We start from the raw sequence: 51062 nt of genomic DNA on the forward strand, positions 1-51062 counted from the left end.
CCCCCCCCCCCCCCCCCCCCCCCCCCCCCCCCCCCCCCCCCCCCCCCCCCCCCCCCCCCCCCCCCCCCCCCCCCCCCCCCCCCCCCCCCCCCCCCCCCCCCCCCCCCCCCCCCCCCCCCCCCCCACGGCGGTGGAGCCGGCGCTCAGCGCCGGAGGTCAGCGCGCGTCGCGCAGCGTGGCCTGTGCGGCGTCCAGCCAGGCGCGGCGGGCGCGCAGGGCCTCCTCGGCCCGGGCGAGCTTGCGGGCGTCACCGGTGGCGCGGGCCTTCTCCACGTCGGCCTCGAGGTCGCGGATGGCGTTCTCCAGCTGGCTGGCCAGCCCACCCGCCCGCGACTGCGTCTCGGGGTTGGTGCGCGACCAGCGGGCCTGCTCGGCGTCCCGGACGGCGGTCTCGACGGCCCGCAGCCGGCCCTCGACCCGGCCGAGGTCGGCGCGCGGCACCTTGCCCGCGGCTTCCCAGCGGTCCTGGATGGAGTTCAGCGCCTTCTTCGTGGCGTTCAGGTCCTTGATCGGCAGCAGCGCCTCGGCCTCGAGCAGGAGCTGCTCCTTGATCTTGAGGTTGTCGCGGAACTCCTCGTCCACGGCGTCGTTGGCCGACGTGCGCGCGGCGAAGAACACGTCCTGGGCGGCGCGGAAGCGCTCCCACAGGAGGTCGTCGTCCTTGCGCCCGAGGCGACCGGCGGCCTTCCAGCGATCCATGAGGGCGCGGTAGGCGTTGGTGGTGCCGCGCCAGTCGGTCGAGGTCGACAGCGCCTCGGCCTCGGCGACGAGCTTCTCCTTCTCGGAGCGGATGGTGTTGCGCTGCTCACCGAGGGCGGCGAAGTGGTGCCGGCGCATCTTGTCGAAGGCGCTGCGCGCGTGGCTGAACCGCTTCCACAGCTCGTCCTCGCTGCGCTTGTCGAGCCGGCCCTCGCGCTGGGCGGCCTTCCACTCCTCGAAGAGTGTGCGCAGCCGTTCGCCGGAGGAGCGCCACTGGACCTTCTCGGGGTCCTGGGCGGCGATCGTCTCGGCCTCCTCGACGATCGCGACGCGGGCGGTGCGCAGCTCCTCGCGGTGCGCGGCGCGGGCCCGGTCGGCGGCGGCGCGGGCCTCGTCGGCGACGGTGGCCAGGGCCTCGACGCGGTGGGCCAGGGCGTCGAGGTCACCGACGGCGCGCGTCTCGCTCAGCGCGGTGCGCAGGGCGCTGACGCCCGCGACGATGTCCTTGCCGGCGAGCTCGGTGCTGCGCAGCCGCTGCTCGAACAGGTCGACCTGGGCGACGACCTCCTCGTACTTGCGCACGAAGTAGGCGATGGCCTCCTCGGGCGTGGCGTCGGGGTAGGCGCCGACCTCGTGCTCACCGTCGGCGCGGCGGACCCAGACGGTGCCGTTCTCGTCGACGCGGCCGAACGCGGCCGCCGCCTCGCGGTCCACGCTCGTGAGGTGACCGACCTCGGGAACGCTCGCGCCGGCCGGTTCGGGCGCCGCGCTCGGGCGCGGGGTGGGGGTCACCGCAGGACCGGGCGTGGGCCGGGGAGCCGGCCGGGGAGCCGGCGACGTCTCGGCAGCTGTCTCGGCAGGTGTCTCGGCGGGTGCCTCGGCCGCCGGCGCGGCCTCGCCCGAGGCGGACGCTTCGTCCGCGGCGGCGGCCTGGGCCGGCTGCTGCGCGGCGTCCTGCACGGTCTCCTGCGCCGCGTCCTGGACGTTCTCGGTCGGGGTGTCGGGGGTGTCCGTAACGTCCGTGGTGGACGCCGGCTCCTGAGGCTGCTCGGTCACCTGCCTCATCCTAGGTCCCCAGGCTCCCGGACGGAGCAGTCAGTCACGGCGAGCCGGTCGGGCGTTGCTGCGCGTGACGGCTCGACCGGTCGTCGGCGCGACGGCCGCTGACGACCGGTGACGACCACGGACGATCACTACAGTGCCGAGCGTGCTCATCGACACGGTCGAAGCGGCCGTCTTCGGGACCAACTGCTACGTCGTGGCCCCGCAGGCGGGGGCCGAGTGCGTGGTCGTCGACCCCGGCGTCGACGTCGCGGACGGACTGGCCGGGCTGCTGGCGCGGCACCGGCTCAAACCCGTTGCGGTGCTGCTGACGCACGGCCACCTGGACCACACGTACTCCGTCACGCCCGTGTGCGGGGCGCACGGCGTCGCCGCCACCATCCACGCCGACGACGCCTACCGGTTGCGCGATCCGCTGGCCGACCTCGGGGCGCCGCTGCGCGCGGCCCTGGAGACGACCACCGGACCGGTCACGTGGCGCGATCCTGACGACGTCGTGACGGTCACCGACGGTGCCCGGATCGACCTCGGCGCCCTGACCTTCGAGGTCTCGCACGCCCCGGGCCACACCGAGGGATCGGTCCTGTTCTCGCTGGCCCAGCCCACCGGACCGGACGTGCTGCTGTCCGGCGACGTCCTGTTCGCCGGGTCGATCGGCCGCACCGACCTGCCCGGCGGCGACCACGACGCGATGGTGCGCAGCCTGCGCACCCGCGTGCTGCCGCTGGCCGACGACACGCAGGTGCTGCCCGGTCACGGGCCGGCCACGACGATCGGGCGGGAACGGGCGACCAACCCCTTCCTGCTGCAGCTGCAGCGTTAGCGGACCCGCACGCCGAGGTGCGCGGCGAACAGCGGCGCCAGCCGTGTCAGCTGCACCTGGCTGACGACGGCCCCGCGCAGGTCGCCGACGCCCGAGACGCCCTCGAGCTCGCTGCCGGACAGGTCCACCGCGGACAGGGTCGCCGTGTGCACGTCGAGGTGCCCGAGCCGGCAGCCGGTGAACTGCACCCGCGTCAGCCGGGCGCCGGCGGCGTCGACGTCACGCAGGTCCACGTCCTCGAAGGTGACGTCGGTGAGCTCGGCGCCGCGCAGGTCGACGAAGTCGAACCGGCCGCCGCGCACCGCGACGCGCGTCCAGGACGCCGAGGACAGGTCCAGGGCCCCCACCCGGCACTCGCGCAGCTCGGTGTCGCGCCAGGTGCTGCTGCGCCAGCGCGTCTGCGTCGCGGCCAGGGTGGCCAGCCGGGAGTCGACGATCCGTGCGCCGGTCAGGTCCAGGCCGTCGGCACGGCCCGGGCGCAGCACGCAGCCCAGGAACCGGGCGTCGCGGGCGTCCACGCCGCTCAGGTCCAGGTCGTCCCCGAACAGCTCACCGTCGTGGGCGCCGCCCGCCGCGGGTGGTGCCGGGCTGCGCTGCAGGTCGTCCTCGTCGGTGGGCAGGTCGGGTGCGACCGGGGCGGGCCGGCCGGCGGGCTTCTTCGGCACCTGCCGCACCCTGGCACACGTCGCCGGTCCTGGGACCGGGTCAGTTCGCGCCGACGTCCTCGGCGGCGAACCCGAGGACGCGCACGCCCCCGCCGGGTCCGGCCAGCACGCGCCCGCGGGCCACGACGACCCCCTGACAGGGTGCGGCGGTGCGGAACCGCGCCTCGTAGGGCCGGCCGGTCGCGGCCGAGGACCGCAGGGCGCCGGCGACCAGCCACCGGTCCCCGTCGTGCACGCTGCGCTGCAACCACTCGGGCAGCGGCGCGACACCGGGCCGCTGACCCAGACCGCACAGGGCGCCGGTGCGGGCGTCCCAGGCGACGACGTCGTCGGCCGCCTCGTACTCCCAGGCCCCGGTCGCCTCGCTGGGCAGGGCGGCCTCACCGGCGACCCGCGGGTCGACCGGCCGTCCGGCGGTGGGCACCGCCGGACGGAGCCGGGCCCGCAGGGCGGGCGGCAGCAGCCGCAACGTCGCGGGGTCGCGGACGTCGGCCAGCACGCGCGCCAGGGTCTCGTAGGTCAGGTCGTCGCCCTGCACCACCAGCCGGTCGTCGGCGCCGTGCTGGTCGTCCACGGCCACGGCGTCCACGAGCACGGTCAGCACGGGGTCGGACGTGCCCGGCAGCTCATCGCCCCACAGGCCCTCCAGAGCCGTGCGGATGCGGTACGCCCGCTGCCAGAGCTGGTGTTCGCGGTCGAGCGCGTCCGGCACGCCGTCGTCCTTCCTGCCCGCACGCCGCGGATCCACGGTGGTTCCGCGTCCCCCAGCACTGGGGAGAGTCAACCGCCCGCCACGACGGGGGACAAGTCCGGGAGGTGGGCCCGGTCCCGACCGCCGGATCGACGGCCGGATCGACCGCCGGACCGACGGTCAGGTCCTCGGCGAGGTCGTCGCCGCGCGGGCGCTGCGGCACGGCCCCGTCCCTCCGCGGTGTTTCTTCTAGAAGCCCTGCGCGGCAGGAGCTTTCACCCGGTCGGCGCACGAACGTTCACCCGTTGAGCACGCCCGGATCCTTACAGTCCCGGCGATCTCGCGCCGAACTACAAGGGGACAGCGACGGAACGCGGAACGGCCGCGGTCCGCGGTCCCAGTAGCTCCCACGAACGGAAGGACAAGACGTGACCAACGTCGACGCCACCCTCAAGGCCTGCCTCGAGATCGACGGCGCCAGCGCCGCGGCCCTCGTCGACTACGAGTCGGGCATGTCCCTCGGCCAGGCCGGTGGCGGAGCCATCGACCTCGACGTCGCCGCCGCCGGCAACACCGACGTCGTCCGCGCCAAGCTGCGCACGATGCAGCGTCTGGGCCTGAACGAGAACATCGAGGACATCCTCATCACCCTCGGCACCCAGATCCACCTGATCCGCCTGATCCAGTCGCAGTCCGGCCAGGGCCTGTTCCTGTACCTGGTGCTGAAGAAGGACTCCTCCAACCTCGCCATGGCCCGTCGCCAGCTGACGATCCTCGAGCGCGACCTGCAGATCTGACGATCGCACCCCGGTGCCGGCAGGCACCCGCACCACCCCACGTCGGCGGTCGGCCGGGCGCGCAGCCGCGCCCGCCCGGCCGCCGACGTGCGATCAGACCCCACGACCCGTCCCGCCGAGGAGCCCCGTGACCAGCGCCGCCCGCAAGATCGTCGTGACCGGCCCCTTCGGCGCGGGCAAGACGACGTTCGCCACCACCGTCACCGAGGGCCTGGGCGGGGGAACGCTGGTCACCACCGAGACCGGCGTCAGCGACGAGACCGCCGCGCTGAAGACGTCCACGACGGTCGCCCTGGACCACACCAGCTTCACCGTGCCCGCCGTCGCCTCCTCGGCCTGGACCGACACCCGGGTCAACCTGTTCGGCACCCCCGGCCAGGAACGCTTCGCCTTCATGTGGGAACTGCTGGCGCAGAACATGCACGGCTACCTCGTGCTCGTCGACGCCAGCCGCTCGGTCAGCATCGCCCAGGCCGCCGTCGTCGTCGGCGCCTTCGCCCGCATCGCGCCCGCCTCCCCGCGCCTGGTCGCGGTCAGCCGGTGGGCCGACCCGGCCGGCACCCGCGGACACCTCGCCCAGCTGCTGGGCACCTCGCCCTCGGCCCTCGTCGCCTGCGACCCGCGCGACCTCGGCCAGTGCACCGCCGTCCTGCGTCTGCTGCTCGACGGAGTCCACACCCTCGAGAGCCGCCGCCAGCCCCACGCCGGGGCCCAGACCGACGGAGTGCACGCATGATCGTCAAGTACCACGCCACCCGCGTCACCGGCGCCCTGCGCCGCGACATCCCGGGCGTGCGCCGCGTCCTCATCGCCCGCACCGACGGCCTGGCCTTCGCCGACGACGGCCCCGAGCGCGACCACGAGTCCGCGGCCGCCATCGTCTCCACCGTGCTGGGCATCGCCCAGCGCGCGGCCGCGGCGGGCGCCCTGGGCCAGTTCCAGCTCACCACCGTCAAGGGCACCGACGGCTGCCTGGTCGTCTACGCCATCGACAGCACCCACGTGCTGGCCGTCGTCACCGACCCCTCGGTCAACCTGGTCCTGCTGGACCGCCTGGCGCTGCGCCTGGTCGCCGAGCTCGCCGGCGCCGAGGCCGGCGCCGCACCCGTGCGGCTGCGGGCCTGAGCACCGACGCGGCGGGCGGCTCGGTGCCCGCCGGGCTCGTGGGGGTCCCGACATAGGATCGTCGCTGCGCACCACAGCGCACTGACGATCGAAGGGACTCCCCGTGCTCCGCACCCACGAGGCCGGCAGCCTGCGCGCCGGTCACGCCGGACAGACCGTGACGCTCACCGGGTGGGTGGCTCGTCGTCGCGATCACGGGGGCGTGGCGTTCCTGGACCTGCGCGACGCCTCGGGCGTCGTGCAGGTCGTCGCCCGCGACGAGATCCTCGACGCCGGCGGCGCCCACGACCTGCGCAACGAGTACTGCATCCGGATCACCGGCGACGTCCGGCTGCGCCCGGAGGGCAACGAGAACCCCAACATCGCCACCGGCGCCGTCGAGGTCGACACCACCGCCCTGGAGGTCCTGTCCGAGGCCGCCCCGCTGCCGTTCCAGATCGACGACAACCTCAACGTCGGCGAGGAGGCGCGGCTGAAGCACCGCTACCTGGACCTGCGCCGGACCGGCCCGGCCAACGCGCTGAAACTGCGCTCGGCCGCCAACAAGGCCGCCCGCGAGGTGCTCGAGGCGCACGCCTTCACCGAGATCGAGACCCCGACGCTGACCCGGTCCACGCCCGAAGGGGCCCGGGACTTCCTCGTCCCCGCCCGCCTGGCCCCGGGTTCCTGGTACGCCCTGCCGCAGAGCCCGCAGCTGTTCAAGCAGCTGCTCATGGTCGCCGGCATGGAGCGCTACTACCAGATCGCCCGCTGCTACCGCGACGAGGACTTCCGCGCCGACCGGCAGCCGGAGTTCACCCAGCTCGACATCGAGATGAGCTTCGTCGAGCAGGACGACGTCATCGCCCTGGCCGAGCAGATCGTCGCCTCGCTGTGGAAGCTCATCGGCCACGACGTGCAGCTCCCGTTGCCGCGCATGACCTTCGAGGAGGCCATGCGCCGCTACGGCAGCGACAAGCCCGACCTGCGGTTCGGCATCGAACTCGTCGAGTGCGCCGAGTTCTTCGCCGACACCACGTTCCGGGTGTTCCAGGCGCCCTACGTCGGTGCCGTCGTCATGCCCGGCGGGGCCTCCCAGCCGCGCAAGACCCTCGACGCCTGGCAGGAGTGGGCCAAGCAGCGCGGCGCTCGCGGGCTGGCCTACATCCTCGTCGGCGAGGACGGGGAACTGTCCGGTCCGGTCGCCAAGAACCTCTCGGACACGGAGAAGGCCGGCATCGCCGCGCACGTCGGGGCGAACCCGGGCGACTGCATCTTCTTCGCCGCCGGCGCGGTGAACCCCTCCCGCGCGCTGCTGGGCGCGGCCCGCGGTGAGATCGCCAGGCGGACCGGGGCGATCGACGAGGACGCGTGGTCGTTCCTGTGGGTGGTCGACGCGCCGATGTTCAAGTCCGCGGCCGAGGACGACGACGTGTCGATCGGCGGCGGCGCCTGGAACGCGGTGCACCACGCGTTCACCGCGCCCAAGCCCGAGCACCTCGACACGTTCGACACCGACCCCGGTGCGGCGCTGACCAACGCCTACGACATCGTCTGCAACGGCAACGAGATCGGTGGCGGCTCCATCCGCATCCACCGTCGCGACGTCCAGGAGCGCGTGTTCGCGGTCATGGGCATCTCCGAGGCCGACGCGCGGGAGAAGTTCGGGTTCCTGCTCGACGCGTTCTCCTTCGGCGCCCCGCCGCACGGCGGGATCGCCTTCGGCTGGGACCGCATCGTGGCGCTGCTGGCGGGTGCGGACTCCATCCGCGAGGTCATCGCCTTCCCCAAGTCCGGCGGTGGGTACGACCCGCTGACGGCGGCGCCCGCGCCCATCACGGCGCAGCAGCGCAAGGAGGCGGGCGTCGACGCCAAGCCGGAGGACAAGCCCGAGAAGAAGGCCGCCGAGCAGGGGTGATCCGGCTCGCCCTGGTCTGCGCGCTCGGGTTCGTCGCCCTCACCGTCGCCGTGACGGCGGGGGCGACGGCCGGGCTGGACGCGCTGTCGGCGCCCGCGGTGGCCGCAGCCCAGGCCAGTCCCGGGGTGACCCGTTTGGCGCAGGTCGTCGAGGCCGTCACCCAGCCGGTGTGGGTCTACCTGGTGGGCCTGGCCGGCGTCGTCGTCACCTACCGCGGCGGCCGCCGGCGTCCCGCGGTGGCGGCGCTGGCCGCCGGAGCCGTCGCCGCGGTGGCCTCGCCGGCGGTCAAGGCGCTGACCGACCGCGGCCGCCCGGCGCTGGAGGCGGGGCTGACGACGGCGCACGGCGGGTCGTTCCCCTCCGGGCACGTGCTGGCCTCCACGACCGTGGTGCTGACGTTCGTGCTGCTGCTCGCCCCGCCCTCCCGGCGCGGGGCGGTGGCTGCGCTCGGGGCGGTCGAACTCGCCGTCGTGGCGGTCGACCGGGTCTGGCTGGGCGCGCACTGGCCCACCGACGTGCTCGGCGGGTGGCTGCTCGCCGCAGCCCTGGTGGGCACGGCCGTGTGGTGGTCAGAGCGTGATCGTCACCTGCGAGGTGCGCCGGGTGCTGCCCGCCTCGAGGGAGGCGGGTAGCGCGGTGGGGGAGACGGTGGCGACCTGCACGGTGTCGCGCGATCCCGACTCGACCGTGGTGGCCTGCGCCGTCCCGGCGAGGGTGACCGTCGACAGGCCCGCGATGAGGCCGGCGGCGAGGAGGCGGTGGTGGATTCGGCTCATGGCTCCATCGTGGGACCCGCGGCTGTTCGCCGGGTGAGCAGTTCCTGTGCGGCGGCTTCCTGTGAGTCGCTGTGACCGACCCCAGGGTTCGCCCAGGTCGCTGAGGACGCGGGGCGCACCTCCCGATCGGTGGGGAGTCAGTCCGATCCTGAACCGGGAGGGTTCCCCATGACCTCGATCTCCGCGACCACCGGCGCCTCCGCGCCGTGGCAGGCCCAGCAGTCCCGCCCGACCCCGCCGCCGCGTGAGGCGCAGGGTGGCCCGCTGGCGTCGGTGAGCTCGCTGCTCGGCTCCAGCGTCGAGGACCTGCGGGCCGAGCTGGCCTCGGGCGTGAGCCTGGACGACATCGCCGAGGAGAGGGGCGTCTCGCACGACGACCTCATCGCCGCGCTCGAGGCCGGCATGCCGGCCGACGCACCGGCTGGTGTGGACCCCACGCAGGTCCTGGAGCGGATGGCCGCCCAGGCCGGCGGACCGCAGGCGCCCGCCGCGCCCACGGGCCAGGGGCTGGGCGGCTCGGTGGGTTCGCGGACGGGGATCACCACCGGCTCGGTCACCGACCGCCAGCAGAGCGTCGTGGACCAGCTGTCGGACCTGCTGGACACCGACCCGGACGGGTTGATCGCCGAGCTGCAGGGCGGCTCGGACCTGCTGCAGATGCTGCAGGACAGGGGGATCACCCGCGCCGCGGCGGCCGAGACCGTCGGTGAGGGTTTCCTCCTCGACGCCCGCGCCTGAGAACGGGGGAGGGCCGGAACCCCTCGCGGTTCCGGCCCTCCCCGTTCCCGGGCTCAGCTCAGGTCGTAGACCGTGACGCCGTCGACCTCGGTGGCGGTGTAGTTCGCCGCCACCCACGCGGCGATCTCGTTCGCCGCGTCACTGCCGCCCGTGCTCGTCGAGGCCATCGAGGAGCTCTCGACGTAGTAGTGGACCTCGCCGTCCGCCACGTACTGCTGGAACTGCGCCAGCGTCGGGGCGGGGTCGGTGCCGTTGAAACCGCCGATGGCCATGACGGGTTCCTGCGTCGCCAGCTGGTAGCCGGCGGCGTTGTTCGACCCGGTCGTGGCCGCGACCCAGGTGTAGTCGTCGGCGCCGGCCAGCAGCAGCGCGGTGAGTTGGGAACCGGGGGTGGACGCGTTCAGCAGACCGCCGGCACCGCCGCCCGCCCCGCCGCCCGCCCCGCCGCCCGCCCCGCCACCGCCGAAGCCGCGGAAGGTGCCCGGGGGTGCCTGGCCGGTCGGGGGTGCCTGCCCGCCGGGCACCTGGCCCGTGAACTGCCCGCCGAACTGCCCGCCGAACTGCCCGCCGGGCTGTCCGCCCCCTCCGGTCCCGGGTCGGCCGCCGCCCGTGGCGGAACCGGACGAGACGCTCGGGCCGGCCGAGACGATGGCCCCGGTGTGCGCGGTCGAGGCCGTCTGCAGCGAGTACGACACCGGACCGGCCAGCACCGCGAGCGCGGCGGCCAGCGCCCCGGCCCGCTGCAGCGGGCGCCGCAGCCGACCGCGCACGAACCCGGCCGCCGCCAGGCCCGCGGTGCCCCCGATCCCGGCGGCCAGCACGACCCAGCGCAGCCACGGCAGGAAGTCCTCGCTGCGGCCCAGCAGGACGAACGCCCAGCCCGTGCTCACGGCGACGACGACGGCCAGCACCGGCAGGGCGTACCGGCTGGCGCGCCGCCGCCACAGGTCGACCGTTCCCGTCGCCACGAGGGCGGCGACCGCGGGCGCCAGGGCCACGGCGTAGTACGGGTGGATGATCCCGGACATGAAGCTGAAGGCGACGAACGTCACCAGGCCCCAGCCGGTCCAGGCCAGGTAGGCGGCGCGGCGGACGTCGGTGCGCGCCGCCCGGCGGGTCAGCGCGAACCCGGCGACGGCCAGCAACCCGGCCGCCGGCAGCAGCCAGGAGATGTTCCCGCCGAACTCGGAGTTGAACATCCGGCCGACGCCGGTCTCGCCCCAGCCGCCCGAGGAGCCGACGCTGCCGGTCTCCTCGCCGGTCAGCCGGCCGAGGCCGTTGTAGCCGAACGTCAGCTCCAGGAAGGAGTTGTCCTGCGAGCCGCCGACGTAGGGCCGCCAGGACTCCGGGACCAGTTCGACGACCGCGACCCACCAGCCGCCGGCCACGACCACCGTCGCCCCGGCCAGCAGCAGGTGCCGGATCCGCCGGCCCAGCCCGTGCGGCGCCGCCCACAGGTAGGCCAGCGCCAGCCCGGGCAGGACGAGGAGCACCTGCAGCTGCTTGGTGAGGAAGCCCAGGCCGATGAACACCCCGGCCCAGTACAGGAACCGGGCACGGCCGACCTCGACGGCCTTCAGGACACCCCAGGTCGCCGCGACCATCAGCAGCACCAGCAGGGCGTCGGGGTTGTTGAACCGGAACATCAGCGTCGCCACGGGCGTCGTGGCGAGCAGGAACCCGGCGACCAGCCCGGCCGCGGGGGTGCTGTGGCGGCGGACGGTCGCGTACAGCAGCGCGACGGCGACGACCCCGATCAGGGCCTGCGGCACGAGGATCGACCACGACGACAACCCGAAGAGCCGGACCGACAGCCCGGTGATCCACAGCGCCGCCGGGGGTTTGTCGACCGTGATGGCGTTGGAGGCGTCGGAGGACCCGAAGAACCACGCCTCCCACGACTGCGAGCCCGCCTGCGCGGCGGCGGAGTAGAACGGGTTCGCCCACCCCGACCCCGACAGGCCGACCAGGTACAGCAGCGCGGTGGCGACCAGCAGCGCGCCCAGCGCAGGGCGCACCCAGCGGGGGTCGGTGGCGTTGCCGCGCCACGCGGCGCGGGTCAGGCGGCGGATCCGGCCGGGCCCGGGGACGTCGGCCGTCCGGGACCAGCTGCCGGACGGTGCGTCGGAGGTGGTGCTCACGCCTGCTCCACGGCGGCCGGTTCCGCGCCGGGCTGGTGGTGGCGTCGGCTGGCGAACACCCACGTCCGCAGCAGCAGGAACCGCACGACCGTGGCGGCCAGGTTCGCCACCGTCAGCACGGCCAGTTCGACGCCCTGGTGCGCGGCGGGGTTCGCGGTGTGCAGCGCCCACAGGCTGCCGGAGGTGATGCCCCAGCCGAGCAGGAAGACGAAGAACCCCTGCGCCTGGTGCCGCGCGGCCCCTTCCGGGCCCCGCACGCCGAACGTCAGCCGGCGGTTCAGCGCGGTGTTCCCGACGGCGGTGACCAGCAGCGCCAGGAAGTTCGCGAGCTGCGCGCTCGTCAGCTCCTGGAACAGCAGGTACAGCACGGCGTAGGCGAGCGTGCTGGTGATGCCGACCCCGACGAACCGGGTGAGCTGGCCGGCCAGCGACGTGGGCACGCCGGCGACCTGGCTGGGCTGCGGCCCGCGGCCCAGGCTCGCGCGGATCTGCTTCAGCGGCAGCTTCCCGGTGGCGATCGCCCCGGCCAGCCGGCGGATGCCGCGCAGGTCGGCCAGCGCGGTGGCGACGATGTCGACGCGGCTGTCCGGGTCGTCCACCCAGTCGACGGGGATCTCCTGGATGCGCAGGCCGGAGCGTTCGGCCAGCACGAGCACCTCGGTGTCGAAGAACCAGCCGGTGTCCTCGACCAGCGGCAGGATCTGCGCCGCGACGTCGGCGCGGATGGCCTTGAAACCGCACTGGGCGTCGGTGAACCCCACCCGCAGGGTGCCGTGCAGGATGAGGTTGTAGCAGCGGGAGATGAACTCGCGCTTGGCCCCGCGCACGACGTGCGACCCCTTGGCCAGCCGCGAGCCGATGGCCACGTCGGAGTGGCCGGACAGCAGCCCCGCGACCAGCGGCAGCAGGGCGGCGAGGTCGGTCGACAGGTCCACGTCCATGTAGGCCAGGACCTGCGCGTCCGAGGCGCCCCAGACGTGCTTGAGCGCCCGGCCGCGCCCCTTGGCCTCCAGGCGTTCGTGGCGCACGTCGGGCAGTTCGGCGGCCAGCGCCGCCGCCACCTGCGGGGTCGTGTCGGTGCTGGCGTTGTCGGCGATGGTGATGCGCGTGCGGAACGGGAAGGTCGCCACGTGCGCGTGCAGGCGCCGCACGCAGGGTTCGAGGTCGAGCTCCTCGTTGTAGACCGGGACCACGACGTCCAGGACCGGGGCGGACGAGCGGGAACTCCACGTGTCGGCGGCCGGACGCGGCCTGGGCGTCGCGCTCCGGGTGGTGCCCGTGGAACCAGAGGTGGTCGCTGTCATGCCCCCACGTTCGGCCGGTCACCTCCGGTTGCTGTGAGCCACCGCTGTGGTCGTCCTGTGAGATGGCCGGCGCCGGACGACGTGCCCGAACCTCAGGCCGTGGGCAGGGTGACGCGGAACGCGGTGCGGCCCGGGCGGCTGTCCACGCTCACCGTGCCCCCGTGCGAGGCCACCACGGCCTGCACGATCGCCAGCCCCAGACCCGTGCTGCCCGCCGCGCGCGAGCGCGAGGAGTCGGCGCGGGCGAACCGCTCGAAGACGCGGGGAAGCACGTCGGGCGCGATCCCCGGCCCGTCGTCGACGACGTCGACGTGGGTGCGCTCGCCGTCCGGCACGATCCCGACGGTGACGGTCGTCCCCGGCGGGGTGTGGGTGCGGGCGTTGGCCAGCAGGTTGGTCAGCACCTGGTGCAGCCGGCCGGGGTCGCCGACGACCTCGACGGCGTCCTCGGGCAGGTCCAGCCGCCACACGTGGTCGCGGCCGGCGACCTGCGCGTCGCTCACGGCGTCCAGGACGGTCATCGTCAGGTCGACGGGTTCCCGGTCCAGGGGCCGGCCGGAGTCCAGCCGGGCCAGCAGCAGCAGGTCCTCGACGAGCCCGGTCATCCGCACGGCCTCGGACTCCACCCGGCCCATGGCGTGCGCGACGTCCGGCGGAACCTGGTCGCCGCTGCGGCGGGTCAGTTCGGAGTAGCCGCGGATCGCGGCCAGCGGGGTGCGCAGTTCGTGGCTGGCGTCGGCGACGAAGTGGCGGACGCGCTGCTCGGAGGTGTGCCGCGCCTCCAGCGCCGACCCGACGTTGTCCAGCATGCGGTTCAGCGCCAGCCCGACCTTGCCGACCTCGGTGCCCTCGTCGGTGTCGGCGTCGGGAACGCGCAGCGACAGGTCGACCGCGCCGCGGTCCAGCTCGAGTTCGGACACCTTGGCCGCGGTGTTCGCGACCCGTTGCAGCGGAGCCAGGTCGCGGCGGACCAGGACCGAGCCGGCGACCCCGGCGGCGGCGACGCCGACCAGGACGACCGCGGCCTCCACCCCCACGACCGTCAGCAGGGTGTGGTTCACGTCGGCCAGCGGAACTCCGGTGACCTGCAGCGAACCGTCGGACAGGGCGGTGCCCTCGACGAGGTACTGACCCAGGCCGGGCAGGTCGACGCGCAGTTCCTGCCCGTCGGTGACGTCGCCCAGTTCCCCGGACTGCGCGGTCGTCAGCGGCCGCACGCACGCCAGCCGGGCCGTGGAGTTCTCGTCGTCGAAGACCCCGGACTGCCCGGACACCAGTTCCCCGTCCGAGAACTGCGCGTACAGCGCTCCGTCGACCTGGCCCGGGCCGCCGAAGGCGGGAACGGTCCCGTCGACGCACGTGGAGTCGGCCCCGTCCGGCGGGGTGGGGAGGTCGCCGGAGCCCGGCCCGGGGCGGTCGGCGTCCTCGGCGTTGCGCTGGGAGCGTTCCACCGTCTGCGCGAGCTGGTCGCGGGCCTGCCCCATGAGCGAGAGGTACAACGCCACGGTCGTGACGATCGCGATGACCAGGCCGACGGCCACCAGCAGCGCGCTGGTCGTCAGGACCAGCCGGCTGCGCAGCGTGCGGCTGCGCAGCCACGACGTCGGCGAGGCCACTGGTGGATCAGCTCCGGGAGTTCGGGCGCGGGGGCGGGTCAGCTGGCGGCGGCGGTGGCGACGGGAGCGATGCCGTCGGCCGGTTTGAGCACGTACCCGGCGCCGCGCACGGTGTGGATCATCGGGTTGCGGCCCGCGTCGATCTTGCGGCGCAGGTAGGAGATGTACAGCTCGACGATGTTCGCCTGGCCACCGAAGTCGTAGTTCCACACGCGGTCGAGGATCTGCGCCTTCGACAGCACGCGACGGGGGTTGCGCATGAGGTAGCGCAGCAGCTCGAACTCGGTCGCGGTCAGGCGGATCTCCTCACCGGCGCGGGTCACCTCGTGGCTGTCCTCGTCCAGGACGAGGTCGCCGACGGACAGGACCGGTTCCTGCTTGGCGGCCGCGAGGCCGGAACGGCGCAGCAGGCTGCGCAGCCGGGCCACGACCTCCTCGAGGCTGAACGGTTTGGTGACGTAGTCGTCACCGCCGGCGGTCAGGCCCGCGACGCGGTCCTCGACGGCGTCCTTGGCGGTCAGGAACAGGACGGGCACGTCGGTCGCGTCGGCCCGCAGCCGGCGCAGCACCTCCAGGCCGTCGATGTCCGGCAGCATGATGTCGAGGATCACCGCGTCGGGACGGAAGCTGCGGGCGGCGCGGACCGCGTCGAGGCCGTTGCCGGCCGTCTGCACCTCCCAGCCCTCGTAGCGCAGGGTCATGCTCAGCAGTTCGGACAGGGTCGACTCGTCGTCCACGACGAGCACGCGCAGCGGAGTCCCGTCGGGCCGGGTGAGGTCCGAGCGCCGGTTGGTGATCGCGGTCATGAACCCATCGTCGGCCCTGTCCCTGCCAGATGTCGTGGGAAACCCTGAGATCCACCTGTGCGTCCTCACTGGATCGGACCAACGGGGTCCTGGTGGTGCCGGTGCACCCGCAGACCTCCATAACCGCGGCGAATGAGCCGGGTCCGGGCCGCTCAGGAGGCCGCGAGCTGGCCGTCGACGACCGGCCTGGCCAGCGCGAGCACCTGGCTCACGGCCGGCCTCGCGGTCGAGGTCGTGCAGGTGGCACCGCGCTGGGCGCACAGCGTCCGCAGCCGTTCGACGAACCTCAGGCCGCTGGTGTCGACGGCGGTCACCTCCTGCACGTCCAGGTGCACCCGCGCCCGGTGGTGCTGGGCGCAGTGGCGGTCGGCCTGGGTCAGGACGAGGTCCAGCTCGTCGGCCAGGACCAGGTCGACGTCGCCGGCCAGCAGCACCTCGAACCGGTCACCCCGGTCACCGTCGGCGCGGGTGGTGACGGAGGAGACGGTGGGACGGACGTCGTCCCCGATCCGATCCAGGGCGCGCGGCGGGCGGGGCTGGACGACGGCTCCGGGCAGTTCGGCGCCGCGCGGTTCGGCGCCCGGGCCGACCGGCACGTGCGTCACGAGGTGGATGCGGACCGGGGTGTGGCTCTGGGTCATGCCTCCACGGTCGGTGGCCTCGGTGGGAACCGCGCCGGAACCAGCTGTGCCGCACCTGCGAGCGCCGGGCCCACAGCCGGCCACCGCGGGAGTGCCGGTTCAGCGGGCCCCTGCCCGCACGACGTTCTCCAGGGGCTCGCCCGCCGCCAGCCGGGCGATGTTCGCGGCGACCGCCCGCGCCCGGTTCCGGAACGTCTCGGACGTCACCCCCGAGGTGTGCGGGGTCATCACGACGTTGGGCAGCGAGGCGAAGGCCTCGGCCGACGGCAGGGCGCGGCCGTCGCCGGCCGGGTAGCGGTACCAGACGTCGAGGGCAGCCCCGGCGATCGTGCCGTCGCGCAACGCCTCGAACAGGGGACGTTCGGCGACGACGGGACCGCGGGCGACGTTCACCAGGTACCCCCGCGGTCCCAGCGCCCGCAGTTCCTCCGCGCCCACCGACCCCGTCGTCGACGCCGACAACGGGATGCTGACGACGAGGACGTCGGACTCGGCCAGCGCCGCGCGCAGCCCGGCCACGGCGGCCGCGCGGCGCAGGCCGTGCGCGGCGGCGTCCACGGACCCGCTGCGGGTGACGGCGATCCCCGCGCACCCGAAGGCCCGCAGCAGGTTCCACGTCGCCTGCCCGATCTCGCCGAACCCCAGGAACGTCACCACGGCGCCGCGCAGGGTGGGCCTCTGCGGCAGGTCCAGGTGGGCGGGGGAGTGCCAGCGGCCGGTGCGCAGTTCGCGGTCCTGCACGAGCAGTTCACGGCGGACGGCGACCAGCGTGGCCACCACGTGCTCGGCGATGGACCCGCCGTGGCCGAAGACGTTCGCCACCGTGGTGCCCGCCGGAACGTCGTTCCAGGAGTAGGCGTCGGTCCCGGCGCCGGCGGCCTGCAGCAGCCGCAGGCCGGGCGCGGCCGCGGCCATCGCGGGGGTGAAGCGCGAGCACACCAGGACCTCGGCGTCGGGCAGGTCGGCCACCAGGTCGGCCTCGACGACCCGCCCGTGCCACGACGTCGTGGTGCCCGGGGGCAGTCCGGCCTCCAGGACGGCGCGGTGGGCGGACAGGCCGGCGTCGGCGAGAACGACCTTCACGAGACTCCTTCGGATCGGGGAGACGTCCGGTGATCACTGTACGAACCGGTGCTCCGGGCGCAGCGACGTGTCGCCGGGAGGACGTACGGTGCCGGACGTGGCCGATCTCTTCTCGACCGAGCCCCTGGAGGCGGGGGCGCCCGGGGACGCGCAGCGCCCGTCCGTGCTGGCGGGTGCCCCGCTGGCCGTGCGCATGCGACCGCGCTCGATCGACGAGGTCGTCGGCCAGCAGCACCTGCTCGGCCCCGGCTCACCGCTGCGGCGACTGGCCTCCGACGGCGACCTGGGCCGCGCCGGCCCCGCCTCGGTGATCCTGTGGGGACCGCCCGGCACCGGCAAGACCACGCTGGCCACCGTCCTGGCCGCCTCGGGGGGCCGCAAGTTCACCGAGCTGTCCGCCGTCACGGCCGGGGTCAAGGACGTCCGCAAGGTCATGGAGGAGGCGCGCGACCAGCGCGACCTGTACCGGCGGCAGACGGTCCTGTTCCTCGACGAGATCCACCGCTTCACCAAGGCCCAGCAGGACGCCCTGCTGCCGGGGGTGGAGAACCGCTGGGTCGTGCTGGTCGCCGCGACCACGGAGAACCCGAACTTCTCCGTCGTCACCCCGCTGCTGTCCCGCTCGCTGCTGCTGACCCTGCAACCGCTGACGGCCGAGGACGTGCGCGGGCTGGTGCTGCGGGCCGTGGCCGACCCCCGCGGGCTGGCCGGGGAGGTCCGCGTCGCCGACGACGCCCTCGAGCACCTGGTCCGCGTCGCCGACGGGGACGCCCGCCGGGCGCTGACCGCGCTGGAGGCGGCCGCGGGCACGGCCCTGGACGCCTCGCCGGACGACCCGGTCATCACGCTGGCCGAGGCCGAGCGGGCCCTGGACCGCGCGGCCGTGCGCTACGACCGGCAGGGCGACCAGCACTACGACGTCGCCAGCGCCTTCATCAAGTCGATGCGCGGCTCCGACGTCGACGCCGCCCTGCACTACCTGGCCCGGATGATCGAGGCGGGCGAGGACCCCCGCTTCATCGCCCGCCGCATCGTCATCGCCGCCAGCGAGGACGTCGGGATGGCCGACCCCTCGGCGCTGCAGACGGCCGTCGCCGCGATGCACGCCGTCGCCCAGATCGGCATGCCCGAGGCGCGGATCATCCTGGCCCAGGCCGTCGTGCACAACGCCACGGCGCCGAAGTCGAACGCGGCCTACAACGGCATCAACGCCGCCATCGCCGACGTCCGCGCCGGTCTGGGCGGCGCGGTGCCCGCGCACCTGCGCGACGCGCACTACTCCGGCGCGAAACGGCTGGGCCACGGCAAGGGGTACGTCTACACGCACGACGTCCCGGCCGGGGTGGCCGAGCAGCAGTACGCCCCGGACGCGTTGGTGGGCAAGGACTACTACGTCCCCACCGACCGGGGTTTCGAGGCCGCCGTGCGCGAACGGCTGGCCCGGTTGCGCAAGATCGTCAGGGGGCGTTGATGGGGCTGTTCAGCCGGGTGCTGTCCACGGTCGTGCGTGAACTGGAACGGCAGACGGCCGCGCCGCGCCGCGTCCCACCGACCCCCGAGGCCGCACGGCCCCGGCCGCGACCACGCCGGGGAGGCGGAGCCGGCGACTTCACCGGCCGCCGCGTCGTGCTCGAGTACGCCCCGCGCCAGGACGGCCGGCCCGACCCCGGCGAGGTCGTCTGGGCGTGGGTTCCCTACGAGGAGGACGACGGCCGCGGCAAGGACCGTCCCGTCCTGGTCGCGGGCCGCGCCGGCTCCCAGCTGATCGGCTTCATGATGACCAGCAAGGACCACGACACGCGCAGGGACGGCAGGGCGCGGGACGACGGCCGGGTCTGGGTCGACGTGGGCACGGGCGCATGGGACCGCCAGGGCCGGCCCAGCGAGGTGCGGGTGGACCGGATCCTGACCGTCTCCCCGAAGGACGTGCGCCGTGAGGGCGCCGTGCTGGGGCGCGAACGGTTCGAGGAGGTCGCCCGCGAGGCCCGCCGGGTCCTCGGCTGGTGACTGCCCGCCGCTGACTACTCCCGCCGGCGGGGCCCCCGCCCGCGGGGCTGCTCCGGCTGCGGCCGGTTGCGCGTCTCCTCCTCCAGCGGCGGGATCGCGAGCACGACCGGGTTGTCCCGGTCGACGGTGAACTCCTGCCCGTGGTGGTGGGTCTGGACCGGGCCGCCCTCCACGACGGCGTAGTGCGCCTCGTCCTGCGTGACCGAGACCTCCAGGCACGACCCGCGGTGCCGGGTGCGGAACCGCAGACCCCGCAACCCCTCCGGCAACCGGGGGGTGAAGCAGAGCTGCCCGTCGGCGTCGCGCATCCCGCCGTAGCCGGCCACCAGCGCCAGCCACGCCCCCGCCAGGGAGGCGATGTGCAGCCCGTCGGCCGTCTTGCCGCGCAGGTCGTGCAGGTCCACGAACGCCGCCTCGTGGGCGTAGTCGGCGGCCAGCGACAGGTGACCCACCTCGGCCGCCAGGACGGCCTGCACGGCCGCGGACAAGGAGGAGTCCCGGACCGTGAGGGGCTCGTAGTACTCGAACGCGTTCCGCTTCTCCTCCAGCGTGAACGCCTCGGGCCGCAGGTACATCGCCAGCACCAGGTCGGCCTGCTTGACCACCTGCCGCCGGTACAGGCTGAAGTACGGGAAGTGGTCGGCCAGCGGGTACTGGTCGTCCGCCGTGCCCTCGAAGTCCCACGTCTTGCGCTGCGTGGAGCCCTCGTCCTGGGCGTGCACCCCGGTCTCGGGATCGCGCGGGACGTGGACGGCGTCGGCCAGCCGTGCGAAGTCGGCCAGCTCGTCGTCGGTGACGCCCAGAGCCTGCGCCTGCTCGGGGAACCGCCCGGCCAGGTCGATCGCCGCGCGCAGGTTCGCCTGCGCCATGAGGTTCGTGTACGCGTTGTCGTCCACCAGCGCGCTGTACTCGTCCGGGCCGGTGACCCCGTCGACGTGGAACCGGCCCTGGGAGTCCTCCCGGCCCAGCACCACCCACGACCGCGCGGTCTCCACGACCAGGTCGACGATCGCCTCGCGGGCCAGGTCGTCGTCGCCGGTGCACTGCAGGTACCGCACCGCGGCGTCGGCGATGTCGGCGTTGAGGTGCACCGCGGCCGTGCCCGCCGGCCAGTACCCCGAACTCTCCCGGCCCGTGATGGTCCGCCACGGGAACGTCGCCCCGGCCAGCCCCAGCTCGCGCGCCCGGTCCCGGGCCGCCGGCAGCATCCGGTGCCGCCAGCGCAGCGCGTCGGCCGCGGCCTCGGGCCAGACGTGGTTGAGCATCGGCATGACGAAGACCTCGGTGTCCCAGAACGTGTGACCGTCGTAGCCGGTCCCCGTCAGCCCCTTGGCCGGGATCCCGCGGTCGGTGCCCTGGGCGGCGGCCTGGAAGACGTGGAACAGCGCGAACCGGACCGCCTGCTGCAGGTCCTCGTCGCCGTCGACGTGCACGTCGGCGTGCGTCCAGAACTCGTCCAGGACCGCCCGCTGCTGCTCGCGCAGCCGGTCCCAGCCCTCGCGCACCCCGTCGGTGAGCAACCCGTCCAGCGCGCCGTCGAGGTCGTCACGTTCCACCTGCGGCGCCCAGCCCAGGGCGACGACCTTCGTGACCCGCAGCACATCGCCCGGGCCCAGCCGCACCGACGAGGTCGTCACGACCCGGTCGGCGCTCGCGGACGTGCGGACCTCGGTCTCGGCCGGGCCGACGACGTCGTGCGCGGCGTGCACCGAGACCGCCAGCGCGCTGCCGTCGGTGCGCTGGCGCAGCACCCCGCCGCGGTGGCGGGCCGTGGTGCGCGTCTCGTGCAGCTGCTCGCTGGCCACCAGGGCCGAGCGCACCTCGACGTCGACGGCCCCCTTGTCGTCCGAACCGTCGTTGCGCACGGTGTAGTCGACGGCGAACAGGCCCGGCCGGTCCAGCGGCACCAGCCGCTCGGAGTCGACGACCACGGAGTGACCGGCGGGGGAGGTCCAGCGCACGTGCCGCTGCAGCGTGCCGCTGCGCAGGTCCAAGACGCGCTGGTGGTCGGTCAGCTCGCCGGTGCGCACGTCGAAGCGCTCGCCGGCCACGAACAACTCGATCCGGGTCGCGTCGGGCACCTCGACGAGCCGCTCCTGCACCTTCGGGTAGCCGTAGCTGTACTCGGGGTAGGACAGCGGCCAGATCTCGTACGCCCCCGACAGGTAGCTGCCCGGCGCCCCGGCGGGCACGCCCTCGTCGAGGCAACCGCGCACGCCCGTGCGGCCGTTGGACAGCGCGAACAGCGACTCGGCCTGCTCCAGGCGCGACAGGTCCAGCGAGCCCTCGCGCACCGCCCAGGCGTGCGGCTCGGCGAGGTCGCTGGTCGCGTCGCTGGACGGGTCGTGCGGCATCGGGTGGTCCTCCACGGGTGTCGGGGCGGCTGGTGAGGTCATCCGAGCAGGCGCCGCGGCCTCCCGCACGTCCAGCGTGTGTGGAGCGGTTGGACACGATCGGGCGTGTGGACCGTGACGAACCGCTCCACGCTCAGCGTTCAACGCGCCAGGTCCGGGGGAGGTGCCTGTCCTCGAGACCGCGCGTGCGTGCCTGCTGGAGGCGGAACACCGTGCGGCGCACGAAGCGGGGCCGCAGGTCGAGGCCCGTGAAGCGGCACACGGTCAACCGGTGTCGTTCCAGACCCTCCTGCCGGACGTTGTCGACGGTCGTCGTCTCCTGCTCCAGGTGGTCGCGCCCATCGAACTCGGCGACGACGGCGGCCTCTCCGTCCAGGAGGTCCGGCGTTCCGAGGTGGTGACCGTCGAGGTCGACGACCCGCTCGTCGACGAGCGGATCGGGAAGGCCCGCCTCTTCGACCCACAGCCAGCGCAACCGGGTCTCCTGGCGGGAGCGGACACCCGGCCGCGCTCTGGACGCCGCCTCGCGCACCTCACGCGCTCCGCGGAGCCGAGGTCGGGTGTCGAGGTGGGCGCACACCTGGGCTGGAGTCGCCACGCCCTCGGCCCAGAGGGCGTCGAGGGCGACCACCCTCTCGTGCGGCTGAGGGTGGAGCCGGGCCAGGTCCGCGCCGGTCCGGGCGCGGGAGGCCGCGCCGTGCAGGTGTGCCGCCGCCCACCGTCCGACCGCACCGCCGACCGGCAGCAGCAGCGAGGCTTCCAGGACCCGCTGGCGCGGGGTGCGGGGCAGTGCCGCGGCCACGTGGATCCCGCGGTGCGGGGACCGGTACGCGCTGCTGCGCAACTGCCCGCCCGAGACGCCGATCCCGAGGATCTGCGGCCGGGTCAGGGCGGTGTTCACGAGGGCGTCGGGTACCGGTCCGGGGCGTGCCACGAGGCGCACCCTGCCCCGGAAGAGCCTTGCCCGTTCGAGGGCTGTGGACGACGAGCTCGTGTGGAGCGGTTCGTCACGACCTGTGGCTCGGATCGTGTCGAAGTGCTCCACACCACCGCGTCGCGGCGGGCGGGTAGGGTCGAGGGCTGTACATCCCTGGCAACACCACAGCAGGAGGCATTCCCGATGCAGACGGCAGAGATCCGTCGCCGGTGGCTCGACTTCTTCGAGCGCAAGGGACACACGGTCGTCCCCAGCGCCTCGCTGATCTCGACCGACCCCAGCCTCATGTTCACCGTCGCCGGGATGGTCCCCTTCATCCCCTACCTGACCGCCCAGGTGCCCTCGCCGTACAAGCGGGCCACCAGCGTGCAGAAGTGCCTGCGGACCCTCGACATCGAGGAGGTCGGCAAGACCACCCGGCACGGCACGTTCTTCCAGATGAACGGCAACTTCTCCTTCGGCGACTACTTCAAGCGCGAGGCCATCGCCTTCGCCTGGGAGCTGCTGACGACGCCGGAGGACGCCGGCGGCCTCGGCTTCGACCCGAACCGGCTGTGGACCACCGTCTACCTCGACGACGACGAGGCGTACCAGCTGTGGCAGGAGATCGGCATGCCCGCCGAGCGCATCCAGCGCCGCGGCAAGGCCGACAACTACTGGAACACCGGCCAGCCCGGCCCCGGCGGCCCGTGCTCGGAGATCTACTTCGACCGCGGCCCCGAGTACGGCGCCGAGGGTGGCCCGGAGGCCGACGAGGACCGCTACATCGAGATCTGGAACCTCGTCTTCATGCAGTACCAGCTCTCCGCGGTGCGCTCGAAGACCGACTTCGACGTCGAGGGCGAGCTGCCCGCGAAGAACATCGACACCGGCATGGGCCTGGAGCGCGTGGCGTTCCTCAAGCAGGGCGTCGACAACATGTACGAGATCGACGAGGTCCGGCCCGTCCTGGACTACGCGGCGCTCGCGGCCGAGAAGGAGTACGGCGCGAACCACGACGACGACGTGCGCCTGCGCGTCGTGGCCGACCACGTCCGCAGCGCCCTGATGCTCATCGGCGACGGCGTCACCCCGGGCAACGAGGGGGCGGGCTACGTCCTGCGCCGCCTCATCCGCCGTGCGGTCCGCGCGATGCGGCTGCTGGGGTACGAGGACGAGGCGCTGCCGATCCTGCTGCCGGCCTCCATGGAGGTCATGAGCGCCTCCTACCCGAACCTGCGCACCGACTTCGAGCGCATCTCGCGCGTGGCCTACGCCGAGGAGGACGCCTTCCGGCGCACCCTCGTCTCCGGCACCACGATCTTCGAGACCGCTGTGGCGCAGGCGAAGTCCGCCGGCGCGACGACCCTGTCGGGGGAGCGGGCGTTCGCGCTGCACGACACCTACGGCTTCCCGATCGACCTGACCCTGGAGATGGCGGCCGAGGCCGGCGTCACCGTCGACGAGGCCGGGTTCCGCACGCTGATGGCCGAGCAGGTGGGCCGGGCCAAGGCCGACGCGAAGGCGAAGAAGACCGGCGGGGTGGACCTGGCGATCTACCGCTCGACGCTGGAGTCGCTGTCCGCTCCCGTCGTCTTCACCGGCTACGAGGTCGCCTCGGGCGAGGCGCGCGTCTCGGTCGTGCTGCAGGGCGGGGTCTCCACGCCGTCGGCGCCCGCCGGCACCGACGTCGAGGTCGTCCTGGACCGCACGCCGTTCTACGCCGAGGGCGGTGGCCAGCTCGCCGACCACGGCACCCTCACCACCAGCTCCGGCGCGGTCGTCACCGTCACCGACGTGCAGCAGCCCGTGCGCGGTCTGTACGTGCACAAGGGCACCGTCACCAGCGGTGAGCTCGTCGCGGGCGACGCCGTGCACGCCGTCGTCGACGCGGGCCGTCGCCGCTCGGTCAGCCGCGCGCACACCGCGACCCACCTGGTCCACCAGGTCGTGCGCGAGCACCTCGGTGACACCGCCACCCAGGCCGGGTCGGAGAACGCGCCGGGCCGGTTGCGCTTCGACTACTCCTCCACGACCCAGGTCGGCGCCTCCGTCGTGCGCGACATCGAGGCCGTCGTCAACGAGCGCATCGCCGACGACCTGCAGGTCTCCGCCGCGATCATGGACCGCGAGTCGGCGCTGAACTCCGGCGCGATGGCGCTGTTCGGCGAGAAGTACGGCGACCGCGTGCGGGTCGTCTCGATCGGGGAGAACTGGTCCAAGGAGCTGTGCGGTGGCACGCACACCCTGACCTCCCAGCAGGTCGGGCTCGTCTCGATCCTGTCCGAGAGCTCCATCGGCTCCGGGGCACGCCGCATCGAGGCCCTCGTCGGCGCCGACGCGTTCGACTTCCTGACCCGCGAGCACCTGCTGGTCAACCAGCTCACCGACGTCGTCAAGGCGCGTCCGGAGGAGCTGCCCGACCGCATCGGCTCGCTCATGACGCGGCTGCGCGACGCGGAGAAGGAGATCGCCAAGCTGCGCGCCGGGCAGGTCCTGGCGCTGGCCCCGACGATCGCGGCCAACCCCGTCGACAAGTTCGGCGTCCTGGTCGTCACCCACGACGCCGGCGCCGCCAGCGCCGACGACGTGCGCACCCTCGTCCTGGACGTGCGCTCCCGCCTGGGGGAGGAGCGGCCCACCGTGGTCGCGATCTCCGGTGTCGCCAAGGACCGGCCTGTCGTCGTGGTGGCCACCAACGCCGAGGCGCGCCGCTGGGGCGTCAAGGCCGGCGAGCTCGTGCGCACCGCCGCGCAGACCCTCGGCGGTGGCGGCGGCGGCAAGGACGACCTGGCCCAGGGCGGCGGTCAGGACGCGACGAAGGTCGGTGCGGCGCTGCAGGGCATCGAGGACTTCGTCGGTGGCCGCGTCACCGGTTCGGTGTGATCTTCCGGTGAGACCTGGGGTCCGACTCGCCGTCGACGTCGGCAGCGTCCGGGTGGGGCTGGCCGCGTGCGACCCTGACGGCGTGATCGCCTCACCCGTGCGGACGCTCGTCCGCGATCTCGACCACGACGCCGACGTCGCCGAGATCGCCGACGAGGCCCGCGGGCGCTCCGCCGTCGAGATCGTCGTGGGTCTGCCCCTGTCGCTGGACGGATCCGAGGGCCCGGCGGCCTTGCGTGCGCTCGACTACGCGGCCAAGATCGTGCAATCCGTGCCGGGCGTGCCCGTCCGGCTCGTCGACGAACGCCTGAGCACCGTCGACGCGCACCGGGCACTGCACGCCGCGGGCAAGAAGGAGAAGCAGTTCCGCTCGGTCGTCGACCAGGCCGCCGCCGTGGTGCTGCTGCAGTCGGCGCTGGACGCCGAGCGTGCAGGTCACGCACCCGGACGGGTGATGGAGCAACCGAAGGGGCGTCGCAAAGCCCGTCACCGCGGGCAGGGTGAGCGCCAGGCGGCAGCGGGTGGACAGGCACGTCCCGACGCCACGGAGGGCAGGGGCTGATGATGGACCTGATGGATCTTCCCGACACACGCTCGAAGGACTCCCGGCGCCGCCGCCGGATCAAGCAGCGCCGCGCCCTGGTGGCGATCGTCGTGGCGCTGGCCGTCCTCGGCGGCGGGACCTGGGCCGCCTGGGGAACCCTCGGGCCCGTCGTGGCCCGGATCACCGAGAGCGACGACTGGGAGGGACAGGGGACCGGCACGGTCGACGTGAAGGTCTCCGCCGGCGACAGCGGCCGGGCCATCGCCCGCACCCTCGTCGACGCCGGCGTCGTCAAGACCCAGAGCGCCTTCGTCTCCGCCGCCAACGCCCAGCCCGACATGGCCGGCATCCAGCCGGGCACCTACCGGCTCAAGGAGCACATGTCGGGGGCCGCGGCCGTCGCCCTCATGCTCGACCCCGCCGCCAAGGTCACCACGAAGCTGACGGTGCCCGAAGGGCTGACGGCCGCGCAGGTGGTGGCCCTGGTCGAGAAGCAGACCGGCATCTCCGCCGACGACCTCAACGCCGCGCTGGCGAACCCGGCCGCGCTGGGCCTGCCCGCCGCCGCGAACGGCAACCCCGAGGGCTTCCTGTTCCCCGCCACCTACGACGTCGACCCCGACGAGACCGCCGTCGAGCTGCTCACCGCCATGGTGACGCAGACGAACACCGTCCTCGGGCAGCTGGGCGTGACGCCGGAGCAGGTGCGCGACGTCGTCATCAAGGCGAGCATCGCGCAGAAGGAGGCCCGCTCGGCCGAGGACATGACCAAGGTGGTCCGCGTCCTGGACAACCGGCTGGCCGACGGGATGAACCTGCAGCTGGACTCGACCGTCAGCTACGGCGTCGGCTCGACCAACAGCGTCACCACCACGCCCGAGCAGCGGGCCGCCGACAACGGGTACAACACCTACCTGCACCCGGGCCTGCCGGCCGGGCCGATCAGCAACCCCGGTGAGGACGCGCTGCGGGCCGCGCTGCAGCCCGCTGAGGGGACGTGGCTGTTCTTCGTCACCGTGGACCTGGCGACGGGGGAGACCCGCTTCGCCACCACCGGCGCCGAGCACGACGCCAACGTCAAGCTGTTCCAGCAGTACCTGAGGGACCACCCGGAGCAGCAGTGAGAGCAGCCGTCTGCGGGTACCCCATCCAGCACTCCCTGTCGCCGGCGCTGCACCGCGCCGCGTACGAGGCGCTCGGGCTGGACGGCTGGAGCTACGACCTGCTCGAGGTCGACGAGGAGCGGTTGCCCGCCGTCGTCTCCGCGCTGGACTCGCAGTGGGCAGGGCTCAGCCTGACGATGCCGCTGAAGCAGGCGATCGTGCCGCTGGTGGACGAGGTCAGCGACTTCGCCCGCGCCGTCGGATCGGTGAACACCGTCGTCGTCACGCCGCGGCTGGACCGCAGGAACACCCCCGGCCGGCGCGGGGTGCGCCTGCGCGCCGAGAACACCGACGTCATCGGCCTCGTGACGGCGCTGGCCGAGGCCGGCGCCTCCCGCATCTCCCGCGGCGTCGTGCTGGGCGGGGGAGCGACCGCCCGCTCGGCCGTCGTGGCGCTGCTGCAGGCCGGCTGCGCCCGGCCCGTCGCCGTGGTGCGCTCGCCGGACCGGGCCACGGAGCTGGCGGGGGTGGCGGCCCGGCTCGGCGGTGAGGTGGAGATCCGCGACTGGTCCGAACTACCCGTCGCCCTGACCGCCGACGTCGTCATCTCCACCGTGCCGATCGGCGGGTCCGAGGCCATGACCGACGCCGTGCTGGGAGCGTTCCGGCCCACCTGGTGGCCGCTGCTGCTCGACGTCGTCTACGCGCCCTGGCCCACACCGCTGGCCCAGCGCTGGGGCGGGCCGATCGTCAACGGGTTCGAGATGCTGCTGCACCAGGCCGTGGCGCAGGTGGAGCTGATGACCGGGCGCACCGGGCCGGTGGAGGCCATGCGGGCCGCGGGGCTGGCGGCACTGGCGGAGCGGGCGCGGGCCTGACTGCGCCCCGGGACACCCATCGGTGTCACCACGTGGAGTGAGCCGTGGGTGTGCCGAGGTGGTCGCCCGGAGGACCGTTCCGGGACACCCGTCGGCGCACCGACGGATCGCCCGGTCCGGTCAGCTCGCCCTCGTCGCCGACCCGAGGTCGACGACGAAGGTGACGTCGGGTTCGGTGTCCACGTTGCCCAGGTCGCTGCTGTCCTCGCCGTCCTGCGCCTCCAGGGCCGTCAGCCGCGTGGCCCCCGCACCCCACGCCCCACCGCGCGGGAACGCCTGCCAGTCCTGCACCGAGGCACCCGGGGCGACCTGCTGGGCGTCGGGGTCGTCGCGGGTGCAGTGCGAGCTGCTGCCCGCCGCGCCCGCACCCGAGACCTCCACCGAGGCGCTCTGCCAGCGCTCCAGCTCCACCGGCCCGGGACAGGCCCACTCCAGCGTCTGCTCGGAGGTGTTGGTCCAGGTCAGGTTCACCCGGACCTCCTGCTCGCCGACCTCGGCCGTGGTCGCGGTGATCTCCCACTGCTCGTCCGGGCGCTGCGTCAGCTCGTCGCCGGTGAGCTGGTAGGTGCCGACGTCGGGCAGGTTGCGCGCCGCCTCCTCCACCGCGCGGCTGTCACGGGCCGAGCCGACGAGCAGGGTGGCGATGTAGACCAGGACACCGACCGCGCCGATGCCGACCACGGCGGCGACCCAGCCGAGCCAGCGGCCCTGGGTGTTCTGCGGGGTGTTCGGGGCGGTGGCGGGGTCGGTCACCCGGACACTGTGCCCCCCGTGCCCGGGCGAGGTCCGGCCGGGGGGTGACCACCCGAACGGTCCAAGGTCTTGATCGTCCGTCTCAAGGGGCCCGTGGGCGCGGCCGATGTGCACAGGAGAGCGTCGGCAGTGGGCCGGTCGCTGCGACGTGCCGTGGGTCGTGCTGGGTGGGGAGCGAGATGGACAACGCTGGTCAGGGCGGACAGCCCGTGGAGGCCTACGTCCCGATGAACATGCGCTCCGGCGCGGACGGTCTGCCCTCCGCGCGGCCGAACATCAGCGCGCTGCTGAAGCAGCTCGAGAGCGACCAGGCGGAGATCGCGGCGTCGACGCCCGCGCCTGCCGTCGCGCAGGCGGTGCAGCTGGCCCCGGAGGCGCCGCGGCACTCCAGCGTTCCTGTCGCGCCGGCCCCTGTGGCCGTGCCCGTGCCCGTCGCCGCGCCGGTCGTGGCCCAGCTCGCTCCCGACCATGAGGAGCGCACCTTCGACGCCCTCGTCACCTCCGGCGGCGATCCCGACAGCGCTCCCACGGTGCGCGTCAACGACGTCCTCATCCGCGGGCTGGAACTCGGCGCGTCCGACGTCCACCTCACCTCCGGCGCCCACCCCACCGGCCGCATCTCCGGCGAGATGACGGCGATGGACGAGTTCCCGAAGATGACCTCGAACGCGCTGCAGGAGGCGATCTACGCGATCCTCACGCAGAAGCAGCGCGAGGTCTTCGAGGCGAACCTCGAACTCGACTTCGCCTACCAGGTGCCGGGCCATTCGCGCTTCCGCGTGAACGTCTACCGCCAGCGGGAGTCGATCGGTGCCGCCTTCCGGCGCATCCCCTTCGAGATCAAGCCCCTGGAGGACCTCGGCGTCCCGCCGGTCGTGGGTTCCTTCGCGAGCCTGCAGCGGGGTTTCGTGCTGGTGACCGGGCCGACCGGTTCGGGCAAGTCGACGACGCTCGCCTCGATCGTCGACCTCGCCAACCGCACCCGCAAGGACCACATCATGACGGTCGAGGACCCCATCGAGTTCCTCCACCGCCACAAGAGCTGCATCGTCAACCAGCGCGAGGTCGGCGAGGACACCAAGAGCTTCGCCAACGCCCTCAAGCACGTCCTTCGCCAGGACCCCGACATCATCCTCGTCGGCGAGATGCGCGACCTGGAGACCATCTCCGTCGCCCTGACCGCCGCGGAGACCGGTCACCTCGTGTTCGGCACCCTGCACACCCAGAGCGCCGCCTCGACGATCGACCGCGTCATCGACGTGTTCCCGCCCCACCAGCAGACCCAGATCCGCGTCCAGCTCGCCGGCGCCATCCAGGGCGTCGTCTGCCAGACGCTGTGCAAACGCGCCGACGGCCGCGGCCGCGTCGTGGCGACCGAGGTCATGGTCGCCACACCGGCGATCCGCAACCTCATCCGTGAGGGCAAGACGCACCAGATCGGCTCGGCCATGCAGGCCGGCGCCCAGTTCGGCATGCACACCCTCGACCAGCACCTGGCCGAGCTCGTGCGCACCCGTCAGATCACGTTCGAACACGGCCTGGAGAAGTGCTCCGCCGCCGACGAGTTCCGTCGCCTGACCGGGCGCTGAGGAAGGACCTTCCATGGCCACGATGACCAAGGTGCCGGCGAAACCGGTTGCGCGCCAACAGCAGTCGACGTTCGAGTACTCGGCGCGGGACCGCTCCGGCAACCTCGTCAAGGGCACCCTCGAGGCGAACGACACCCAGGCCGTCGCCCAGCGCCTGATCTCCCAGGGCCTGGCCCCGGTCTCCATCACGGAGTCCAAGGCCGGCAAGGGCATGCAGATGGAGATCAACCTCCCCGGGTCGAACCGGGTGAAGTTGAAGGACCTCGCGTTGATGTCCCGCCAGTTCGCGACGATGGTGTCGTCCGGTCTGTCGCTGCTGAAGGCCCTGTCGATCCTGGCCGAGCAGACCGAGAGCAAGAAGCTCGCGGCCACGCTGCAGGAGGTGCGTGCCGAGGTCGAAAGCGGCACCTCGCTGTCGACGGCGCTCACCCGGCACACCGACGTCTTCCCGCCGCTGATGATCAACATGATCCGCGCGGGTGAGGTCGGCGGTTTCCTCGACCAGGTGCTCGTGCAGCTCGCGGAGAACTTCGAGTCCGAGGTCAAGCTGCGCGCCAAGGTGAAGTCGGCGATGACCTATCCGGTCGTCGTCTTCGTCATCGCCATCCTCGCCGTTGCCGGCATGCTGCTGTTCATCGTGCCGATCTTCGCCACGATGTTCTCGGACATGGGTGGCGAGCTGCCCCTGCCCACCAAGATCCTCGTGGCCCTGTCCCACGGCTTGCGCTTCGCCGGGCCTGGCATCCTCGTGCTCGCCATCGTGCTGCCGATCGTCTGGCGCAAGGTGAAGAACAAGGATGGGGTGCGCAACGTCGTCGACCCGCTGAAGCTCAAGCTGCCGATCTTCGGTCTGCTCGCGCAGAAGATCGCACTGTCCCGCTTCACGCGCAACCTCGGCACCATGCTGCGCTCGGGTGTGCCGATCCTGCAGAGCCTGGAGATCGTCGGCAACGCCTCGGGCAACGTCGTGATCGAGCGCGCCTCGAAGGACGTCATGGAGAGCGTGCGCGGCGGCAAGTCGCTGGCTGCGCCGCTGGCCGAGCACTCGGTCTTCCCCGCGATGGTGGTGCAGATGATGAGCGTCGGGGAGGACACCGGTGCGCTCGACTCGATGCTGCACAAGATCTCCGACTTCTACGACCAGGAGGTCGAGGCGACCACCGAGGCGCTGACCAGCCTCATCGAGCCCCTGATGATCGCCTTCCTCGGCGGCATCATCGGCGCGATGATCGTTGCGATGTACATGCCGATCTTCGGCGTGTTCGACCTCATCCAATGACGGCGCTGCGGCGCCGGCCGGGGGACGAGGGCTTCACCCTCGTGGAGCTGCTCGTCGTGATGATCATCATCGGAATCCTGGCGGCCATCGCGATCCCCATCGCCTTCCGGCAGCGGGAGAAGGCCGTCGAAGCTGGGCTGAAGACCGACCTCCGCGCGGTCGCCGAGGCGCAGGAAACCTACTACACCGACCACGAGGAGTACCTCGCTGTCTCCCCGACGCCCGATCCCGTCGTCATCGACTCAATCCACCTGTCGACGGGCAACAGCGTTGCGGTGACGCTGAACGCCGACGAGACCGCCTTCTGCGTCCTGGTCAGCAACCCGCGCAGTCCGCGGCCTTGGATCTACGTCAGCAGCAAGGGTGGACAGCAGTCGACGTCCGTCACCGCCTGCCCGGCGTCCTTCTGAGGGCAGTGAACGGCCCGTGAGCACCGGTGCTCACGGGCCGTTCGCGTTGGCGGGACCGAACGTTGATCCACCCGGGTGACCCCGTGACGAAGGTGCTCAAGCCGTCCGCTTTCCGGCCCGATGAACCAAGTGTCAAGAGCCGCCACACCGGAACAGCCGGTGCGCGCCCCGCGAGCGGCTCCGGATCTCACCGAAGGGGAGCACTCGAATGCTCGCTCGCATCCGCAAGTCCATGCAGGAGAAGGACCAGGGCTTCACCCTGATCGAGCTCCTCGTCGTCATGATCATCATCGGCATCCTCGCCGCCATCGCGATCCCGGTCTTCCTCAACCAGCGCAAGAAGGCCGTCGACTCGTCCATCAAGTCGGACCTGAAGACGATCGCCACCGCGCAGGAGACCTACTACACCGACAAGGGCGAGTACCTGGACGTGGCCGCCAACAGCTCCGGCACGTTGACCATCGGCGACACCGTCAAGGTCACCTCCGGGAACACCTACACCGTCACCAAGGTGACCGGTGGCTACTGCATCGTCGGCAACTCGGTTGACACCGGCAAGGCCAGCCACGCCTGGGTCTACAACAGCACCAAGGGCGGCCAGCAGGACGCCAGCACCACCACCTGCGCCTGACAGCGCTCCGCAGAGGTGGGTGCTCCCCGTGGACCACTCCACGGGGAGCACCCACCTCTGCCCGTTCTAGCCGCCGGCGTCCACGACGCTCACCGCACCGGGAGTTCAGTTGAAACACCAGCAGGGACTTCGTCGCGATGAGGGCTTCTCCCTCATCGAGGTCGTCGTGTCGATGCTGATCTTCGCCGTTCTCTCGTCGGCGGTGGTCGGCCTCGTGGTCAAGACGCTCCAGACCTCAACCAAGGCCGACAACAAGAACGCCGCTGCCAACTTGGCGGACGCCAAGAAGGAGTACTTCGTCGGGGCGGCCTGGGACGACGTCGTCTCCGACACCGACACCGTCGACGCGGACGGAACGCCGTGGACGTCGGCCGCCCAGGGCGTGGCCTACACCGTGAAGTCGACTGTCGCGCTGGTTCCGAACACCGAGAGCGCCTGCACGACCAACGGTGCCGAGCTGACCCGCAAGCTCGTCACCGTCGACGTGACGTGGCCCGGGATGACGAGCGACGACCGGGTCACCAACCAGACGTTCCGGCGCATCTACCAGGCCGACGCGGCCAAGATCCCCGGCGCCGCCGCCTGGCAGTTGAACGTCCCGAGCTTCAGCAGCAGCGGTGCGGTGACCTGGGGCGGCCTGGGCGGGATCGCCGTCAGTGCCTACGACAGCAACGGTTCGCTGGCGGCTAGTGCCGTGACCGACCGCACCGGCTGCGCGGTCGTGTCCGACCTGCCGGCCGGCGGCTACTCGCTCGTCGTGAACACGCCCCAGCACCTCGGGCAGAACAACCAGCAGAGGCAGACGGCCGCCGTCACCGTCCAGGCCGGCAAGATCTCCGTCCCCGAGGCGCTGCGCTACGCCCCGTCCTCCTCGGCCAAGCTCAAGCTGGTGACCGTCTCGGGCTACAACGCCCCGACTAATCCCTGGACCGACCAGTCGGCCACGTTCTTCGCCGACACCGTCGGTGGGTACCAGACCCGCACCACCTGCGCCGGAACCGTCGACCCCCTGTACACGGCGTGCCTCGGCACCGACGGAACCGTCGGGCGTCTGTTCCCCACGGCCTACAGCGGCTACCTCGGGAGCTGCGCGGACACCAAGGCCACGACCAGCGACTTCGTCCCGCGCTGGATCGCTCTGGACGTGCCCACCGTCGCCGTGAACCTCGGCGCGCTGCAGTACAAGGTGGTCCCTGCCCTGAGCACCGGTGTGTGGACCGTCACCGCCACCCACGCCTCGGGACCGTCGTGCACGGGGCAGACGATCGCCCTGGGGACCACGGCATCGGGTGCTGTGAACCGGGTCGGTCTCCCGCAGGGTGAGTGGACGATCACGGCCACCTCGCCGGCCGGCGCCAAGGCGACGGCCACGGTGACCGTGACGACGACCGCGCCGTCGTCGCCGGCGTTGCTGGTGACGCTGTGATGCGGGGAATCGTCGCGGCCGTGCGCCGCCGTGCCGTCGGTGGGCGGGACGCCGGCCTGACCCTCGTCGAGATGGTTGTGTCGATGGGCGTGGGAGCCCTGCTGCTGGCGCTCGTCACCGGATTCACGGTGCGCCAGGTGCGGACCATCGACTACGCCGAGAAGCGGAACACGGCCTCGTCCCAGATGGCCACCGCCCAGGACGCGATCGCGCAGCAGACGCGGACCATGGTCGCCTCGCTCAAGCTCTCGCCCCTGTCGGACGCCAGCGGGAACCGGATCAACGGGCCGGTCGTCGCCACGGCCGACACGCTCGGCTTCTACTCCTACCTGACCAGCTCGACGGCGTCCGCGACCGCGCTCCCGCCCGTCCAGGAGGTCTGGCTCTGGGTCGGTACGTCCGCGGACGGCTCCCGCCAGCTGTGCTCGCAGACACGTGCCCGCACCCGCTCGGCGAGCGACACGAGCCGGTTGACGACGGCCTCGCCGGACCTGAGCCAGGTGGGCAACCGCACCTGCCGGGTGCTGGTGCAGAACCTCGCGACGGTCAGCAGCAGCAACCCGGTCTTCCGGTACGTCACTGAGGCGTACGACCCGCTGAGCGGCGTTCCGACGAGCACCGTCCTCGTCGCCAGTCCCGCGACCGATTCGTCGACTCTGCGGGGCGTCCACGTGACTCTGCGAGTGGACGCCGGCACGGGCACGCACCCCGTCGTCCTGGAGAAGGCCCAACTCGTCCAGTTGCTGAACAAGATCGGGAAGAGCTCATGATGCGCAGGCTGGTCCGCCGGTCCGACGAGGGTTTCACCATGCTCCCTGTGCTGGCCGCGATGGTCCTGGTCATGGGACTGGTCCTGGTCGGCATCGGGTACGCCGTCGCGGCGCACCGGACCGCCCGTGTCTCGCAGGACACGAAGGGAGCGGCGGCGGCCGCTCAGGCGGGTCTGCAGGACTACATCTACCGGGTCAACAACTGCGCCGATTACTACGCCACCGCGCCGAGCTGCGGCACCGTGACGGCGAACACCGCCCTGCGCACGTCGGCGAGCCAGACGAACGTGGCAGTGGTTCCCGGGTCCACGGGCGTCGACCAAGCCGTCTACTCGCAGCGGGTCCTGGCCTCGCCGGCCGGCTCCACGACGGCCGGGACGTTCAGCACCTCCATCCGCCTCGAGGTCATCGGGCAGATCCGCAACGCGAACACCGGCGCCGTGCGCGAGACGCGCACGCTCGTGGCTGATCTCACCCGGGACGGCTTCCTGGAGTACCTCTACTTCACGGACTACGAGACGTTCAGCCCAGCGAACACCCGCCTGTTCAAGGGTGAGTTCTCGGTGAAGATGGGCGGCGCGTCCTCGGTGACCGACTACAAGACCGGGGTCGCCTACGGGCTGGCCAAGGGCGTGACCTACACCGTCGTGCAGCCCACGCTCGAGCAGGTCACGGCGGGGTGCGAGCGCTATTACTACGCCACCAAGGACGGCAGCACCACCGTCCCCGGACGGAAGAGCTTCCCGCGGACCATCAAGGGGGGCTCGCTGCCGGCCGCGGGAGTCCAGTACTGGCCGGGTGCGTCGGTGTCCACCCCGGCGATCGGGGACATCGACGACTACCAGTGCCTCACGATCAACTTCAGCGGTACCGACACCTTCGACGGCAAGGTCCACTCGAACGACGCGATGAGCCTCAGCGGTCCCGTGCTGTTCAAGAAGGACGTCACCACCGGGTGGAAGGTCGCGTCCGGCAGCAACGCCTGGTACGGCTCGAGCAACCCGAGCAACGCCGGACAGAAGCCGCAGTACGCCGGTAAGCTCGCCATGCCGAAGACGACGGACAAGCAGCAGGAGATCGCCGCGGCCAAGGGCTGCGTGTACACCGGCCCGACGCAGATCACGTTCCTGTCCAGCGGGAAGATGAAGGTCCTCAGCCCGAGGACCAAGGGGTCCACGGTGAACAAGGGCTGCGCCAACGTCACCGGCAACACGTACATGGCGGACGAGCAGGTCGTGGACGGACCCGAGAACGGCGTCATCTACGTGCAGAAGACCACCGAGTCCGGCAGTTGCCTGAGCTGGCAGACGAAGGCGAACGACGACACGGTCTACGACAACGGCGGATGCACCGCCGGGGACGCGTTCGTGCAGGGCAACGTCAAGGGCCGCTTCACCGTGGCCGCCCAGCACGACGTCGTCGTCACCGGCAACGTCCTGTACACCGACTGGAGCGCTGACGGTTCCGTCCTGGGCCTGATCGGGACCAACAACGTCGCCGTCTGGCACCCGGTGAGCGGAAACTCCAACCTCGTCTCCCCGGCCAACCTCGAGATCGACGCGGCCATCGCCTCGACCGGCAACAGCTTCACGGTGTTCAACTACGGCAAGGGGGCGAAGATGGGGACGCTGACGGTCAAGGGCGTCATCGTCCAGCGCTACCGCGGCCCGGTGGCTACCGGCAGCGGATCGACCACCTCCTCGGGGTACTCCAAGGACTACCGGTACGACGACCGGTTGAACAGCAACCCGCCGCCGGCGTTCATCCAGCCGGAGTTCGACGCGTGGGACATCGACACGACGACGATCGTCCAGCGGTAGAGCCGGTGACTGGAATCCTCGCCGTCCTGTCCGGTGTGCTGGGCTTGGCCATCGGCTCGTTCCTCAACGTGGTCGTGCACCGCGTCCCCCGGGGCGAGTCGGTGGTCAACCCGCCGAGCGCCTGCCCGCGCTGCGAACTGCGCATCAGCCCGCGAGACAACGTGCCCCTGGTCTCCTGGGTCCTCTTGCGTGGCCGGTGCCGGGGGTGCGCGTTGCCGATCAGCGTCCGCTACCCCCTGATCGAACTTCTGACGGCCGCCTTGTTCGTCACCGTGACCCTCGTCGTCGGTGCCTCGTGGGCGTTGCCGGCCTACCTCTACCTGACGGCCATCGCGGTGGCGCTGGCCGCCATCGACATCGACGTCAAGCGTCTCCCGGACCCCATCGTCCTGCCCTCGTACCCCGTCGCCCTCGTGCTGCTGGCCATGGCCAGCCTGGGCGCCGGCGACTGGTCAGCGCTGCTTCGGGCAGTGATCGGCGGGGTGGCGCTGTTCGCGCTGTACTTCCTGCTCGTCCTGATCAAACCGGGAGCCATGGGCCTGGGCGATGTGAAGCTCGCCGGAGTTCTCGGGATGTACCTCGGCTGGTGGGGATGGTCCGCGCTGGCCGTCGGTGCCTTCGGGGCGTTCCTGCTCGGGGGGATCGGTGGCCTGGTGCTCGTGCTGGGCCGTGGCGCCGGGCGTCGCACCCGGATCCCCTTCGGTCCGTACATGCTCGCGGCCGCGCTGGCCTCCCTCGTCGTGGCGGCGCCGATCGCCGGTTGGTACTTGAACCTCCTGGGCATTGCCCCGACCGGGTGAGCCAGGCTCCCCGGGGTACCGGAAACGTCTCAAGCACCCGGTACCGCATTCCGATCACCACAGAGAACGTGAGCCCGCCGGGCTCCCAGACGAAGGAGGCGACGTGCCCGCTCGCAGCGCGATCGGTCTCGACATCGGGACCTCGGGCGTCCGCGCCGCCGAGGTCTCCTACGGCCGTGGGGGCATGACCCTGGAGAAGTTCGGCCAGGTCGCTCTCCCTGAGGGGGCCGTCCGCGACGGCGAGGTCGTCGACCGCGAGGCGGTCGTCAGCCAGCTCAAGGCCCTGTGGAAGGGTAGCGGATTCGCGGGCAAGAAGGTCGCCCTCGGCGTCGCCAACCAGCGCGTCGTGGTCCGGCAGATCGACCTGCCGTGGATGCCGCTGGCCGAGCTCAAGGCCTCGCTGCCGCTGCAGGTGCAGGACTACCTGCCCATGCCGGTCGACGAGTGCGTCATCGACTTCCACCCGACCGAGGAACTTCAGGACGCAGACGGTCGCCGGCTGCGCGGCCTGCTCGTCGCCGCCTCCCGCGAGATGGTCGTGAACAACGTCGCCGCGGTCGAGGCCGCCGGCCTGCGTGTCACCTCGGTGGATCTGACCTCCTTCGCCGTCCTGCGCAGCGTCGGGAAACCGCACGGCGAAGCCGCCACCGAGGCGCTGGTCGACATCGGCGCGCGGGTCTCCAACCTCGTCATCCACTCCGCCGGCCAGCCGCGGTTCGTCCGCGTCCTGCTCTCGGGCGGTCAGGACGTCACCGACGCCATCGCCGAACGCCTCGGACTGCCCTCGCCGCTGGCCGAAGCCGTCAAACGTGGTGCGGTCGATGACCTCACGCCGAACGATCTGTCGCTCGTGCAGAGCGCCGTCGACCTCATGCTCGAGGTCTTCGTGGACGACATCCGCAGCTCGCTCGACTACTACGCGGCCTCCAACGCCGGGTTCCCGATCGAGCGGATCGTCATCTCCGGCGGCGGTTCCCTGCTGGCCGGGGTGCGCGAGCGCCTCGAGTCGGTCACCCGCAAGCCCGTCGTGTGGGCCAACCCGATCGAAGGGCTGCACCTGGGCCGCACCGGCCTCGACGAGCAGCAACTGTCCACCGTCCAGCCTCTGGCCGCGGTCCCCGTCGGCCTCGCCCTCGGAGTGATCTCATGAGTTTCCAGACGCTGGAGGCGGTGGCGTCGCGGACCCGGGTAGTCCGGGTCAACCTGCTGCCCACCGGTTTCGACCAGGCGCGCAAGGACCGCAACCTGCGCGTCGGCCTGGGAGTGGCGCTGCTCGCCGTCGTGGCTGCGGCCGGTGGCGGGTACGCCATCACGCTCGGGCACGTGAGCGATGCCGACGCGCAGCTCGCGGCGGCACAGCAGGAGACGGTCCGGCTGCAGGAGGCGCAGAAGCCCTACGCGGAAGTTCCGCAGATCCTTGCTCAGGTCGAGGCCGCCGAGGACGTGCGCAACCAGGTCTCCGCCTCCGACGTGCCCTACTACGCCTACCTCGACCGGCTCGCGACCTCGGCGCCGGCGGACCTGACGTACTCCACGGTCACCTTCGCCTCCGCGGGCTCCTCGATCGCCTCGGACTCCGGAACGGCGACGTCCGGTGTCGGGACCCTGAGCGTCACCGGGCAGACCCTGGCCATGGACACCGTGGCGGCGTGGATGGACAACGTCGTCACCGTCCAGGGTCTGACCGATGCGACCGTCAGCGACGCCACCCGCGACGACAAGGGCGTCGTGACCTTCAACGCCACCGCGACGCTTTCCAGCGACGCGCTGACGGCCAACCAGTGACCGACGAGACGAAAGGAGGGCCGACGACATGACCAGCTCCAAGAACACCCTGTGGATCGCCGGCACCGGCGTTCTCGCGGTGCTGATCGTGGTGGCCAGCTACTTCCTGCTCATCGCCCCCAAGCGGGCCCAAGCCGCCGACACGCTCACAACCGCGGCGGGGGTCGAGCAGAGCAACGCCACCCTGGCCGCGGAGACCGAACGGCTCAAGGCGCAGTTCGCGACGATCGACGAGCAGCGCGCCCACTTCGAGGAGATCAAGGCCGAACTCCCCGACGGTTCCCAGATCCCCGCCCTCATCCGGCAGTTCACGACGTTCGCCACCGGCGCCGGTGTCACCGTGACCGACATCGCTCCCGGCGCGCTGACCGAGTACGTCTCGTCGACGTCCGCGGCGACCGCGACCGACATGACGGCCACGGACCCGACAGCCGAGGACACCACCGCAGCGACTTCCGCGGTCGCGAGCGGAATCTCCTACCTCCCGGTGAGCGTCACCGTGGAAGGTTCGTTCGCCGGGGCCGAGCTGTTCGTCAAGAACCTGCAGGCGGACATGCAGCGCTACCTGCTCGTCGACAGCGTCAGCCTGGTCCGTGAGGACACCTCGGTGGCCACGACGATCACCGGCAACATCTTCGTCCTCGCGGACGCGACCGCCGACCCCGCGGATGCACCTGCCACCTCCTCCGCCACGACCGCTGCCAGCGCGGCGTCGACCTCCACCGGGACGGTGAACTGATGTCTGAGCAGATTCCGCAGGGCGACTTCTCCCCGGGGTTCGACGACCCGGCGCCGAGCCGCGGGCTGGACGGTCGCGCTCTGCGCGCCCTGGTGGCCGGTGCCGCCGGCATCACCGTCCTGGGTGCCTTCACCGGCGGCTACCTGTGGCTCAGCAGCAGCCCCAGCGCTGACGCCGCCAGCGCCGTGGCACCGGGCGTCTCGCCGGGATCCGTCCCGACAGGAACCGCGACCGGTTCCGCGGGCAGCTTCGCCTTCGGTGGCAAGGACATCTTCGACGACTCGTTCCTGCCCGCGGACACCGTCGATGGTGCCGTGAGCGCGGGTGACGGCACGTCCTCGGGCACGACGGGCGCGTCGACGACGACGGCGACGGGAACGACGAAGTCCGGTTCAACCGGTTCGACGAGCGGCGGGTCCACCGTCTCCACCGGGACCACCGGCGGCGCGGTCACCACGTCGGCCCCGACGGGGACTTCCAGCACGGCGCCGTCCCCGAGTTCCACCGGCTCAACGCCGACACCGTCCCGGTCGACGGCGGCTCCGTGGCAGAAGGGCAGCGTCAAGTTCCTCGAAATCCTGAAGGACACCTCGATCGGCTCCTTCCTGCTGGCCGCCGACGGCCTGAACCCGGTGTCGGCCACCCTCGCCGACGGCTCACTCCTTCCCTCCACCTCGACGGTCTACCGCCCGCAGGGCAAGGAGGCCGAACGTCCGATGGACGAGGACGAGATCGAGCAGTGCAAGGCCGACAAGCGCGATCTGGTCGGTGACGCCCTGGACAAGCTGATCAGCGACACCAAGGACTGCACCATCACCTACGACTTCGTCTACCAGGCGGTGCTCGTGCCCAGCAAGGAAACCCGCCTGGTCAAGGGCGAGGAGGCCTCCGGCTGGGTTCTGCAGAGCAAGACGCAGTTGCCCGACGCCTCACTCGGCAAGGTGAGCGGAACGGTGCGCTGGCTCGCCACCCGGGGGGAGACCGTCCTCGTCCAGGTGGGCAACGCGCCGGGGCAGTGGGTGGAGAAGGGGGACTCCGTGGAAGGCAGCCCGCTCACCTTCGTCGACCTCGGCCTCGACTCGATCGGTCGTGATGACGTCGCGGTCTTCAGCGACGGCACCAGCCAGTACTTCACCGTTCTCGGCGGCGGCGAGGGTTCCGGCGTCAGCTTCTGACCCCGGTCCCTTCCGCACCACCCCACCACCTCGGAGCTCACCATGATTCGCAAGCCCCACGCCGCCGGCAGGCGCGCCGCGGCCGCGATCGTCCTCGCCGGCCTGGTCGGTGGAACGGTCGCGGGCGCCGCTGAGGCCTCTCCTGTGCGGTTTCACGCCGCTTACGGGGTCGACCGGTACATGACGTCGGCGATCGCGGACAGCGACCCGACCGACACAGCCTTCCTCGTCACCGGTGAGAACTACCCCGATGGTCTGACCGCCGGCGCCACCGCCGGTGCGGTGTTTGGCAACGTCTACCTCGTCCAGAAGGACTCAATCCCGCAGTCGGTCCGCGAACGACTCGTCTACGCCCAGCAGATCGTCGTCGTCGGCAGCGAGGCGTCCATCAGCGCCGACGTCATGACCTGGTTGCAGCAGAACACCAGGGCGCACCTGTCGCGCATCAAGGGCGAAGACCGCTTCGAGACGGCGGCGAACCTGTCCAAGGCGTGGTACCCGCTGGTCGACGCGAGCACCGGGAACGACCTGCCGGTGAGCAACGTCGTCATCGCGACCGGCTGGAACTACCCCGACGCGCTGGCCGGCAGCGCGGCCGCAGCCCACGAAACCTCGCCGCTGCTGCTGGTGGACCGCGACCAGATCCCCGCCTCGGTTGTGGCGGAACTGCAGCGCCTGCAGCCGCAGAACATCACCGTCGTCGGTGGCACCGAGCGGGTCTCCGATACCGTCCTGGCCCAGTTGCAGACCTTCACCAGTGGAACGGTCGCCCGCGTCGCCGGTTCCGACCGGTACCAGACGGCGGACCGCATCAGCGCGCACTTCTTCGATGCCGCTGCCCACGTCACCGTCGTGTCGGGGGAGACGTACGCGGACGCCCTGGCGGCCGGGGCGCGGGCGGGGCGCCTGCAGGGACCTCTACTGCTGACTGCGCGGACGTGCGTCACCGAGGGCACCAACCTCGAGATCGAGCGGTTGCAGGAGACGGTGGAGGAGTCGGCCGCCAGCCTGGAGTCCTTCGGCTACACGACCCGCATCAGCGAGGCCGCCAACAAGCGCACCAACTGCCAGCCGGTGGGCACGGCCCCCAAGACCTACTTCGACGAGCTCGCCTACGTCGAGGGCAGCGCGCGCTACCGCTACGACCACGCCACGATCGGCGGCCGGTTCTACCCGCGCTCGACCGCGTTCGACACCGACCCGCGGTACGAGGTGCCGGACACGGAGTACCCCAACGCCGACTACGGCACCTGGACCCTCGGGACGAAGTACTCGCGGTTCACGGCCGCGGCCGGCATCGCCGACGGCAACACCAGTGGGCTCACCTCCATCGTCCGGGTCTACGGCGACGAGAAGCTGCTCGGCGAGGCGACCGTTTCGCGGGGTGTTCCGGCGACCTTCGACCTCGACGTGCGAGGCGTGGACCGGATCAAGGTCACGACGACCAGCACCGGGTCGCAAATCCCGCCGACGGCCGACGAGTCGAACTACGTGTACATCGGCGACGCCGCGGTCAGCTGACCCGCCCGTGCACGTCGCAGGGCCCGCACCACCAGGTGCGGGTCCTGCGACGTCCCGCGACTAGGATCGTCGAGTCCGTCGACCCCGTCCCGCAGGAGCCGTTCCGTGATCGTCCTCGTCGGCTTCATGGGTGCCGGCAAGACGACCGTGGGCCGTCTTCTGGCCGATCGCCTGGGCCTGCCCTTCGTCGACACCGACCTCGTCATCGAGGAGCGCGAACGTCGGCCCATCCCGCAGATCTTCGAGGCCGACGGTGAACCGGTGTTCCGTGACATCGAGCAGGCCGTCGTCGCCGACGTCCTGTCCGGCCCCGAGGCTGTGGTGTCGCTCGGTGGTGGCGCCTGCGGACGGGAAGCCACTCGTGAGGTGCTGCGCCACCACACCGTCGTGCACCTCGACGTCTCCTTCGAGCAGGCCAAGCGGCGCACCGCGGGCGACGCCTACCGGCCGATGCTGCACCGCCCCGGTCTCCAGGAGCTGCACGCCTCCCGCCGGGAGGTCTTCGAGGCCATCGCCGACGTCGGCGTCAGCACCGACGGCCGTCGGGCCGAAGCGATCGCCTTGCAAGTCCTGGACGGGGTCGTCGGCAAGGACGGCATCCTCGTCGCACCACCGGGCGGCACGTACCGGGTGCAGATCAAGCCGGGGCTCCTGGCCGAGGTCGGGACCCGGCTGTCCACGCACGGAGCTGTCCTGGTCGTGGCCCGGGCGGGGGAGCCGGCCTTGCCGGCCGTGCTGGACAGCCTCGACGGAGTCGTGCACGTCGAGGAGCTGCCCGCCGGCCCGGTCAGGACGCTTGACGTCTACAGCCGTCTCGCCGTGCGCGCCGCGGAGCTGGCGCTGCACCCGGACGACCTCCTCCTGGCGGTCGGTGACGAAGCGGTGGTCGACGTCGCCGGCTTCCTGGCTGCCACCTGCAACCGCGGCATGCGGTGGGCCGTCGTCCCGCGATCGCTGGAGGCGCTCGTGAACTCCTCGCTCGGCGGCGAGGTCGCTCTCGACCTGCCACAGGCGCGCAACCTGCTCGGCGCGGTGCACCAGCCCGTCGCCGTCCTCAGCGACCCCAGCGGGGTGTCCCCGGCCACGGACCTGCGGTTCGGTGCGGGAGTCGCCGAGGCCGTGAAGATCGCACTCGTGGCCGAACCCGGAGACCTCGAACCGCTCGTCGCCGCCGCACCGCAGGTGCTGGCGGGGGAACCCGCCGCGATCACCGCACTGGTGCGCCGTGCGGTCGCGACCACAGCGCGCCTCGTCACCGTCGACGAGCGCGAGGGCGAGGGCCGGTTGCACCTGAACTACGGCCACACGTTCTCGCACGCCTTCGAGCAGGTCCTCGACACCGAACAGGATGCGCTGCCGCTGGGGTTGATGGCCGCGGCTCACCTGGCCCGCCGTCTGGGCATGCTCGACGACGCGGGCGTGGGACTGCACCGCAGCAGCCTGCGAGCTTTCGGGCTGCCGACGGTGCATCGGTTCCAGCTCGGCACCCTGCGGCCCTACTGGTTGCGGGGCAGGAAGTTCAGGGACGACGTCCGGTTCGTGCTGCTGCGCGAGCCGGGCCGGCCCGAGGCGGGGGTCCCCGCCGACGACGACGCACTGGCCGGTGCGCTCGACGACCTCGCGGAGGACAGATGACCAGCGAATCTCCCGTCCGGATCACCGTCGAGGGCGACGCGCCCTACGACGTCCTCATCGGCCGCGGCCTGCTCGGCGAGCTGCGCGGCCTGCTCGGACCGAAGGTCGCCAAGGTCCTCGTCGTCCACCCGCGTGCCCTGCGCTCCACCGGCGAGGCCGTGCGCGACGACCTCGTCTCCCAGGGGCTCGAGGCGATCCTCGCGGAGGTCCCCGACGGCGAGGAGGCCAAGTCGGCCGAGGTCGCCGCCTTCTGCTGGACCGTCCTGGGACAGTCTGACTTCACCCGGTCCGACGCGGTCGTCGGGGTGGGTGGGGGGGCGGTGACCGACCTCGCCGGATTCGTCGCCGCGACCTGGCTGCGCGGTGTGCGGGTCGTGCAGATCCCCACGACCCTGCTGGCGATGGTCGACGCCGCCGTGGGCGGCAAGACCGGCATCAACACCGCCGAGGGCAAGAACCTCGTGGGGTCGTTCCACCCGCCGGCCGGGGTCCTGTGCGACCTGAACGCCCTCGACACCTTGCCGCCCCACGACCTGCGGGCAGGCCTCGCCGAGGTCGTGAAGTGCGGTTTCATCGCCGACGAACGCATCCTCGAACTCATCGAGGACGACGTCGCAGCGGCCACCGACCCGCACTCGCCGGTCCTGGCTGAACTCGTCGAGCGGGCCGTGCGGGTCAAAGCACGCGTCGTGGGGGAGGACCTGAAGGAATCGGACTTGCGGGAGATCCTCAACTACGGCCACACCTTCGCTCACGCCGTCGAACTCGTCGAGCGGTACCAGTGGCGGCACGGGGCGGCCGTCAGCGTGGGGCTCTGCTACGTCGCGGAGCTGGCGCGGATGGCCGGCCGGTTGTCCGACGCCGATGCCGACCGGCACAAGGCGGTCCTGGAACTCCTGGGCCTGCCGACGACCTACCGCGGCGACCGCTGGCCGCAGCTGCTGGACGCCATGAAGCGGGACAAGAAGTCCCGCGGCGCGATGCTGCGCTTCGTCGTGCTCGACGGCGTCGGGAAGCCCTCGCGGCTGGAGGGGCCCGACCCGGCGATGCTGCAGGCGGCCTACTCGGAGATCAGCTCGTCCTGAGCGGCGGAGCGCTGCCGCGGCAGTAGCGGCCTGGACGTCCGGGTCCAGGCGGGCAGCGCGGGCAGCGCCAACAGGGCGACGGCGACGAGCGCTGGGACGCACTGGGCCCAGGCTGTCGCCTCCGGCAGGACCTGGCGTGAGAGCTGGAACGCGGTGAAGGTGACGGCCGTGGTCCAGGGGAGGCCACGGCGGGATCCGGCGACGTCGACCAGGACCGCTCCCGCGACGAGGGTGGCCCAGTGGTAGTCCCAGACCTGCGGTTCCAGCAGGAGTCGTGCGGCGACGCACACGAAGAGGGCGAGTTCGGGCCGACCTCGCCACGCGGCGACGGAGACGGCGAGCAGGCACAGCGCGAACTGCGTGATCCGTACCGTCGAGGGGTAGACGTCGCCGGCGAAGCCAGCAAGCCCGAGCGGAGATTCGGCGAAGACGCGCGCGGTGCTGGAGGTCAGGGCGTCCAGGGTGCCGGGGACCACCACGAAGGCCGACCACGGCAGACCGGCGGTCAGGACCGCCGTGACGGGTGCCGTCCACCGTCGCCCGGGCAGCGGGACCAGGGTCAGCGCCAACAGTCCGACCGCCCACGGTTTGCCACCCGCGGCCATGCCCACTGCGAAGCCGAGGAGCAGAGGGCGCCGGTGCTTCAGCGCCCAGAGTGCGAGGAGTGCTCCACCCACCACCTCGATGTCCTCAGGGTGGGTGAACGTCGTCGCGAGTTCGACCCACACCGGCGCAGCCAGCACCCCGGCCCCGAGCACCACCAGCGGACGAGGGTGGGAGGACAGCCGCTCGGCGGCGCGGCAGACGAACGGCAGGGCCACGGCCGAGGCGATCGCCACGACCGAACCCCCGACTGCGTTGGGCAGCAAGGACAGTGGCGTCATCACCAGGAGGGGGACGGGACCGATCCAGACGTCCGGGTGGTCACGGTAGAACTCCCAGGGGGCGGTGTCGGGCACCTGTCCGGTGAACACACGTCCGGCCTGCTGGAAGTACCACCAATCGTCGGGCGGTCCGACGGTGAGCAGGTTGGAGACCACGATCCACACCGCGACGACCCCGATGGCGGTGAAGCGGTGACGGGTCAAGGCAGCCAGCACGCGAGAGGAGTCCGGCCGGATCACGCCGCCCCCCACGATCTGGACCGAGTCGGTGTCAGCGATCGGGCAGTTCTCCGGCCCGGACGCAGGTCGGTGGCCAGAGCGGCGCAGGCCACGAGCAGGGGCAGGACCTGGAACGCGGCAGCCAGCTCGAAGTCGGCGAGCCAGCGGGCGTCGTAGAGAACGAACACGACCGCGAGCGTCAGCCAGGGACCCCGGTAGCGGGTCCGCAGCAGGTCCACCGCCAAGCAGGCGATCGCCACGGTCGCGAAGTAGTAGTCCCACGCCTGGGGGTCGACGGCGATGCGCCCGGCTGCGACAGCGAAGGGGACCAGGTGAGCCCGTCGCCGGGCCACCGCGACGCAGGCCAGGGCGATCGTCAGGGCGAACTGCGCTGGGCGCACCCAGGCCGGGTAGGGCTCGCCGGCCAGGCCGAGGAGCGTCAACGGCGAGGAGTACCAGACGTCGACCCGGAAGGTCCCCAGCGCACTGAGCGTCCCCGGTGCCGCCAGCAGGAAGGGGGCCCACCAGGCTGCCGCCACGAGACCACCCACGGCGAGGCGCGCGGCCCGTAGCACCAGGGGTCCAGACCATGCAGCGACCAGTGGCAGGAAGCCAATGGCCCAGGGTTTGCCGGCGGCTGCGGTTCCCAGGACGACCGCCGCGACCCAGGGGGTCCACGGTTCGGACCGGGTGCGGAACCAGCACAGGACGAGGCAGGCTGCCAGGACCGCCAGGACGTCGTCGGGATGTGTGAAGTCGGCGGACACCCGCCACCAGTAGAGGGCCGCGAACAAGCCGCCGGCTAGGACTGTCAGGCCGGTCCGGGGATCCGCGGCTCGTTCCCCGCTCGCCCGCTCGAGCAGGTAGCAGCACAGCGGAAGGGCCGCCCCCAGCAGGACCACGATGGTCCACGTGCTGACAGCGGCCGGCAGGAGCGCCACGGGGAGGGCGAGGAGCAGAGCGGGCGGGCCGATCTGCGTGTCAGGCGAGTCCAGGTACAGCTGCCCGGGTGGAAGATCGGTCTGACCGGTCAGCACCAACGCACCCGCGCGGAAGTAGGCCCAGTCGCCGACGCCTCCGCTGGAGTGGACGTGCCAGAGCCCCGGGAGGACCCCGGCCAGCAGCAGCAGGACGTACCGGGCGCGAGCGAGGGTGAGCAGCCAGGCGGGGAGGCCGGAGGCGCTGTCGCGGGGTGTTCGTCGCACGAGCAGAAGATCGGCAGTGCTGCCGCGACGCTGAAACACCTCAGCCCGGTCGCGGTGCGGCGACAGCAGGGCGCCTGGGCCACCGGCGTGGCGGCGGGGAGAGGACAGCGGTCGCGACGATGACGAGGACAAGCGACGCCTGGACGTACGCCACCTGCCAGTTCTCCGAGACCAGCCAGCGCGCGTCGTGGATGAGCAGGACCAGGATCGTCGTGGTCCACGGGAAGCGTCGTCCCCGGACGGCCAGGTCCGCACTGACCGCCGCGACGGCTAGCACAGCGAAGTAGTAGTCGTAGTCCTGGCCCTCGGTGGACACCCGGATGGCGACGACCAGCGCGACGGCCAGCAGCGGCCGCCGCCGCAGAACCGTCAGGACGACCGCGAAGCCCCCCAGTCCGACCTGGATCGGTCGCAACCAAGGAGGTACCTGGCCTCCCGACCAGACGAGCGAGAGCGGCGAGGTCTGCCCGACGAAGATGTGGAACTGCGAGAGAGCGCTCACAGTTCCCGGGGCCCCGAGGACGAACGGCAACCAGGGCAGAATGGCGACGACGCCCGCCAGTCCCAACGCCGCAATGCGTTTGGCGCCGGTCGTCCCAGCCATTGCCAGCGGAAGCAACGCCGCCCCCCAGGGTTTGGCGCCGGCGGCAATGCCCAGCAGGACAGCGCAGGCGATCCACCGTTGCCGTCCCGCCGCGAGCAGTGCGGCGCAGGCTGCCACCAGGAGCAGGACGTCGTCGGGGTGGACGTAGCGCCCCACGGCCGTCGGCCACAGCAGCAGGCACACCGCACCAGCCGCGAGGACCACGAGGGGCCGGTGCGCGTCCGGACCGTGGTACGCGTCGGCCGCGCGCTCCAACATGTGCAGGCACAGCGGCAGCGCCAGTGCGCACAGCACGGCGATGACGACGACTGCCACCTGTTGCGGAAGCCACAGAGCCAACGGTGCGACGACCGTCAACGGAACAGGGCCGATCTGCACCGTCGGTACCTGCTGGTAGAGCTCGAGGGGGCTGGCGTCCGAGGCGGGACCGGCGAAGAACAGGCTCGGTGCGACGTCCTCGGGTCGGCCCGCGAACACCAGGGCCGCCAGTCGGAAGAAGGTGTAGTCGAATCCGGAGGGACCCTGCCAGGCGGTGCGGACCGCGAGCGCGGTGGACAGCAGGCCGATGAGGACGAAGCGGTTCCGGACCAAGAACTCAGCACGTCCCAGGCCGGGGCTCAGACGCACGGAACCTCGCTGAAGCCGCCGTCCGGGGAGTAGTAGAGCTTCTGCCCCACCAAGGGGTCACCTGAGAGGCAGAAGGTTCGTGCGGCCGTGGACACGATGCGGACGTCGTTGAAACCGTCGTCGGCGAGCGCCAACTGGGTACGGTCCGTCGTGTAGGACCCGTACAGCGAGCGGTAGTTCTGCTCGGCGCTCGCAACGTCCTTCATCTCCTGGACCATCGCGTCGCGAACGGACGTCTTGGTCTTCGCCCACACCGGCCGGTACCCGAACCAGCCGCCTGCTCCCAGGGTGATGAGCAGCCCGGCGCCAACGACCCGGTCGATCGTCCGGCGCCGTCGCCGACGGTGTTTGCGGGCTTCCTCGGGCGTCATCGCCTGCCCGGCGATGGACCGACGGTATGCACCCGCCGGGTCGAACACCGGGGGGCGGCGTACGGGCGAGTAGAAACCGTCGGCGGCTTCCTCGACGTCGTGGTCGCTGGTGGGTTGCTGCTGCTCCATGGCCCGGCCTCCTTCGTGGATTGGATCGACAGCGCCCAGCCGCGACTGAAGCGGAAGATCACTCCGAGGCAGGCGACCTGGCCGAACCAGCGGCGGGCCTAGGACACCAAGGGCCCGTTCTCGTGACTGCCCAGCGGAGAAGGACTCGGTGCCTGCCGGGCGGACGGCGTCGAGCTGATCGTCGGACGTTGTGGCGGAGACTGCCTCGGAGCGGTGATCCAGCGAGACCGGGAGCGCCAGGGCCGCGACGATCACCAGGACGGTGGGGCAGCCGAGCCCCGCCTTCCGCTGGGTCAGGGGCACGCCTCGCCACTGAACCCACCGGCCGGCGAGAAGAACAGCGCCGTGTCCGTCCGCCCGTCGTACGCCCCGGCGCAGAACGCGTCGGCACCGGCCGACACGATCGCCAGGTCACCCGAGGACTCACCGACCCCGAGGTCGGCCAGCGACAGCGAGTACTCACCGTGCTCGGCGTGCCAGGACGTCTGGGCGTCGGCGACGAGCTGCAGTCGCCCCCGCAGGTCGTCCGCGGCCCGGTCGGCCCGGTCGTCCAGCACGAGGGCCAGGGTGACGGCGGTGGCCAGGCCGGCGGCGGTGACGACGCCGGCGAGGACGACGCCGGCCCGGCGCGCGCGGCGGGGCGGCTCCTGGGCAGCTCGGGGCTCGGCGTGCAGGCTCACACGCGGCCTCCTTTCCTGCTCCGGCGTCGTGCGGCACCCCGCGGTGGGGCTCAGACGGTGATCGGTGCCCGCCGGGGGTGGGCTGAGGGCGAGGACCCCCTCGCCACCCGGACGCGCGCGCACCTCCACCGTCCGGCGCAACGGCCGTGCCCGCGGTGCTCGCCCCGTGACCGCCGGCCCACCCCGTCGCCACGCTGCCGGACGGCGCCGCCCCGCCCGCTCGGTAGGATGGGGACGCCCTGCCCGCGTCCGACCCGGTCCGCGGGAGCCTGAAGCACGAGAGACGGACTGAGAGACGACGTGGCATCGACGAACGACCTGAAGAACGGCACCGTGCTGAACCTCGACGGCAACCTGTGGTCGGTGGTCGAGTTCCAGCACGTGAAGCCCGGCAAGGGCGGTGCCTTCGTCCGGACGAAGCTGAAGAACGTCCTGTCCGGCAAGGTCGTCGACCGCACGTTCAACGCGGGCTCGAAGGTCGACACCGCGACGGTCGACAAGCGCGACATGCAGTACCTGTACAAGGACGGCGAGGACTTCGTCTTCATGGACTCCTCGACGTACGACCAGATCCACATCAACCCGCAGACCGTGGGTGACGCGGCCAACTACATGCTCGAAAGCCAGGAGGTCATCGTCGCGACGCACGAGGGCACCCCGCTCTACGTCGAGATGCCGACCTCGGTGGTCCTGGAGATCACGTACACCGAGCCGGGCCTGCAGGGCGACCGCTCCACCGGCGGCACCAAGCCGGCGACCGTCGAGACCGGGTACGAGATCCAGGTCCCGCTGTTCCTCGAGACCGGCACGAAGGTCAAGGTCGACACCCGTACGGGCGACTACCTCGGCCGCGTCAACGACTGATGGCTGCTCGCCGCAAGGCGCGCAAGCGCGCGCTGGAGGTCCTCTTCGAGGCCGACCAGCGCAAGCTCGCCCCGCTCGACGTCCTGCGGGACAAGATCGTCCGGGCCGACCCGCCGGTCGGGGAGTACGCCGTCACCCTCGTCGAGGGTGTCGTCGCGCACCAGGCCCGCATCGACGAGGTCCTGTCGACCTACTCGATGGGCTGGACGATCGACCGCATGCCGGCCGTCGACCGCGCGGTGCTGCGGATCGGGGTGTGGGAGATCCTGCACGCCCCCGACGTGCCCGACCACGTCGCGGTGAGCGAGGCCGTCGAGATCGCCCAGGAGCTGTCGACCGACGAGTCCCCGAAGTTCGTCAACGGGCTGCTGGCCCGGATCGCGGAGCTCAAGGAGACCCTCACCGCCTGAGTGGCGGCACGGGGGGGGGGGGGGGGGGGGGGGGGGGGGGGGGGGGGGGGGGGGGGGGGGGGGGGGGGGGGGCGCGGGGGGGGGGGGGGGGGGGGGGGG

At 72.2% G+C, this 51062-nt stretch carries 48 protein-coding genes; 30 read left to right on the forward strand and 18 right to left on the reverse strand.

From position 1 onward, the window contains the following. Positions 1–156: 156 nt before the first annotated feature. Positions 157–1764, reverse strand: a complete 1608-nt coding sequence (locus tag ACRYR2_RS20990) for a DUF349 domain-containing protein (protein ID WP_432564834.1) — start codon at positions 1762–1764, stop codon at positions 157–159. A 142-nt stretch (positions 1765–1906) separates the two neighbouring features. On the opposite strand from ACRYR2_RS20990, the gene ACRYR2_RS20995 reads away from it, so the two are divergent. Next, entirely contained in the window at positions 1907–2584 is a 678-nt protein-coding gene (locus ACRYR2_RS20995) for an MBL fold metallo-hydrolase (RefSeq protein ID WP_432564835.1), read from the forward strand. Here ACRYR2_RS20995 and ACRYR2_RS21000 read toward each other — a convergent pair. Continuing rightward, complete coding sequence (locus tag ACRYR2_RS21000; RefSeq protein ID WP_432564836.1) at positions 2581–3249, reverse strand: pentapeptide repeat-containing protein; 669 nt, start codon at positions 3247–3249, stop codon at positions 2581–2583. The genes ACRYR2_RS20995 and ACRYR2_RS21000 overlap by 4 nt on opposite strands. 40 nt (positions 3250–3289) lie before the next feature. Beyond that, the gene (locus ACRYR2_RS21005) at positions 3290–3961 is read right to left on the reverse strand and encodes a hypothetical protein (protein ID WP_432564837.1); all 672 of its coding nucleotides are present in this window, start codon (positions 3959–3961) and stop codon (positions 3290–3292) included. A gap of 407 nt (positions 3962–4368) precedes the next feature. Here ACRYR2_RS21005 and ACRYR2_RS21010 point away from each other — a divergent pair, with 407 nt between their 5' ends. From ACRYR2_RS21010 to ACRYR2_RS21030, 5 genes are all read left to right on the forward strand, one after another. Then, entirely contained in the window at positions 4369–4737 is a 369-nt protein-coding gene (locus tag ACRYR2_RS21010; RefSeq protein WP_432564838.1) for a hypothetical protein, read from the forward strand. Positions 4738–4864: 127 nt separating this feature from the next. After that, on the forward strand, positions 4865–5473 hold the full coding sequence (locus tag ACRYR2_RS21015; RefSeq protein WP_432564839.1) for a GTP-binding protein: 609 nt from the start codon (positions 4865–4867) through the stop codon (positions 5471–5473). Further along, on the forward strand, positions 5470–5862 hold the full coding sequence (locus tag ACRYR2_RS21020; protein WP_432564840.1) for a roadblock/LC7 domain-containing protein: 393 nt from the start codon (positions 5470–5472) through the stop codon (positions 5860–5862). Before ACRYR2_RS21015 ends, ACRYR2_RS21020 begins: the two co-directional genes overlap by 4 nt. A gap of 103 nt (positions 5863–5965) precedes the next feature. Further along, on the forward strand, positions 5966–7759 hold the full coding sequence (gene aspS / locus ACRYR2_RS21025) for an aspartate--tRNA ligase (protein ID WP_432564841.1): 1794 nt from the start codon (positions 5966–5968) through the stop codon (positions 7757–7759). After that, positions 7756–8391 (forward strand): phosphatase PAP2 family protein, encoded by a 636-nt coding sequence (locus ACRYR2_RS21030; protein WP_432564842.1) that lies wholly within the window; start codon positions 7756–7758, stop codon positions 8389–8391. Before aspS ends, ACRYR2_RS21030 begins: the two co-directional genes overlap by 4 nt. On the opposite strand, the gene ACRYR2_RS21035 is transcribed toward ACRYR2_RS21030, so the two are convergent. Beyond that, positions 8329–8535, reverse strand: a complete 207-nt coding sequence (locus ACRYR2_RS21035; protein ID WP_432564843.1) for a hypothetical protein — start codon at positions 8533–8535, stop codon at positions 8329–8331. The genes ACRYR2_RS21030 and ACRYR2_RS21035 overlap by 63 nt on opposite strands. A gap of 168 nt (positions 8536–8703) precedes the next feature. On the opposite strand from ACRYR2_RS21035, the gene ACRYR2_RS21040 reads away from it, so the two are divergent. Beyond that, positions 8704–9273, forward strand: a complete 570-nt coding sequence (locus ACRYR2_RS21040) for a hypothetical protein (RefSeq protein ID WP_432564844.1) — start codon at positions 8704–8706, stop codon at positions 9271–9273. Between the two features lie 53 nt (positions 9274–9326). Here the strand turns inward: ACRYR2_RS21040 and ACRYR2_RS21045 are convergent, their stop codons facing one another. The 6 genes from ACRYR2_RS21045 to ACRYR2_RS21070 form a co-directional block, all read right to left on the reverse strand. Continuing rightward, positions 9327–11414: an ArnT family glycosyltransferase gene (locus ACRYR2_RS21045; RefSeq protein WP_432564845.1), complete on the reverse strand. Its 2088-nt coding sequence runs from the start codon at positions 11412–11414 to the stop codon at positions 9327–9329. Continuing rightward, positions 11411–12718: a bifunctional glycosyltransferase family 2/GtrA family protein gene (locus ACRYR2_RS21050; RefSeq protein WP_432564846.1), complete on the reverse strand. Its 1308-nt coding sequence runs from the start codon at positions 12716–12718 to the stop codon at positions 11411–11413. The genes ACRYR2_RS21045 and ACRYR2_RS21050 overlap by 4 nt, the downstream gene beginning before the upstream one ends. A 92-nt stretch (positions 12719–12810) precedes the next feature. Further along, positions 12811–14334 (reverse strand): sensor histidine kinase, encoded by a 1524-nt coding sequence (locus ACRYR2_RS21055; RefSeq protein ID WP_432564847.1) that lies wholly within the window; start codon positions 14332–14334, stop codon positions 12811–12813. 38 nt (positions 14335–14372) lie between these two features. Continuing rightward, positions 14373–15140, reverse strand: coding sequence for a response regulator transcription factor (locus tag ACRYR2_RS21060; protein ID WP_432564848.1), 768 nt, complete (start codon positions 15138–15140; stop codon positions 14373–14375). Positions 15141–15292: 152 nt separating this feature from the next. Continuing rightward, positions 15293–15781, reverse strand: a complete 489-nt coding sequence (locus ACRYR2_RS21065) for an STAS domain-containing protein (RefSeq protein ID WP_432564849.1) — start codon at positions 15779–15781, stop codon at positions 15293–15295. A gap of 99 nt (positions 15782–15880) precedes the next feature. Then, positions 15881–16864, reverse strand: a complete 984-nt coding sequence (locus ACRYR2_RS21070; RefSeq protein ID WP_432564850.1) for a 2-hydroxyacid dehydrogenase — start codon at positions 16862–16864, stop codon at positions 15881–15883. Between the two features lie 97 nt (positions 16865–16961). On the opposite strand from ACRYR2_RS21070, the gene ACRYR2_RS21075 reads away from it, so the two are divergent. Further along, positions 16962–18335, forward strand: coding sequence for a replication-associated recombination protein A (locus tag ACRYR2_RS21075; protein WP_432564851.1), 1374 nt, complete (start codon positions 16962–16964; stop codon positions 18333–18335). Further along, complete coding sequence (locus ACRYR2_RS21080) at positions 18335–18871, forward strand: type II toxin-antitoxin system PemK/MazF family toxin (protein ID WP_432564852.1); 537 nt, start codon at positions 18335–18337, stop codon at positions 18869–18871. Before ACRYR2_RS21075 ends, ACRYR2_RS21080 begins: the two co-directional genes overlap by 1 nt. Positions 18872–18885: 14 nt before the next feature. Here the strand turns inward: ACRYR2_RS21080 and ACRYR2_RS21085 are convergent, their stop codons facing one another. Together ACRYR2_RS21085 and ACRYR2_RS21090 are read right to left on the reverse strand one after the other, a co-directional pair. Then, on the reverse strand, positions 18886–21225 hold the full coding sequence (locus ACRYR2_RS21085) for a glycoside hydrolase family 65 protein (protein WP_432564853.1): 2340 nt from the start codon (positions 21223–21225) through the stop codon (positions 18886–18888). A gap of 133 nt (positions 21226–21358) precedes the next feature. Then, positions 21359–22159: a hypothetical protein gene (locus tag ACRYR2_RS21090; protein WP_432564854.1), complete on the reverse strand. Its 801-nt coding sequence runs from the start codon at positions 22157–22159 to the stop codon at positions 21359–21361. Between the two features lie 186 nt (positions 22160–22345). On the opposite strand from ACRYR2_RS21090, the gene alaS reads away from it, so the two are divergent. The 4 genes from alaS to ACRYR2_RS21110 are packed head-to-tail and all read left to right on the forward strand — an operon-like array spanning position 22346 to position 27552. After that, complete coding sequence (gene alaS, locus ACRYR2_RS21095; RefSeq protein WP_432564855.1) at positions 22346–25027, forward strand: alanine--tRNA ligase; 2682 nt, start codon at positions 22346–22348, stop codon at positions 25025–25027. A gap of 7 nt (positions 25028–25034) precedes the next feature. Beyond that, on the forward strand, positions 25035–25589 hold the full coding sequence (ruvX, locus tag ACRYR2_RS21100) for a Holliday junction resolvase RuvX (RefSeq protein WP_432564856.1): 555 nt from the start codon (positions 25035–25037) through the stop codon (positions 25587–25589). An 11-nt stretch (positions 25590–25600) separates the two neighbouring features. Continuing rightward, positions 25601–26695 carry an endolytic transglycosylase MltG gene (gene mltG / locus ACRYR2_RS21105; RefSeq protein ID WP_432564857.1) on the forward strand — a complete coding sequence of 365 codons (1095 nt, stop codon included), beginning with the start codon at positions 25601–25603 and terminating at the stop codon, positions 26693–26695. Next, positions 26692–27552, forward strand: a complete 861-nt coding sequence (locus tag ACRYR2_RS21110; protein WP_432564858.1) for a shikimate dehydrogenase — start codon at positions 26692–26694, stop codon at positions 27550–27552. Before mltG ends, ACRYR2_RS21110 begins: the two co-directional genes overlap by 4 nt. A gap of 120 nt (positions 27553–27672) precedes the next feature. On the opposite strand, the gene ACRYR2_RS21115 is transcribed toward ACRYR2_RS21110, so the two are convergent. Continuing rightward, positions 27673–28305, reverse strand: coding sequence for a hypothetical protein (locus tag ACRYR2_RS21115; protein WP_432564859.1), 633 nt, complete (start codon positions 28303–28305; stop codon positions 27673–27675). A gap of 179 nt (positions 28306–28484) precedes the next feature. Here ACRYR2_RS21115 and ACRYR2_RS21120 point away from each other — a divergent pair, with 179 nt between their 5' ends. The 15 genes from ACRYR2_RS21120 to aroB all read left to right on the forward strand — a co-directional run bounded on the left by ACRYR2_RS21120 (position 28485) and on the right by aroB (position 44970). Then, positions 28485–29894, forward strand: coding sequence for a type IV pilus twitching motility protein PilT (locus ACRYR2_RS21120; protein ID WP_432564860.1), 1410 nt, complete (start codon positions 28485–28487; stop codon positions 29892–29894). Positions 29895–29907: 13 nt separating this feature from the next. Beyond that, positions 29908–31173 (forward strand): type II secretion system F family protein, encoded by a 1266-nt coding sequence (locus ACRYR2_RS21125; protein WP_432564861.1) that lies wholly within the window; start codon positions 29908–29910, stop codon positions 31171–31173. Beyond that, the gene (locus ACRYR2_RS21130; protein WP_432564862.1) at positions 31170–31583 is read left to right on the forward strand and encodes a type II secretion system protein; all 414 of its coding nucleotides are present in this window, start codon (positions 31170–31172) and stop codon (positions 31581–31583) included. Before ACRYR2_RS21125 ends, ACRYR2_RS21130 begins: the two co-directional genes overlap by 4 nt. Positions 31584–31791: 208 nt before the next feature. After that, entirely contained in the window at positions 31792–32214 is a 423-nt protein-coding gene (locus ACRYR2_RS21135; RefSeq protein WP_432564863.1) for a type IV pilin protein, read from the forward strand. A 109-nt stretch (positions 32215–32323) separates the two neighbouring features. Next, positions 32324–33640: a type IV pilus modification PilV family protein gene (locus ACRYR2_RS21140; protein ID WP_432564864.1), complete on the forward strand. Its 1317-nt coding sequence runs from the start codon at positions 32324–32326 to the stop codon at positions 33638–33640. Next, a complete protein-coding gene (locus ACRYR2_RS21145) occupies positions 33640–34410 on the forward strand; it encodes a PulJ/GspJ family protein (RefSeq protein ID WP_432564865.1) in 771 nt (256 codons plus the stop codon). The genes ACRYR2_RS21140 and ACRYR2_RS21145 overlap by 1 nt, the downstream gene beginning before the upstream one ends. Further along, positions 34410–36230, forward strand: coding sequence for a hypothetical protein (locus tag ACRYR2_RS21150; RefSeq protein ID WP_432564866.1), 1821 nt, complete (start codon positions 34410–34412; stop codon positions 36228–36230). The genes ACRYR2_RS21145 and ACRYR2_RS21150 overlap by 1 nt, the downstream gene beginning before the upstream one ends. 5 nt (positions 36231–36235) lie before the next feature. Further along, positions 36236–37030, forward strand: coding sequence for a prepilin peptidase (locus tag ACRYR2_RS21155; protein ID WP_432564867.1), 795 nt, complete (start codon positions 36236–36238; stop codon positions 37028–37030). 103 nt (positions 37031–37133) lie between these two features. After that, on the forward strand, positions 37134–38180 hold the full coding sequence (gene pilM / locus ACRYR2_RS21160; RefSeq protein ID WP_432564868.1) for a type IV pilus assembly protein PilM: 1047 nt from the start codon (positions 37134–37136) through the stop codon (positions 38178–38180). Further along, complete coding sequence (locus ACRYR2_RS21165) at positions 38177–38815, forward strand: hypothetical protein (RefSeq protein ID WP_432564869.1); 639 nt, start codon at positions 38177–38179, stop codon at positions 38813–38815. Before pilM ends, ACRYR2_RS21165 begins: the two co-directional genes overlap by 4 nt. A gap of 28 nt (positions 38816–38843) precedes the next feature. Then, positions 38844–39554 carry a type 4a pilus biogenesis protein PilO gene (pilO, locus tag ACRYR2_RS21170; RefSeq protein ID WP_432564870.1) on the forward strand — a complete coding sequence of 237 codons (711 nt, stop codon included), beginning with the start codon at positions 38844–38846 and terminating at the stop codon, positions 39552–39554. Beyond that, a complete protein-coding gene (locus ACRYR2_RS21175) occupies positions 39554–40729 on the forward strand; it encodes a hypothetical protein (RefSeq protein ID WP_432564871.1) in 1176 nt (391 codons plus the stop codon). Before pilO ends, ACRYR2_RS21175 begins: the two co-directional genes overlap by 1 nt. 42 nt (positions 40730–40771) lie before the next feature. Continuing rightward, positions 40772–42250, forward strand: coding sequence for a cell wall-binding repeat-containing protein (locus tag ACRYR2_RS21180; protein WP_432564872.1), 1479 nt, complete (start codon positions 40772–40774; stop codon positions 42248–42250). Positions 42251–42355: 105 nt separating this feature from the next. Further along, positions 42356–43885 carry a shikimate kinase gene (locus tag ACRYR2_RS21185; protein ID WP_432564873.1) on the forward strand — a complete coding sequence of 510 codons (1530 nt, stop codon included), beginning with the start codon at positions 42356–42358 and terminating at the stop codon, positions 43883–43885. After that, entirely contained in the window at positions 43882–44970 is a 1089-nt protein-coding gene (gene aroB / locus ACRYR2_RS21190; protein WP_432564874.1) for a 3-dehydroquinate synthase, read from the forward strand. Before ACRYR2_RS21185 ends, aroB begins: the two co-directional genes overlap by 4 nt. Here aroB and ACRYR2_RS21195 read toward each other — a convergent pair. The 5 genes from ACRYR2_RS21195 to ACRYR2_RS21215 form a co-directional block, all read right to left on the reverse strand. Continuing rightward, on the reverse strand, positions 44946–46070 hold the full coding sequence (locus ACRYR2_RS21195) for a glycosyltransferase family 87 protein (RefSeq protein WP_432564875.1): 1125 nt from the start codon (positions 46068–46070) through the stop codon (positions 44946–44948). The genes aroB and ACRYR2_RS21195 overlap by 25 nt on opposite strands. A gap of 20 nt (positions 46071–46090) precedes the next feature. Next, positions 46091–47278 carry a hypothetical protein gene (locus ACRYR2_RS21200; RefSeq protein WP_432564876.1) on the reverse strand — a complete coding sequence of 396 codons (1188 nt, stop codon included), beginning with the start codon at positions 47276–47278 and terminating at the stop codon, positions 46091–46093. Between the two features lie 40 nt (positions 47279–47318). Beyond that, a complete protein-coding gene (locus ACRYR2_RS21205; protein WP_432564877.1) occupies positions 47319–48509 on the reverse strand; it encodes a hypothetical protein in 1191 nt (396 codons plus the stop codon). Continuing rightward, positions 48500–49009, reverse strand: coding sequence for a hypothetical protein (locus ACRYR2_RS21210; RefSeq protein ID WP_432564878.1), 510 nt, complete (start codon positions 49007–49009; stop codon positions 48500–48502). The genes ACRYR2_RS21205 and ACRYR2_RS21210 overlap by 10 nt, the downstream gene beginning before the upstream one ends. A 293-nt stretch (positions 49010–49302) precedes the next feature. Beyond that, complete coding sequence (locus ACRYR2_RS21215) at positions 49303–49689, reverse strand: hypothetical protein (protein WP_432564879.1); 387 nt, start codon at positions 49687–49689, stop codon at positions 49303–49305. A gap of 300 nt (positions 49690–49989) precedes the next feature. Between ACRYR2_RS21215 and efp the strand changes: the two genes are divergently transcribed. Further along, on the forward strand, positions 49990–50553 hold the full coding sequence (efp, locus tag ACRYR2_RS21220) for an elongation factor P (RefSeq protein WP_432564880.1): 564 nt from the start codon (positions 49990–49992) through the stop codon (positions 50551–50553). Continuing rightward, positions 50553–50963: a transcription antitermination factor NusB gene (nusB, locus tag ACRYR2_RS21225; RefSeq protein ID WP_432564881.1), complete on the forward strand. Its 411-nt coding sequence runs from the start codon at positions 50553–50555 to the stop codon at positions 50961–50963. The genes efp and nusB overlap by 1 nt, the downstream gene beginning before the upstream one ends. Positions 50964–51062: the final 99 nt, after the last annotated feature.

The sequence above is a fragment of the Kineococcus deserti genome (assembly GCF_050871945.1).
Classification (GTDB): domain Bacteria; phylum Actinomycetota; class Actinomycetes; order Actinomycetales; family Kineococcaceae; genus Kineococcus.

What these genes read in the sequence shown, in the direction of transcription:
- ACRYR2_RS21035 (WP_432564843.1), bottom strand. Translation starts at nt 8,535, where the DNA reads ATGAGCCGAATCCACCACCGCCTCCTCGCCGCCGGCCTCATCGCGGGC.
- alaS (WP_432564855.1), top strand. Translation starts at nt 22,346, where the DNA reads ATGCAGACGGCAGAGATCCGTCGCCGGTGGCTCGACTTCTTCGAGCGC.
- ACRYR2_RS21120 (WP_432564860.1), top strand. Translation starts at nt 28,485, where the DNA reads ATGGACAACGCTGGTCAGGGCGGACAGCCCGTGGAGGCCTACGTCCCG.
- ACRYR2_RS21175 (WP_432564871.1), top strand. Translation starts at nt 39,554, where the DNA reads ATGTCTGAGCAGATTCCGCAGGGCGACTTCTCCCCGGGGTTCGACGAC.
- ACRYR2_RS21135 (WP_432564863.1), top strand. Translation starts at nt 31,792, where the DNA reads ATGCTCGCTCGCATCCGCAAGTCCATGCAGGAGAAGGACCAGGGCTTC.
- ACRYR2_RS21080 (WP_432564852.1), top strand. Translation starts at nt 18,335, where the DNA reads ATGGGGCTGTTCAGCCGGGTGCTGTCCACGGTCGTGCGTGAACTGGAA.
- ACRYR2_RS21040 (WP_432564844.1), top strand. Translation starts at nt 8,704, where the DNA reads ATGACCTCGATCTCCGCGACCACCGGCGCCTCCGCGCCGTGGCAGGCC.
- ACRYR2_RS21180 (WP_432564872.1), top strand. Translation starts at nt 40,772, where the DNA reads ATGATTCGCAAGCCCCACGCCGCCGGCAGGCGCGCCGCGGCCGCGATC.
- ACRYR2_RS21130 (WP_432564862.1), top strand. Translation starts at nt 31,170, where the DNA reads ATGACGGCGCTGCGGCGCCGGCCGGGGGACGAGGGCTTCACCCTCGTG.
- ACRYR2_RS20990 (WP_432564834.1), bottom strand. Translation starts at nt 1,764, where the DNA reads ATGAGGCAGGTGACCGAGCAGCCTCAGGAGCCGGCGTCCACCACGGAC.
- ACRYR2_RS21065 (WP_432564849.1), bottom strand. Translation starts at nt 15,781, where the DNA reads ATGACCCAGAGCCACACCCCGGTCCGCATCCACCTCGTGACGCACGTG.
- ACRYR2_RS21150 (WP_432564866.1), top strand. Translation starts at nt 34,410, where the DNA reads ATGCGCAGGCTGGTCCGCCGGTCCGACGAGGGTTTCACCATGCTCCCT.
- ACRYR2_RS21210 (WP_432564878.1), bottom strand. Translation starts at nt 49,009, where the DNA reads ATGGAGCAGCAGCAACCCACCAGCGACCACGACGTCGAGGAAGCCGCC.
- mltG (WP_432564857.1), top strand. Translation starts at nt 25,601, where the DNA reads ATGGATCTTCCCGACACACGCTCGAAGGACTCCCGGCGCCGCCGCCGG.
- ACRYR2_RS21050 (WP_432564846.1), bottom strand. Translation starts at nt 12,718, where the DNA reads ATGACAGCGACCACCTCTGGTTCCACGGGCACCACCCGGAGCGCGACG.
- pilO (WP_432564870.1), top strand. Translation starts at nt 38,844, where the DNA reads ATGACCAGCTCCAAGAACACCCTGTGGATCGCCGGCACCGGCGTTCTC.
- ACRYR2_RS21165 (WP_432564869.1), top strand. Translation starts at nt 38,177, where the DNA reads ATGAGTTTCCAGACGCTGGAGGCGGTGGCGTCGCGGACCCGGGTAGTC.
- ACRYR2_RS21085 (WP_432564853.1), bottom strand. Translation starts at nt 21,225, where the DNA reads ATGCCGCACGACCCGTCCAGCGACGCGACCAGCGACCTCGCCGAGCCG.
- ACRYR2_RS21060 (WP_432564848.1), bottom strand. Translation starts at nt 15,140, where the DNA reads ATGACCGCGATCACCAACCGGCGCTCGGACCTCACCCGGCCCGACGGG.
- ACRYR2_RS21125 (WP_432564861.1), top strand. Translation starts at nt 29,908, where the DNA reads ATGGCCACGATGACCAAGGTGCCGGCGAAACCGGTTGCGCGCCAACAG.
- nusB (WP_432564881.1), top strand. Translation starts at nt 50,553, where the DNA reads ATGGCTGCTCGCCGCAAGGCGCGCAAGCGCGCGCTGGAGGTCCTCTTC.
- ACRYR2_RS21145 (WP_432564865.1), top strand. Translation starts at nt 33,640, where the DNA reads ATGCGGGGAATCGTCGCGGCCGTGCGCCGCCGTGCCGTCGGTGGGCGG.
- aroB (WP_432564874.1), top strand. Translation starts at nt 43,882, where the DNA reads ATGACCAGCGAATCTCCCGTCCGGATCACCGTCGAGGGCGACGCGCCC.
- ACRYR2_RS21020 (WP_432564840.1), top strand. Translation starts at nt 5,470, where the DNA reads ATGATCGTCAAGTACCACGCCACCCGCGTCACCGGCGCCCTGCGCCGC.